The sequence below is a fragment of the Vibrio sp. 10N.261.52.C11 genome, assembly GCF_041471405.1.
GTDB classification, from domain to species: domain Bacteria; phylum Pseudomonadota; class Gammaproteobacteria; order Enterobacterales; family Vibrionaceae; genus Vibrio; species Vibrio crassostreae_C.
In genome coordinates, this window is the sequence record NZ_JBFROI010000016.1 from 1 (window position 1) to 53,983 (window position 53,983).

53 protein-coding genes and 5 tRNA genes are annotated in these 53,983 nt (G+C 44.3%); 38 read left to right on the top strand and 20 right to left on the bottom strand.

The genetic code is table 11. The features are described 5' to 3' along the window. Nucleotides 1-116: 116 nt before the first annotated feature. Both flgP and AB4323_RS06565 read right to left on the bottom strand, forming a co-directional pair. Nucleotides 117-548 (bottom strand): flagellar assembly lipoprotein FlgP, encoded by a 432-nt coding sequence (gene flgP, locus AB4323_RS06560; protein WP_017062265.1) that lies wholly within the window; start codon nucleotides 546-548, stop codon nucleotides 117-119. A 9-nt stretch (nucleotides 549-557) separates the two neighbouring features. Then, complete coding sequence (locus AB4323_RS06565; RefSeq protein WP_017064137.1) at nucleotides 558-1,193, bottom strand: FlgO family outer membrane protein; 636 nt, start codon at nucleotides 1,191-1,193, stop codon at nucleotides 558-560. Between the two features lie 192 nt (nucleotides 1,194-1,385). On the opposite strand from AB4323_RS06565, the gene AB4323_RS06570 reads away from it, so the two are divergent. Beyond that, complete coding sequence (locus AB4323_RS06570) at nucleotides 1,386-2,519, top strand: flagellar assembly protein FlgT (RefSeq protein WP_017062267.1); 1,134 nt, start codon at nucleotides 1,386-1,388, stop codon at nucleotides 2,517-2,519. Nucleotides 2,520-2,659: 140 nt separating this feature from the next. Next, nucleotides 2,660-3,166, top strand: coding sequence for a hypothetical protein (locus tag AB4323_RS06575; RefSeq protein WP_017062268.1), 507 nt, complete (start codon nucleotides 2,660-2,662; stop codon nucleotides 3,164-3,166). A gap of 128 nt (nucleotides 3,167-3,294) precedes the next feature. On the opposite strand, the gene AB4323_RS06580 is transcribed toward AB4323_RS06575, so the two are convergent. From AB4323_RS06580 to AB4323_RS06590, 3 genes are read right to left on the bottom strand one after another with little or no spacing between them, the layout of a single operon-like run. Then, entirely contained in the window at nucleotides 3,295-4,536 is a 1,242-nt protein-coding gene (locus tag AB4323_RS06580; RefSeq protein ID WP_372113041.1) for an NAD(P)/FAD-dependent oxidoreductase, read from the bottom strand. A gap of 23 nt (nucleotides 4,537-4,559) precedes the next feature. Then, on the bottom strand, nucleotides 4,560-5,633 hold the full coding sequence (locus AB4323_RS06585; protein WP_372151967.1) for a methyltransferase: 1,074 nt from the start codon (nucleotides 5,631-5,633) through the stop codon (nucleotides 4,560-4,562). Nucleotides 5,634-5,661: 28 nt separating this feature from the next. Further along, the gene (locus tag AB4323_RS06590; protein ID WP_017062271.1) at nucleotides 5,662-6,051 is read right to left on the bottom strand and encodes a hypothetical protein; all 390 of its coding nucleotides are present in this window, start codon (nucleotides 6,049-6,051) and stop codon (nucleotides 5,662-5,664) included. A 72-nt stretch (nucleotides 6,052-6,123) separates the two neighbouring features. Here AB4323_RS06590 and AB4323_RS06595 point away from each other — a divergent pair, with 72 nt between their 5' ends. From AB4323_RS06595 to AB4323_RS06675, 17 genes are all read left to right on the top strand, one after another. Next, nucleotides 6,124-6,870, top strand: coding sequence for a beta-ketoacyl synthase chain length factor (locus AB4323_RS06595; RefSeq protein ID WP_170963074.1), 747 nt, complete (start codon nucleotides 6,124-6,126; stop codon nucleotides 6,868-6,870). Continuing rightward, nucleotides 6,870-7,640 carry a 1-acyl-sn-glycerol-3-phosphate acyltransferase gene (locus tag AB4323_RS06600; protein ID WP_017062273.1) on the top strand — a complete coding sequence of 257 codons (771 nt, stop codon included), beginning with the start codon at nucleotides 6,870-6,872 and terminating at the stop codon, nucleotides 7,638-7,640. Before AB4323_RS06595 ends, AB4323_RS06600 begins: the two co-directional genes overlap by 1 nt. A gap of 105 nt (nucleotides 7,641-7,745) precedes the next feature. After that, on the top strand, nucleotides 7,746-8,006 hold the full coding sequence (locus AB4323_RS06605; protein ID WP_004736154.1) for a phosphopantetheine-binding protein: 261 nt from the start codon (nucleotides 7,746-7,748) through the stop codon (nucleotides 8,004-8,006). A 10-nt stretch (nucleotides 8,007-8,016) separates the two neighbouring features. Continuing rightward, a complete protein-coding gene (locus AB4323_RS06610) occupies nucleotides 8,017-8,274 on the top strand; it encodes an acyl carrier protein (RefSeq protein ID WP_004739745.1) in 258 nt (85 codons plus the stop codon). Then, nucleotides 8,274-8,831 (top strand): septation protein IspZ, encoded by a 558-nt coding sequence (locus AB4323_RS06615; RefSeq protein ID WP_017062274.1) that lies wholly within the window; start codon nucleotides 8,274-8,276, stop codon nucleotides 8,829-8,831. The genes AB4323_RS06610 and AB4323_RS06615 overlap by 1 nt, the downstream gene beginning before the upstream one ends. Nucleotides 8,832-8,837: 6 nt before the next feature. Then, nucleotides 8,838-10,226 carry an AMP-binding protein gene (locus AB4323_RS06620; protein WP_017062275.1) on the top strand — a complete coding sequence of 463 codons (1,389 nt, stop codon included), beginning with the start codon at nucleotides 8,838-8,840 and terminating at the stop codon, nucleotides 10,224-10,226. Between the two features lie 88 nt (nucleotides 10,227-10,314). Then, nucleotides 10,315-10,677 (top strand): 3-hydroxyacyl-ACP dehydratase, encoded by a 363-nt coding sequence (locus AB4323_RS06625; RefSeq protein WP_017062276.1) that lies wholly within the window; start codon nucleotides 10,315-10,317, stop codon nucleotides 10,675-10,677. Continuing rightward, complete coding sequence (locus tag AB4323_RS06630; protein ID WP_372151969.1) at nucleotides 10,670-12,469, top strand: glycosyltransferase; 1,800 nt, start codon at nucleotides 10,670-10,672, stop codon at nucleotides 12,467-12,469. The genes AB4323_RS06625 and AB4323_RS06630 overlap by 8 nt, the downstream gene beginning before the upstream one ends. Then, a complete protein-coding gene (gene hutH / locus AB4323_RS06635; protein WP_102483203.1) occupies nucleotides 12,447-13,994 on the top strand; it encodes a histidine ammonia-lyase in 1,548 nt (515 codons plus the stop codon). Before AB4323_RS06630 ends, hutH begins: the two co-directional genes overlap by 23 nt. 39 nt (nucleotides 13,995-14,033) lie before the next feature. Next, on the top strand, nucleotides 14,034-14,537 hold the full coding sequence (locus AB4323_RS06640) for a thioesterase family protein (RefSeq protein ID WP_017062279.1): 504 nt from the start codon (nucleotides 14,034-14,036) through the stop codon (nucleotides 14,535-14,537). Beyond that, nucleotides 14,524-15,204: an outer membrane lipoprotein carrier protein LolA gene (locus tag AB4323_RS06645; RefSeq protein WP_017064143.1), complete on the top strand. Its 681-nt coding sequence runs from the start codon at nucleotides 14,524-14,526 to the stop codon at nucleotides 15,202-15,204. The genes AB4323_RS06640 and AB4323_RS06645 overlap by 14 nt, the downstream gene beginning before the upstream one ends. Continuing rightward, nucleotides 15,176-17,548 (top strand): MMPL family transporter, encoded by a 2,373-nt coding sequence (locus tag AB4323_RS06650; protein ID WP_372151972.1) that lies wholly within the window; start codon nucleotides 15,176-15,178, stop codon nucleotides 17,546-17,548. Before AB4323_RS06645 ends, AB4323_RS06650 begins: the two co-directional genes overlap by 29 nt. Next, the gene (locus tag AB4323_RS06655) at nucleotides 17,545-18,168 is read left to right on the top strand and encodes a DUF3261 domain-containing protein (protein ID WP_372151973.1); all 624 of its coding nucleotides are present in this window, start codon (nucleotides 17,545-17,547) and stop codon (nucleotides 18,166-18,168) included. The genes AB4323_RS06650 and AB4323_RS06655 overlap by 4 nt, the downstream gene beginning before the upstream one ends. 5 nt (nucleotides 18,169-18,173) lie before the next feature. Next, nucleotides 18,174-19,373, top strand: coding sequence for a beta-ketoacyl-[acyl-carrier-protein] synthase family protein (locus tag AB4323_RS06660; RefSeq protein ID WP_372151975.1), 1,200 nt, complete (start codon nucleotides 18,174-18,176; stop codon nucleotides 19,371-19,373). Next, nucleotides 19,366-19,830 (top strand): hotdog family protein, encoded by a 465-nt coding sequence (locus tag AB4323_RS06665; RefSeq protein WP_017062284.1) that lies wholly within the window; start codon nucleotides 19,366-19,368, stop codon nucleotides 19,828-19,830. Before AB4323_RS06660 ends, AB4323_RS06665 begins: the two co-directional genes overlap by 8 nt. Next, complete coding sequence (locus AB4323_RS06670; RefSeq protein WP_017062285.1) at nucleotides 19,827-20,552, top strand: 3-ketoacyl-ACP reductase FabG2; 726 nt, start codon at nucleotides 19,827-19,829, stop codon at nucleotides 20,550-20,552. The genes AB4323_RS06665 and AB4323_RS06670 overlap by 4 nt, the downstream gene beginning before the upstream one ends. Then, nucleotides 20,549-21,772 (top strand): beta-ketoacyl-ACP synthase, encoded by a 1,224-nt coding sequence (locus tag AB4323_RS06675; RefSeq protein WP_017062286.1) that lies wholly within the window; start codon nucleotides 20,549-20,551, stop codon nucleotides 21,770-21,772. The genes AB4323_RS06670 and AB4323_RS06675 overlap by 4 nt, the downstream gene beginning before the upstream one ends. 84 nt (nucleotides 21,773-21,856) lie before the next feature. Here AB4323_RS06675 and gltX read toward each other — a convergent pair whose 3' ends face one another. Then, nucleotides 21,857-23,284, bottom strand: coding sequence for a glutamate--tRNA ligase (gltX, locus tag AB4323_RS06680; RefSeq protein ID WP_017064147.1), 1,428 nt, complete (start codon nucleotides 23,282-23,284; stop codon nucleotides 21,857-21,859). Between the two features lie 300 nt (nucleotides 23,285-23,584). On the opposite strand from gltX, the gene AB4323_RS06685 reads away from it, so the two are divergent. Both AB4323_RS06685 and AB4323_RS06690 read left to right on the top strand, forming a co-directional pair. Further along, entirely contained in the window at nucleotides 23,585-26,389 is a 2,805-nt protein-coding gene (locus AB4323_RS06685; protein ID WP_372151977.1) for a copper-translocating P-type ATPase, read from the top strand. Further along, nucleotides 26,379-26,819, top strand: coding sequence for a DUF411 domain-containing protein (locus AB4323_RS06690; protein WP_372151979.1), 441 nt, complete (start codon nucleotides 26,379-26,381; stop codon nucleotides 26,817-26,819). Before AB4323_RS06685 ends, AB4323_RS06690 begins: the two co-directional genes overlap by 11 nt. Nucleotides 26,820-27,073: 254 nt before the next feature. Here AB4323_RS06690 and AB4323_RS06695 read toward each other — a convergent pair whose 3' ends face one another. Continuing rightward, nucleotides 27,074-27,766 (bottom strand): oligogalacturonate-specific porin KdgM family protein, encoded by a 693-nt coding sequence (locus AB4323_RS06695; protein WP_017064150.1) that lies wholly within the window; start codon nucleotides 27,764-27,766, stop codon nucleotides 27,074-27,076. A gap of 535 nt (nucleotides 27,767-28,301) precedes the next feature. After that, nucleotides 28,302-30,953: a beta-N-acetylhexosaminidase gene (locus tag AB4323_RS06700; RefSeq protein WP_372151981.1), complete on the bottom strand. Its 2,652-nt coding sequence runs from the start codon at nucleotides 30,951-30,953 to the stop codon at nucleotides 28,302-28,304. Between the two features lie 404 nt (nucleotides 30,954-31,357). Here AB4323_RS06700 and AB4323_RS06705 point away from each other — a divergent pair, with 404 nt between their 5' ends. Next, a complete protein-coding gene (locus AB4323_RS06705) occupies nucleotides 31,358-32,236 on the top strand; it encodes a TraB/GumN family protein (protein WP_137002132.1) in 879 nt (292 codons plus the stop codon). Nucleotides 32,237-32,367: 131 nt separating this feature from the next. Continuing rightward, complete coding sequence (locus AB4323_RS06710) at nucleotides 32,368-32,790, top strand: hypothetical protein (protein ID WP_017060540.1); 423 nt, start codon at nucleotides 32,368-32,370, stop codon at nucleotides 32,788-32,790. A gap of 84 nt (nucleotides 32,791-32,874) precedes the next feature. On the opposite strand, the gene AB4323_RS06715 is transcribed toward AB4323_RS06710, so the two are convergent. From AB4323_RS06715 to AB4323_RS06725, 3 genes are read right to left on the bottom strand one after another with little or no spacing between them, the layout of a single operon-like run. Then, nucleotides 32,875-33,711 (bottom strand): CsgG/HfaB family protein, encoded by an 837-nt coding sequence (locus tag AB4323_RS06715; RefSeq protein ID WP_172380391.1) that lies wholly within the window; start codon nucleotides 33,709-33,711, stop codon nucleotides 32,875-32,877. A 16-nt stretch (nucleotides 33,712-33,727) separates the two neighbouring features. Then, on the bottom strand, nucleotides 33,728-34,138 hold the full coding sequence (locus AB4323_RS06720) for a curli assembly protein CsgF (protein WP_372151983.1): 411 nt from the start codon (nucleotides 34,136-34,138) through the stop codon (nucleotides 33,728-33,730). A 10-nt stretch (nucleotides 34,139-34,148) separates the two neighbouring features. Continuing rightward, nucleotides 34,149-34,625, bottom strand: coding sequence for a curli production assembly/transport protein CsgE (locus AB4323_RS06725; protein ID WP_017064155.1), 477 nt, complete (start codon nucleotides 34,623-34,625; stop codon nucleotides 34,149-34,151). 313 nt (nucleotides 34,626-34,938) lie between these two features. On the opposite strand from AB4323_RS06725, the gene AB4323_RS06730 reads away from it, so the two are divergent. The 3 genes from AB4323_RS06730 to AB4323_RS06740 all read left to right on the top strand — a co-directional run bounded on the left by AB4323_RS06730 (nucleotide 34,939) and on the right by AB4323_RS06740 (nucleotide 37,656). Continuing rightward, entirely contained in the window at nucleotides 34,939-35,550 is a 612-nt protein-coding gene (locus AB4323_RS06730) for a hypothetical protein (RefSeq protein ID WP_017064156.1), read from the top strand. An 85-nt stretch (nucleotides 35,551-35,635) separates the two neighbouring features. Further along, the gene (locus AB4323_RS06735; RefSeq protein ID WP_136982952.1) at nucleotides 35,636-36,493 is read left to right on the top strand and encodes a curlin; all 858 of its coding nucleotides are present in this window, start codon (nucleotides 35,636-35,638) and stop codon (nucleotides 36,491-36,493) included. Between the two features lie 494 nt (nucleotides 36,494-36,987). Beyond that, a complete protein-coding gene (locus AB4323_RS06740) occupies nucleotides 36,988-37,656 on the top strand; it encodes a LuxR C-terminal-related transcriptional regulator (protein ID WP_102321508.1) in 669 nt (222 codons plus the stop codon). Between the two features lie 102 nt (nucleotides 37,657-37,758). On the opposite strand, the gene AB4323_RS06745 is transcribed toward AB4323_RS06740, so the two are convergent. Next, nucleotides 37,759-37,835 (bottom strand) — tRNA-Pro (locus AB4323_RS06745). A 255-nt stretch (nucleotides 37,836-38,090) separates the two neighbouring features. On the opposite strand from AB4323_RS06745, the gene AB4323_RS06750 reads away from it, so the two are divergent. The 3 genes from AB4323_RS06750 to rluF all read left to right on the top strand — a co-directional run bounded on the left by AB4323_RS06750 (nucleotide 38,091) and on the right by rluF (nucleotide 40,293). Beyond that, nucleotides 38,091-38,231 carry a DUF3149 domain-containing protein gene (locus AB4323_RS06750; protein WP_017062321.1) on the top strand — a complete coding sequence of 47 codons (141 nt, stop codon included), beginning with the start codon at nucleotides 38,091-38,093 and terminating at the stop codon, nucleotides 38,229-38,231. Nucleotides 38,232-38,401: 170 nt separating this feature from the next. After that, on the top strand, nucleotides 38,402-38,983 hold the full coding sequence (smrA, locus tag AB4323_RS06755; RefSeq protein WP_017062320.1) for a DNA endonuclease SmrA: 582 nt from the start codon (nucleotides 38,402-38,404) through the stop codon (nucleotides 38,981-38,983). Between the two features lie 176 nt (nucleotides 38,984-39,159). Then, nucleotides 39,160-40,293: a 23S rRNA pseudouridine(2604) synthase RluF gene (rluF, locus tag AB4323_RS06760; protein ID WP_017064161.1), complete on the top strand. Its 1,134-nt coding sequence runs from the start codon at nucleotides 39,160-39,162 to the stop codon at nucleotides 40,291-40,293. A gap of 106 nt (nucleotides 40,294-40,399) precedes the next feature. On the opposite strand, the gene ybaK is transcribed toward rluF, so the two are convergent. The 8 genes from ybaK to hemA all read right to left on the bottom strand — a co-directional run bounded on the left by ybaK (nucleotide 40,400) and on the right by hemA (nucleotide 48,599). Continuing rightward, on the bottom strand, nucleotides 40,400-40,873 hold the full coding sequence (gene ybaK / locus AB4323_RS06765; protein WP_372151985.1) for a Cys-tRNA(Pro) deacylase: 474 nt from the start codon (nucleotides 40,871-40,873) through the stop codon (nucleotides 40,400-40,402). Between the two features lie 118 nt (nucleotides 40,874-40,991). After that, nucleotides 40,992-42,653, bottom strand: coding sequence for a bifunctional UDP-sugar hydrolase/5'-nucleotidase UshA (gene ushA / locus AB4323_RS06770; protein ID WP_017064163.1), 1,662 nt, complete (start codon nucleotides 42,651-42,653; stop codon nucleotides 40,992-40,994). A gap of 453 nt (nucleotides 42,654-43,106) precedes the next feature. Continuing rightward, nucleotides 43,107-43,961: a 3-deoxy-8-phosphooctulonate synthase gene (gene kdsA, locus AB4323_RS06775; RefSeq protein ID WP_017069619.1), complete on the bottom strand. Its 855-nt coding sequence runs from the start codon at nucleotides 43,959-43,961 to the stop codon at nucleotides 43,107-43,109. A 22-nt stretch (nucleotides 43,962-43,983) separates the two neighbouring features. Beyond that, entirely contained in the window at nucleotides 43,984-44,793 is an 810-nt protein-coding gene (locus tag AB4323_RS06780) for a SirB1 family protein (protein ID WP_017064164.1), read from the bottom strand. Between the two features lie 6 nt (nucleotides 44,794-44,799). Further along, nucleotides 44,800-45,183, bottom strand: a complete 384-nt coding sequence (locus AB4323_RS06785; protein WP_009848726.1) for a SirB2 family protein — start codon at nucleotides 45,181-45,183, stop codon at nucleotides 44,800-44,802. A 173-nt stretch (nucleotides 45,184-45,356) separates the two neighbouring features. Continuing rightward, nucleotides 45,357-46,217, bottom strand: coding sequence for a peptide chain release factor N(5)-glutamine methyltransferase (gene prmC / locus AB4323_RS06790; RefSeq protein ID WP_372118433.1), 861 nt, complete (start codon nucleotides 46,215-46,217; stop codon nucleotides 45,357-45,359). 5 nt (nucleotides 46,218-46,222) lie between these two features. Then, entirely contained in the window at nucleotides 46,223-47,311 is a 1,089-nt protein-coding gene (gene prfA / locus AB4323_RS06795) for a peptide chain release factor 1 (RefSeq protein ID WP_372118435.1), read from the bottom strand. A gap of 28 nt (nucleotides 47,312-47,339) precedes the next feature. Next, a complete protein-coding gene (gene hemA / locus AB4323_RS06800; RefSeq protein WP_372104585.1) occupies nucleotides 47,340-48,599 on the bottom strand; it encodes a glutamyl-tRNA reductase in 1,260 nt (419 codons plus the stop codon). A 160-nt stretch (nucleotides 48,600-48,759) separates the two neighbouring features. On the opposite strand from hemA, the gene lolB reads away from it, so the two are divergent. The 9 genes from lolB to AB4323_RS06845 all read left to right on the top strand — a co-directional run bounded on the left by lolB (nucleotide 48,760) and on the right by AB4323_RS06845 (nucleotide 53,933). Beyond that, entirely contained in the window at nucleotides 48,760-49,407 is a 648-nt protein-coding gene (lolB, locus tag AB4323_RS06805; RefSeq protein ID WP_061034148.1) for a lipoprotein insertase outer membrane protein LolB, read from the top strand. Then, nucleotides 49,404-50,279, top strand: coding sequence for a 4-(cytidine 5'-diphospho)-2-C-methyl-D-erythritol kinase (ispE, locus tag AB4323_RS06810; RefSeq protein ID WP_372151987.1), 876 nt, complete (start codon nucleotides 49,404-49,406; stop codon nucleotides 50,277-50,279). The genes lolB and ispE overlap by 4 nt, the downstream gene beginning before the upstream one ends. Nucleotides 50,280-50,306: 27 nt before the next feature. Next, on the top strand, nucleotides 50,307-51,251 hold the full coding sequence (locus tag AB4323_RS06815; RefSeq protein ID WP_004739814.1) for a ribose-phosphate pyrophosphokinase: 945 nt from the start codon (nucleotides 50,307-50,309) through the stop codon (nucleotides 51,249-51,251). A 223-nt stretch (nucleotides 51,252-51,474) separates the two neighbouring features. Next, nucleotides 51,475-52,065: an aminoacyl-tRNA hydrolase gene (gene pth, locus AB4323_RS06820; protein ID WP_004739815.1), complete on the top strand. Its 591-nt coding sequence runs from the start codon at nucleotides 51,475-51,477 to the stop codon at nucleotides 52,063-52,065. Between the two features lie 10 nt (nucleotides 52,066-52,075). Beyond that, nucleotides 52,076-53,167 carry a redox-regulated ATPase YchF gene (gene ychF / locus AB4323_RS06825; protein ID WP_010439159.1) on the top strand — a complete coding sequence of 364 codons (1,092 nt, stop codon included), beginning with the start codon at nucleotides 52,076-52,078 and terminating at the stop codon, nucleotides 53,165-53,167. 280 nt (nucleotides 53,168-53,447) lie between these two features. Then, nucleotides 53,448-53,524, top strand: a tRNA-Met gene (locus AB4323_RS06830). A 65-nt stretch (nucleotides 53,525-53,589) separates the two neighbouring features. Then, nucleotides 53,590-53,674 (top strand) — tRNA-Leu (locus AB4323_RS06835). A 30-nt stretch (nucleotides 53,675-53,704) separates the two neighbouring features. Beyond that, nucleotides 53,705-53,779 (top strand) — tRNA-Gln (locus tag AB4323_RS06840). A 77-nt stretch (nucleotides 53,780-53,856) separates the two neighbouring features. Then, nucleotides 53,857-53,933: transfer RNA gene (locus tag AB4323_RS06845), tRNA-Met, on the top strand. Nucleotides 53,934-53,983: the final 50 nt, after the last annotated feature.

A 53,983-nucleotide genomic window follows, 5' to 3' on the forward strand; every position in this document is an offset into this window, starting at 1 on the left:
GTATTTTCATACTTGCCGCTTTTACATTCATATTAGTTATTGGTTGCCGATACGCCATCTGGAAAACGAAAGCAGCCAATATAACTGGATAGTCCTATCGCTAGACGCCCCTTGGGCTAGAACAGCGTTTGTTGTCTCTTTTCAGGTACAGGTTGAACTTCACCGTAATTACGTAGCTGTTCCATCTTACGGATATCAAGCTGAAGCTCAGTAACATAGCTATCGCCCACAGGGTAGCTGCGTACCACTTCTGCACCGCGGATTACGCCATCAACCGCACCAGAAGTACGTTCCGTACCAAGGCGTTGATCTTCCAACTCTGCCCGACCACTCACTCGCATACCGTAAACTTGTTCTGCAAGTTCACGATAGGCGTCGATCTTAGAAGCTCTCATCGCACGGATACGTCTTTCTTCATCGTTACGTCCTTTCTGCTCACTGATACTCGCGTAGCCAACGGCAACTAAGTAGTCGTCTGGCCTCATGTTTTGCAGTGGCTGACAGCCAACAAGCAGTAAAGCGGCAACAACAAATATTAACTTCTTCATCTCGAACTCCTAAGGGCGAAGAATAACAGTATAAGGCTGGCTGATCGTTGGGTCAGAACGAATGATAACGCCATCTTGAGTTCGAATACTGTTTAGAGTATCTAGGTCACGACCAATACGGTCTGCAGGCAAGAAGCCTTGTGCCGTCGCCACGACAATGCGAGTTTGCATGCCAACAACACGAGCATTGACTAACACACCACCTTCTTGGCGAAGCATAGTGCCTGTCAGTACGTACTGTACGTCTTGTTCTTGAGCTAAGTCTTTCCAATCGCGGCTTAACGCAAAGTCACCTTGATGAGTCACTTGAATAGAACCTGTTGTTTTGAAATCAACAACCTTGAAGCCACGACGCTGAAACTGATGAATGAAACCTTCTGATACCGAGTTTCCTAGCCAGTTCGTTGTGTCCATGTGTTGCAGGTCAACAAACGACGTAATCGCTATCGGAGTTCTTGCTGAGATACTCGTATTCGAAATGATCAGATCTTCGGTCATACTTTCCACGAAGAAATCCATGGTATGACGAGGGCTATCCATCAACATAAACTGACTGCCTGAATATTCAGACTTGCCGTTATAGATTGGCGAATAAGCGCATGAGGTCAACAACATGACACTCATTACTACGAGCCATTTTTTCATTCTCTTATCTCCAGATAGGTTTAGTGCTCCCTGTTCCAATATGTTCTCACCATTATTCTTTTCAATGGATTACAATGTTGGAACAGTCTTTGCTTTTCATTAATGGTTCAGATTAAGAAAAACGCACTTAAGTCAGCTTCAAGCTTATAGTTATTTGTTAAGCAATATTTATACCCAACTGGTAACGAATAGATGAAAAAAATAATTTCTTACTTATTTTCAATAAGTTCACTGATAACCATAAGCTTCAGTGCTCATGCCTCTTGGTATGAAGTTACCGGTACCGCAGCCATCGTATCGTCAGAGGAAACGGCAAGGGTCCATGCTCTGGAAGACGCGGTATATAAAGCGATCCAGTTCTCAGGAGCCGACATTGGTAGCATTGCCAACCTCACGCCCTACCTCGACGCAAACAAAAAAGAGTTTCAATTTACCAATCATGAAGTGCGCTACATCTTGGTAGAAAAAGAGAAAAAACGCAGTGGCAATATAATGATCACCGCAAGGATCGATATCTATCCTTCGGCAAATGCTTGCCATGAGAGCCAATATAAGAAGACATTTTTGGTCGGCAACATCGATGTGACTTCCCCACAGCAAGCTGTAATGGGCAGAATCTATAACATCGGTGATGATTTTGGTCATGTCGTAGATCGACAGCTGGCGCAAGAGTCTCGCAGCTTTGTTTCCGTTGGCACGACCAATTACGACATCGACAAACGTCGACCTGAAGTGATCAAGATGATCGCCCAAGACACTGGCGCACAATACATCATTGGTGGCGACATTACCGATTTAACCGCGACCATCGAGTCCAAACTGTTGAAAGACGACATCATCAATCGCCAGTTTGCGTTAGAGATGCAAGTCTTCGATGGTAAAACAGGACATCAGGTTTACAACCGTAGCTATCGTGAAGTGGCAAAGTGGCCATTTGCTAAGACCAGTGAAGTCGACACCCGCAGTGCCCGTTTCTGGGCATCAACCTACGGCAGCATGATGCTGCGTGTTAGCCGTAATATTATGTTGGACTTAGAATCGGAAGTGTCATGTAAGATCACCCTTCCAGAGGTTGCAGCGGTATTTGGTAACACTGTGACCATTGATTTAGGTCGAATGCATGGCGTACAACAAGGTGACAAACTGCAACTGTGGCACACAGGTTCGTTTATCGACCAACGCGGCTTGCCACGTAATAAGGTATCTCAAAGCGATATCACACTGACCGTTTCTCGCGTTTATGAAAACGAAGCAGAACTGACGATCGACCAACCAAGCCTTGCTGGAAGCATTCAAATTGGTGATGTGATGCAGAAAATCATGTAGTTAGCGACACGCCCGCCTCACAGTTTCTAATAAAGCCTTAGCACTTTTGTTAAGGCTTTATTTTTTTTCATGGGTATTAGTTTCGGTTTTGCAGTATTTGGCGTAATCTTATTAATAACATAATCATCACTTAGCAAACTATGAGTCAGAATAATCTAATTGGTGCTACCGGTTACCGCTTTATCTCGAAAGGTAAAACCGCTTTTAAGATCCACATTCATACTCCCGAAGATACGGTGTTGCATCGGTCGGTCGGTTTTGTTCGTATGGGTGAAGACAAAGCACTGAAGAAAACCATTAAATTAAGAGATGAACTGGGCAGACAGCTATGGGGCAAATTTTGGCCCAAAGTCCTCAAAGAGCCCTACCTGATGACGCGCCTGCCTCATAGTCTAGAACCCAAAATTGTATTCAAACCAAATCCAACTCAGAGTGATCCTGAACACCGCGACGAATGCTACATCGCTAAGTGGCGCGTCTTCTCTGAGAATGGTGACTACAAGTACAAAACCAAGGTATGTTCAATCAGAAAGCACGGCCGACTTGCAGCTTATAGCCAAACCAAACGTGCGCTGCTTGATGCTCACAAAGACGTAATTGATCTACTTATATTTATGGGACGATTGAACAGCATCGACTTAAAATAGGCTTAAATCCGATTAAGCTGACCGCCCATATTTTTCAGATACAAAAACAGCCGCACATTGCGGCTGTTTTTAATTTATGACGATCCAACGTGGCAATTTAGAGTATTGCTACATACAAAATCGATTACCTAGTTTCGGCATATCTCAGCCAGTGTCGCCAATCGGCGCTTAGACTCTTTCACATAAGGGTTGGCTTGATCCCATGCGTAACCCGCCAGAATTGAGCACACCATCTGCTTAATCTTTGGATTTGGATCTTGATAGAAAATCACATCCTGCAAAGTACCTGAGTACCACCCCTCAACATACGTTCTAAAGGTGTTTACACCAACCATCAAAGGAGCGGCATAATCGCGTTCCCAATCTACCTTCTCACCGTTAAGTTGCTTTTCGACACACTCAACCGCAAACTGTGCCGACTTCATCGCAATCGTCACGCCTGACGAGAACACCGGATCCAGGAACTCGCCGGCATTGCCAAGCAACGCGTACTTATCCGTCGCCAAATGTTTTACATTGGCAGAATAGCCACCAATTTCACCCGCAGGGTTTGGATACTCGGCGCTTGCCAGTATCTCAGCCAAGCCCGGCTCTTCCGCTGCCAGCTGTTTAATTGCAGCAATCTTGTCTTCTGGATAGGACTCAAAGAACTTAGGCTCTCCTACGACACCAAACGAAGAGACACCGTTACTAAACGGGATCAACCAATACCAAACATCAGGGTTGGTTGGATGCACAGAGATAAGAATTTTATTTCGGTCATATTCAAGATCGGTATCCACCTCTGCAATATGATCGTTAATGTGCGTAAAAATAGCTTTGCGTGGAGGGAGCGATGACGGCTCTGCCAAGTTAAGCATTTTTGGTAGCACTCGACCAAAACCACTGCCATCCAGAACGTATTGCGCTTCTATCTGATAACGCTCTCCACCCAGCACTTGTACATCTAAAATGGTGCTGTCGTCGGTGAAATTAATGCCCATTAACTCATGTTGGTAATCAATGCAGACACCCTGCGCCTCAGCCGTATCTGCCAAAACCTGATCAAAGGCACCTCGCTGAACCTGAAACGTAGTTCCAGGGCCAGAAGAGAACTTGTCTTCAAAATTAAACGCCGTATAAACGCCATTTTTGCGAAAGGCAGCGCCATCTTTGTATTGGAAGTTAGCGTTGATCACTGCGTCAGTCATCCCAGCCTGTTCAATCACTTCCATACAAGCTGGTAATAGGCTTTCACCAATAGAAAAGCGAGGGAATACGCTCTTTTCAATCACTCGAACATCGATGCCTTTTTTATGAAGTAAAGACGCAGCAATAGACCCTGATGGCCCAGCTCCGATGATCACCACTTGAGTTGATAGTTTTTTCATTATTTAAGCCATGTTTGTTATTTTTATTGCGCGCCAGCTTTCAATTCTAGAAGCGTGTGACCAAGACCGATATCGTCGGTACGCGTTACCACTTCAAAGCCCGCTTCTTCAACAATCTCTAAGAAATCTTCACTGCGGTAAAAACGACTGTTGCCATTGGCCAAGCAGGTAAAGTAGAGAGACGTCGCGTTTAAGCTATAAGAAGCCGCATCGTATTTCTGTGAATCCCAAAACAGTTCAAGGATATAGACAGTCGCATCTTCTGACATATGAGAGCGAACGCGCTTTAATATGCTCAGAATCTCCATTGGCGAGAAACAATCAAGGAACTGACTCATCCACCAAACATCCGCGCCCGTTGGCAGAGTTTGCTGTTTATCGAGCATATTCGCTGGGAATGGCGTGACTCGCTCTTGATGACCATGCTTTGCCGCGTTTGCCATTGCCATTTCTAGCTGCTGTGGCAAATCAACAATCGTCACCCCAACGTCCGCATCATGGTTGCAGCATTGCATCGCCCACTTACCCGTGTTGCCGCCGATATCCACCAGCGACTTAGGTTTCTTGCTGAAGACTTTTTCAAGTAACACAGGGAACGAGCGATCCGAATAGAAGTGATCAAACTTGAACCAACTCTCTTTTGCTTTTTCTGGCAATTGAGACAAGCCTTGGTAAATGGTTTCCCAATCACCCAACTCTTTCAAGCCTGCAGGTGTGCCTTCTTCAATCGCTTCTGTTAGATGCATCATCGCGGCATAACAAACATCGGCTGTGAAATCCATGTTTGCGTTAGTCATACCATCATGCAGAAGGTAGAAACCAAGGTTAGCCATTTTGTAGTTAGGCTTTTCCCAAGTCACAATATGAGCACTTAACGCCATATCGAGCAGGACTTTCACGCCGTACTCAGAGACACCGGTCGATTCAGAGATAGACTCTGCTGGTAAACCCTCGTTGCCCGCGTCATCTAACGCTTTCAAAATGCCTAAATCACGAAGTGTACGAGCAGTATGAAAAACAATCGGAGCGAAAGACAATTTCTGCGCTTCTGTTTTTGCTTCTAATGCGTTGAATGGATCTAATTTATATTCCGACACGAAAAACCTAACTTTAAATAATAGAGAGTTACTCAGCTGCCATTTGCGCAAGCTTACGTTTAATATCAACGTTTAAGTTATTAACCCAACGGTTGTAATTACGGTGTATTTCACCATCGTCGTACTTCAAATTCTCTGATTCAACGTAAAGAATAGAGTAAAACTTATCACTATAAGGAATTTCAACCACAGCGTGGTGCGAACGAACATACAATTCAGCGCGGATCAAACCAGGCTTTATTTCTGAAACCAACCAGCCTCGATTTTCAGCAGATTCAGAAATAGCTGATTTAACCTGTTTACTTTGAAGATTCAGTGCAACTGGAGTATCCTCAACATTCATTACAGGTTGGACGCGTCCACATCCTGCAAGAACGAATATGAATAACATTGAAACTGCTATTTTTAGTAATTTCATTTAAATTCCTTATCTGTGTTTATTTATAAGCGCGCATAGTATTTAGTTAGACTCAAAGCAAATCAATACTCTATGTCAAATCAATCCCAATTAATGTCGTTTAATATTGAGAAATGGTCTGCAAATTCAGCGGGGCTCAATTCTATTGCTGAATGGCAAGCGTGGAGCACTAATTTAGATTGGCCACAAGATGGCTCAACTGAATTTAAAGCTATTCCTCCAATGATGCGCCGCCGAATGAGTGTGCAAAGCAAACTTGCTGTCCAAACCGCGTTAACCCTATTAAAAGACACCTCGATTGATTATCTGGTCTTTGCTAGCCGACATGGTGAGTTGCATCGAACCGCCACTTTGATTCAGTCGATATTAGAAGGTGACGATGCCTCACCAATGGCGTTCTCGCAGTCGGTACATAATACCGCAGCTGGTCTAACCACTATTGCCGCCAAAGCACCGATTCCACTGACTTCAATAGCCGCAGGGCAAGATACTTTCCATAACGCTCTGATCGAAGCTTATCTTTACCTTCATCAATATCCGTCGCATCGAGTGTTAGTTATCGATTTCGACCAACCTCTGCCCGAGCTCTACCAAGAGTACGAAACACAGAACTTTGCTGATTATGCGCTGGGCTTAGTGCTCACCGCTGGCAGTGAATACTCTATTACTAGGACAGTAGAGACCAACCAAGCACCTTCCGTGTTACCACAAGGGTTACAAACGCTCCAACATATCTTATTAGGTACAAATAGGTGGGCTATTGCTGGCAAGCACCAAACTTGGTCTTGGGTAAATAACACCGAGACAGGTACAGCGTAATGAGCAGAGTAGACCAGTATTGGCGAGTATTCGCGACAGGCCTCTGCTTTACCATCTTTGGTTTGGGTGGCTTAGTATTGAGCTTCTTAATCTTACCGACTATCGCGCTCACCAATCCCAATACCATTAAAAGAGAGCTTAAAGCACAGCGATTAATCCGTTTCTCATTCAATGCGTTTTGCCAGATCATGAAGTTCACCGGAGCAATCGATTACCGAATTGATGGTGCAGAACTACTGCGTAACGACCGTAACTGCATTATCGTCGCCAACCACCCAAGTTTGATTGACTATGTGCTGATCGCCTCTCAACTTCCTCAATGTGATTGCCTCGTCAAAGCGGCCATTTGGGAAAACCCTTTTATGAAAAGGATTGTCAAAGCGGCAGGTTATATACCGAACCAAGCCCCTGACGATCTTTTAGAGCGCTGTGAAGAACGCTTCTCACGTGGCAATGTCATGCTGATTTTTCCCGAAGGAACTCGCACAACGCCAGGAATTGAACCATCCTTACAGCGTGGGGCGGCACAAATCGCGACTCGAACACAAACCGATTTACGCGTGATTCATATTACGGTTTCTCCGACATTCTTAACGAAAGAGAAAAAATGGTATCAAGTTCCTGCGTCGAAGCCCTTTTTTCATGTCGCGGTGAAAGGTAAAATAGAAGTCGAACCATTTATTGAAGGCTCAAATAATTTAACTTCGGCAGCAAGGCGCCTTAATCATCATCTTGCACAAACAATTTTCCCTTCCGAAGAAAACATTTAGCGTATCAATAACATAACAGGCGATATCGGCATTTCGAAAATACCTCATATAATGTAGAATCGCCCCCTTAAAGCAGCATTCAGATAAAGCATTAAGTAGGCCAAAGTGGAAACATTACACAACGAACTGAAACAACTGATCATCGACGCATTGAACCTTGAAGACATGAGCATTGATGAGATTGAAACGGAAGCTCCACTATTTGGTGATGGACTTGGACTAGACTCTATCGATGCCCTTGAGCTTGGCCTTGCTATCAAGAAAAAGTACAACATTGTTATCGATGCAGATGATTCAAACACTCGACAGCACTTTGCGTCAGTTGAAAATCTAGCGAACTACATCTCTTCTCAAACGAATAACTAGACAGATCTTTATGACACAAGCTAACCAACAAGAAGTATACAACCAGGTTAAAGATGCGCTTATTGAGCTGTTCGAGCTTGACGCTGAAGATATCACCCCTGAAGCTCATCTCTATCTTGATCTAGACCTAGACAGCATTGATGCCGTTGATTTGGTCGTTCACCTACAGAACGTCACAGGTAAGAAGATAAAACCTGAAGAGTTCAAAGCAGTGCGCACCGTTAATGACGTTGTCGAATCTGTGGTTGAACTATTGAAGGACGCCTAATGCGTCCTCTGCTGACTTTACTGTCGGCAATTATACTTTTCACTTATCCAATAGCGGTTTACTTTGGACTCAACAAGTTTGGCTTACAAACCGTTGGTATTGCCTTAGCCGCTATCTTTGCTGTACGCATTTTCACCGGCGGTCAGGCTAAAATCAAAGAGCTAAAACACCTAGCTTGGATCAGTGGAAGTGCCGGTATTGTTCTGCTGGCTTTAGGCTTAGCCTTTAAGCAACACGGCTGGCTAACCTATTATCCCGTTATCGTTAATGTTTGTATGCTGGTTGTATTCGCTTCGAGCCTATGGCAACCACAAACGATTATCGAACGTCTTGCTCGCCTTCAAGAGCCTGAACTTCCGCAAAGTGGCGTTGATTACACACGAAAAGTCACCAAAGTGTGGTGCTTGTTCTTTGTTATCAATGGCTCTATTGCCCTTTACACCTGCTTCCAACCGCTAGAAGTATGGACCCTATACAATGGCTTACTCAGCTATCTGTTTGCAGGGTTACTCTTTGCAGGAGAGTGGGTAGTAAGACAGCGCATTCGTCAGAGTTAAATTGTTATGACCCAAACCGTATCTTACACCTCGTTGTCTGAGCTTCTTAGCCAGGACAGAGCCCCTGAATCTATTGTCTGCTTTGACGACAATAGCGAGATTACGTGGCAAACATTTAACGACGACTTATCTCAACTCGTACAATTTTTGTCTTTATCCCCTTTTCAACGAATCGCGATTTGTACCCAAGACAGCTACCTATTTGCGGTGGCCTTTTTGGCATGTACAGCAGCCAACAAACACATCATCTTACCGGGCAACTACCAGCCATGTGCGCTTGCTGAGTTAAGTAAGCAGTTTGATTGCCTGCTAGTTGATAACTCGATTGGCGAAGTTGAGGTGAATGACGTTCGTAATATCCAAACCTTATTGGATTCAAACACTGAAGCACAAAAACCTCTAACCGAGAATCTTACGACCATTGATTTGGCAACAGTCCCATTAACTCTGTTCACTTCAGGTTCAAGTGGCACGCCAAAAGCGATAGATAAAACGTTAGAGCACCTCGATATTGAGACCGCTCAGTTACACAAGAACTGGGGTGAGTTACTCAAGGGAAACCAAATCCAAAGCACAGTTTCTCATCAACATATCTATGGTTTGCTGTTTAGAATCTTATGGCCACTATGCTCCGGTGTTCCATTTGCTCGACACAACCTTGAATACCCAGAACAGATCTTATCTCACGCAAATCAAAACTGTGTACTAATCAGTAGCCCAGCGCTACTTAAACGATTAAAGCATGAGACCAACAAGGTACAACTTGCAGGAATCTTCTCTTCGGGTGGTCCATTGCCTACCGAGTCGGCTCACCAGTCACGAGATCTGCTTGGTCATTTACCGATTGAAGTCTTTGGTAGCACAGAAACCGGTGGCATCGCATTTCGTCAGCAAGAGAGCGCTCAAACGCCTTGGCAGCTTTTTGCCTGTATTGAGGCTAGTCTCAACAGTGAGAATTGCATTAAGTTATTGTCGCCGTACATCGATAAGAATAACTGGTATCAAACCTCTGATGAGTGCGAGATGGTCTCGGAGAATCAATTCATATTGAAGGGCCGAACGGACCGAGTGATCAAGATAGAAGAAAAGCGAGTATCACTGGTTGAAGTGGAAAAGCGACTGGAGCAACTGCCTTGGATAAGTGAGTGCGTGGTTATTCCATTTGAGGAGCCTGAGCGATTAATATTAGCCTCTGTTTTGGTATTATCAGATGAAGGCCAAGCCGCTCTATCGACCATGAGCAAAGGTAAATTCTGGTTGATGCTGCGTACAGAACTCAGAAAGTGGTTAGAGCCAATCGCAATCCCGAGAAAATACCGTGTTGTCGATGAGATCCCCCTCAACAGCCAAGGTAAGCGATTAACATCTCACATAGAACAGCTAATAAAATCATAGAAACCGCTGATCGTATTTTACACTGAGATTATCTTTTTATATTTTTGTCAAAGAACCAATATTTGCCCAAGGATTCTAAGCACGCCCTATGGATAAAAGAAAACCAAACATCATTGCTGTAGACACGGTAGAAAATGAATCGACCCTGACACTTCATGTTAGCGGAGATATCACCGACTTTAATGGGCACTTCAAGAGCTTCCCTATTCTACCTGGCGTCACGCAAATTGATTGGGCACTTCACTACGCAGTCCAAGAGTTAGGCGTTCCTGGTTTCTTTAAAGGAATGGAAGTCATTAAGTTCCAAGAGCCTATCCTGCCTGACGCTACAATCCAGCTATCACTCAAATGGGATGCTGACAAAGACAAGCTGAGCTTTAGTTACACATCAAACAACGGTGAACAGACCCACTCTTCAGGCAAAATGAAGCTGGGAGAAAAAAGTGAATAGCGCTCCCGTCGAGGCTACTTCTCAACACCACACAAAAGAAAGCAGCTACAAGGCTTGCTTCCTTATCCCGTGCTTTAACCATGGCGCAACCATGCCGGCTGTGGTGTCGTCACTTCATCATTTTGAGTTACCGATCATCATCGTTGACGATGGCAGTGAACTCACAACAAAACAGTTTCTGTCTCCCCTAGCAGAGAATTCAAACGTAACCTTGGTGACGCTTGAACAGAACCAAGGTAAAGGCGGCGCAGTAAAAGCCGGAATCAAAAAAGCGCAGCAACTAGGCTTTAGCCACGCTATTCAGATAGATGCTGATGGGCAACACGACCTGGAAGCCTTGCCAACATTGATTGAGGCCTCACAAGCTAAGCCACAACGTCTGATATCAGGCCAGCCTATCTACGACGACAGCGTACCCAAAGCAAGGCTCTATGGGCGCTACGCGACACATATCTGGGTATGGATAGAAACCCTTTCTTTATCAATTAAAGACAGCATGTGTGGCTTTAGAGCGTATCCTATCAACCAAACTCAAACTGTGTTGAATAAGTACGATGTTGGTTCGAGAATGGACTTCGATATCGAGATTTTGGTTCGCCTGTATTGGGAAGGTTGCGACATAGACTTCGTTGAAACGCGCGTTATCTATCCTGAGAACGGCATCTCTCATTTCGATGCGTTGTGGGATAACGTCAAAATCAGTTGGATGCATACACGTCTATTCTTCAGCATGCTGCCAAGAGCACCAAAACTGATTGCTCGCCATTTCAAATCCGATTCAGCTGATAATAACCCAAATTTATCGACTGATTCAGAGCCGCAAGCTTCTGAACAACCACACTGGTCCCGCACTCAAGAACGCGGCACAGTATTAGGCATTAAGCTGTTATTAGCCATTTATACCTTGTTAGGTCGCGGTGTGTTCAACCTCATTCTGCGTGGTGTGATGCGTTACTACCACTTGACGGGCCAGCGTGCGCGAAACGCTTCCGAACAATATCTATTCCAATTAAAAGCCTATGCGGAACAGCAAAATATTGAGCTCCCCGGAGAACTAACCAGTTACAACCATCTGCTTTCATTTGGCCATACGATGCTCGACAAGCTCGCGGCATGGAAAGGTGATTTCTCGGCAGATAACCTGACTATTCATGGCCAAGACCAGTTCGAGAGCATGGTGGCAAATAAGCAAGGTGTGCTAATCCTTGGATCTCACCTTGGCAATATTGAGCTGTGCCGAGCTTTAGGTCGCAGACACTCGAACATCAAAATCAACGCCCTGGTTTTTACAGAACACGCCGAACGTTTTAATTCCGTGATGAAAGCGGTTAACCCGCAGTCTGATTTAAATCTGATTCAGGTGACATCGATGGGGCCTGATACCGCTATAGTGTTACAACAGAAACTAGAGCAAGGCGAATGGATCGTGATTGTTGGCGATCGAACTTCCACCAGCAAAGAGAGCCGCTCAGTATGGGCTGAGTTCTTAGGTAAGGAAGCTCCATTCCCTCAAGGTCCATTTATGTTAGCCTCTGTTCTCAAAGCACCAGTATTTCTATTATTTGGGCTACGTGATGACTCACAATCTAAGCCGCATTTTAATGTCTATTTCGAGCATTTTAGCGACAAGATAGAACTACCCAGAAAAACTCGCGAACAATCTTTACAGCAAGTCGTGCAAAAATACGCAGACCGACTTGAGCACTACACACTGAAAGCACCGCTTCAGTGGTACAACTTTTTTAATTTTTGGACATTGAGCAAGCACCATGACGAAAAAGAATCCAAATAGCATCACCTTTGGTGCCGAACGCCTCACAATTGAGGATGTTGTCGCTATCTCACAAGGCGCAAAAGCCTCGATGAACTCAAGTGAAGCATTCACATCAAAAATCGACCGTGGTGTCGCTTTTTTAGAACGCCTATTGAAAGAAGAAGGCGTGATCTATGGTGTGACAACGGGCTACGGTGACTCATGTACCGTTGCGATTCCACCAAACCTTGTTGATGAATTGCCACTGCATTTAACACGTTTTCACGGCTGTGGTTTAGGTGAAATACTGTCTCACGAACAATCTCGTGCAGTATTAGCAACGCGCCTTTGTTCATTGTCACAAGGTGTATCTGGGGTGACTCACGATTTGCTCAACCAGATCGTTACTCTGATCAACCAAGATATCTCACCACGTATTCCTCAAGAAGGATCGGTGGGTGCCAGTGGCGATTTAACGCCGCTGTCTTATCTGGCAGCTGCACTGATTGGTGAGCGCGATGTCATCTACAAAGGTGAAGTTCGCCCTACTAGTGACGTTTACAAAGAGCTAGGGATTAACCCTATCAAGCTTAAGCCAAAAGAAGGCTTAGCATTGATGAATGGCACGTCAGTAATGACGGCTTTGGCTTGTATCGCCTACAAACGTGCAGAATACCTAGCTCAGCTGTCGACTAAGATCACGGCAATGGTGTCTGTGGGTATGCAAGGCAACGACTTCCACTTCGATGAAGCCTTGTTCGCAGTGAAACCTCATCCGGGTCAACAACAAGTTGCTGCATGGCTGCGTGATGACTTACAAGCGGATCGCCCACCACGCAACAGTGACCGCCTACAAGATCGTTACTCTCTACGTTGTGCTCCACATGTTATTGGTGTGGTTCAAGACTCTCTACCTTGGCTACGCCAAATGATTGAGAACGAGTTAAACAGCGCTAACGATAACCCAATTATCGATGGCGACAATGAACGCGTTTTGCACGGTGGACACTTCTACGGCGGCCATATTGCCATGGCGATGGATACGTTAAAAACAGCAGTAGCCAACCTTGCGGATCTGCTTGATCGCCAAATGGCACAGTTGATGGATTACAAGTTCAACAACGGACTGCCATTTAACCTAACAGGCGCAGAAGGCGAACGTAAGCCAATCAACCACGGCTTTAAAGCAGTACAGATTGGCGTTTCAGCTTGGACGGCAGAAGCACTAAAACACACCATGCCAGCAAGCGTGTTCTCTCGTTCTACTGAATGTCACAACCAAGATAAAGTCAGCATGGGTACCATTGCGGCTCGTGATTGCTTACGTGTTCTTGAATTGACTGAACAAGTAGCGGCAGCATCACTTCTAGCGGGTACACAAGCGCTTGAACTTCGTAAGCGTCACAGCGAGCTTGATGAGCACCACATGAGTGAGAACCTCAAGCACATTCGCGACGAAGTGCTTAAGGAGTTTGAATTTATCGTAGAAGATCGACCACTTGAAGGCGATCTACGCCACTTCATTGCTCGTATTCAAAGTCAGCACTGGTCACTTTACTCATAAAGTAGCCAACCCTTTACGCAATATTGTTGAGAGCGATTTATGTCTGAAATCCTTCACCCATTACAATCTGAGGTGACGCTTATCACCTCATTCCAAGATGCCGACCCAATGGGCGTGATCTATCACGGCAACTACTTCCGATTCTTTGAAGAAGTTAGGCGCATCATGATGGATAAGATTGAGTACAACTACCATGAGATGAAGGATTCTGGCTACATGTGGCCTATCATCGATACCCGCGTGAAATACATTAAGGCGATACCGTTTAATCACAAGATTAAGGTAACTGCGAAACTCACCGAGTGGGAAAATCGCCTGCGCGTCGATTATGAAATTCATGATGCTCTAACCGGTGCTCGAATGACACGTGCTCACACCATGCAGGTTGCCGTCACCATCGAAGAACAAGAGATGTGCTTTGCCTCACCCAAAGTGTTTACTGACAAAGTCGAACACTGGCACCAATTTGGTTGCTTACCTCTAGCAACTGAACATCAAACACAAACCTCTAACCCACAGCAGGTGAACCATGAATCTGTTTAAACGCAGTCGCAAATACATCAATATCGCGCTAATTGGACTTACTGCGATGATGGCAAGCGGCCTTGTAAGCGCCAAAGAAAACTCTGCTGCTGTCAATTCTATTTCAGAGCTGCAGACGGTGCTCAGCGAAAATAGTATTGTGCGTGGTGAGTTCACTCAAACACGCAATATGGAGATGTTCGCCCAGCCTTTAACGTCACAAGGTACATTTCTGTTAGACAAATCAAGTGGCTTACTCTGGACACAAACCACTCCGTTTCCCGTGAACTTAGTGCTCACCGATAACAAACTGAGCCAAAGGTTTGCCGATCAACCCGCAAAAATCATCACCGACAAAGAAAATCCAATGGCGTTTTATTTCAGCCATATCTTCTTGTCAGTGTTTCATGGGGACACGCAAAAACTTCAGGAACAGTTCGCACTCAATTTTGAGCCCGCAACTAACACCAGCTCTGATGAAAATGTACAAGCATGGACACTGACTCTAAAGCCCAAAAATGCACCGATGAATGCGGTGTTTGAGGCTATCACGCTGCAAGGCAACAGCGATATTGAACGTATTGAGTTGAAAGAGATTCGTGGAGATAGCACAGTGATCGAATTCAGTCAGTTAAGCCATCTACCGGAAGTATTATCAGATGCTGAAGCGAAACAATTCCAACTCTAGTCTTGCCCTTGTTTGGCTTGTTGTTGTAATGCTGTTTAGCGGGTTGTTGACCAAACAATTCGCTTTTTCTTCGTCGGTACCGATTGAAAGCAACATTCTAAAGTTACTGCCCGAAAACCAGCAAGACCCAATGGTAGAGCAAGCCTTTCAGCAGATATCCAGCTCAATGAGCGAGCAAGTGGTGTTTATCATCAGCGCCCCCGACATCGAACAAGCCATGGTTGCGACCGACGCTTTTGAAAAAGCTCTCAACCAAAGGGCCTTTTCAAGTCAGCCAACTCTGTTTCAGCAAGTTCAAGGCAAAATCAGCGCCAGCACCCAAAGCCAATGGAGCGATTTCTACTTTCGTCACCGAGCTCAACTGCTGACCCAACAACAAAAAGAGACGCTGACCCACTCTCCTGATTCGCGAGCTCAATACGTCATTCAGTCTCTGTACAATCCGTTCTCAGGCGTCACTGCAGCCGAACTGTCGATGGACCCATTTCTACTATTTCGCGACTACATCAGCGCAGTTGGCGTTCAATCAAGTAACTTTGTTCTGAAAGAGGGATACCTCACCGCTAAATCTAATGAGCAAACTCATATTTTGGTCACGGCGACTCTGGCGGGTTCACCTTATAGCTTGGCCATTCAAGAGCAACTTCCCGATCTTGATTCAATTGAGCGCGAAGTCGAAAAACAATTTAACGTCAAAGTGCAGCATACTGGTGTGGTGTTCTACGCCAATTACGGTACCGAAAGTGCGAAATCAGAAATCAGTACCATTGGCTTGGGCTCATTGGCCGGTGTTATTTTATTAGTGTGGCTGACATTTCGTAGTGCGCTACCACTTGCCTTATCTTTGCTCTCAATCAGTACTGGATTATTGGTTGCGCTGGCAAGCACCGTCGCTATCTTCGGCAAGGTTCATCTGTTTAGTTTGGTGTTCGGTGCCAGCTTGATTGGCGTATCCATCGATTACTCCTTTCACTACCTGACCGACCGCTTGGCAGCTGGAAGTAAATGGCAAAGTGACAAAGGCTTGAAGCACATTATCATTGCGATCACCTTGGGCCTGATCACCAGCTTGATTGGCTACTTAGGTTTGTTGGTCGCGCCTTTCCCGGGATTGCAGCAACTTGCTCTGTTTTCGTCGATTGGACTGATCGCGGCTTACGCCAGTGTGGTGTGTTGGTATCCGTTTTTAGCGGCAAAACCAAGCCAAGAACGCCCTCTTCCCCTGTCGAAACTTTGGCAGACTTGGTTAAGCCTCTGGAGCAACCAAAAATTTAGAATTGGCCTTCCGTTAGCTGTGACTGTCTTGAGCCTGATATCACTCAGTCAAATTCGCTACGACGACGATATTCGCCAACTTCAGGCGATGCCAGAGCAACTCAAACAGCAAGAGCAAGCCATTACTGAAATCTCAGGATTGGGCAGTGAGCAAAATATGCTGTTGGTGACTGCCAACAGCGACCAGAAGCTACTCAAAAAACTGGCAGAAATCACCACAAGCTTAGATTCTCTAGTCGATAGCCAAGCTATCTCTGGGTATCGCAGCATCAATCAACAGTTGCTAAGCGAACAAGAACAACATGATAACTATCAGTTAGTTGAACAGCTCTATGGTCAACAAAGCCATATATTACAAAACACGCTAGGTTGGTCTACTTTTCCACAACTACCAAAATTCGCACCCATCACGGTATCTGGATTTTTGGAGTCACCGGTGTCAGAACCTGTTCGACCACTTTGGTTAAAGCCGATCGACGGACAAGCGGCGTCAGTCATTTTGATCAAAGACGTCACAAATTCAGAACTGTTCTCTCAATGGCTCGATTCAAACTTTGCGCAGCAACAAGGTGTTAAATACCTCAATAAAGCCGATGAAATCTCTGCTCTCTTTGCGGAATACAGAGTCAAAATCACAGAGTTATTATTGATAGCGTTAGCCGCTATTGGAATGGTTTTAGGTTGGCGTTACGGTGTGAAGCAAAGCCTATTAATGCTGTTGCCTTCATTAATTGCAGGAGTGGCGGGATTAGCGGTCACGGGTATTTTAGGTTCCACGTTGAACCTGTTTAATCTGCTGGGCTTGATTCTGATTTTAGGGATTGGCATCGACTACACCTTGTTCTTTGCTGAGCAGAAGAAATCACTAAGCACCTTATTAGCGATTACCTTGTCTGGCCTCACGACGCTACTCTCATTTGGCTTATTATCGTTGAGTCAGACTCATGCCATTCATAGCTTTGGGGTAACGGTTCTGACCGGGATCTTTGTCGCGTGGCTACTTTCTCCGCTCGCGATCAACAGTAGTAAAAGCGTAGAACGCCCAACCTCTCGAGAGGCTTTTAGATGATCAAGACATTAAAGGTAACCTTCGCCACACTAGTGGGTATTCTACTCACTGCCTGCTCGATGGTTTCTCAGCAGCCAAGTGGTGCGAGCGTGTCTATCGATCAAGACACCGATCTAGCACTACCACTGCCAGCTGAACTGGGATACTCATTAACAGCCAGTCAGTTGATTAGCGCTACGTGGGAAAATGATACACAGCAGCTTCCGGTTCAAGTCGAAGTCACACCAGGTAAAGTGGTTTTGGCGGGGTTCTCCTCTTGGGGTACTCGCATTCTATCGCTGCAATACCAGAATCAAGTAATTGATACGCAGGTTTTGTCTGGGCTTGGCGCAACTTTGCCACAACCTGAACAGGTGCTATTTAATTTAATGCTTACCTTATGGCCGGCTGAAGCATGGGCTCAGCCTTTACAAAGCATAGGTTGGCACCTAGTCGATACCGACAAAACAAGAACCGTATTTGATGAAAACCAACAGGCAATCATTCAAATTGATTACCAAACAGATCCTGGTACACACAAAACGGCAGGCGACATTGTTTTCAAACATTTGACCCTGGGCTACAACATCACCATACAAACGTTGAACTCAACGATTGTCGACAATCCAAGTAAGAGTTGAACACTATGCCTATTTACATCCAAGACTGTGGCTTCCACTCAGCGTTAGGCTCAAGTCTTTCAGACATTCATGGTTGTCTGAAAGACGAGCGTGAATCAAATATGGTCGAAGTGAATGATATGCTGAACGATGGTAAACATACTGTCGTTGGTCAAATTGCGGGTGAGCTGCCACCAATTCCTTCAGATCTTACGCAATACGCCACTCGTAACAATCAACTGGCGCTGTCGGCTCTTCACCAAATTGAAGATTCTATCGAGCAAGCAAAGTCTCAGTTTGGCGCAGATAGAATTGCAGTGGTTATCGGCACCAGTACTTCGGGAATTGCGGACGGTGAAGCCGCTTTTAAACACAAACTCGACCAAGGTTCTTTTCCCGAGCATTATCACTACTCAAAACAAGAGCTAGGGAACACTTCCGAGTTCGTTAGCCAATACTGCTCATTAACCGGGCCAAGCCATGCGGTCTCAACGGCTTGCTCATCCAGTGGTCGTGTGTTCCTCACTGCGCAACGTTTGCTAGATTCAGGCATGGCTGATGCTGTGTTAGTCGGTGGTGTGGACACCTTATGTAAGCTGACACTCAACGGTTTTCATGGCCTAGAAGCACTATCAACGACACATTGTAAGCCGTTTAGCGCCTCTCGTGATGGTATCAATATCGGCGAAGCGGCGGCATTTATGTTGCTCAGCAAAACAAAACTAGCCAGTGTTAATGCAGCACAAGACACGTCAAACATTGCCTTATTAGGCTGTGGTGACAGCTCTGACGCCCACCATATTTCAGCGCCCCACCCTGAAGGAAATGGCGCCGAGCAAGCGATGAGAAAAGCTTTATATTCTGCACAGTTACAAGCAGAGGACATCGGTTACATCAATGCTCACGGTACTGCAACACCACTCAATGATTCGATGGAAAGTAAAGCCATTCATCGTATTTTTGCAAACAAGGTTCCCGTCAGTTCTACCAAACCGCTGACCGGGCATACTCTAGGCGCAGCAAGTGCGATTGAGGCTGCAATTGCGTGGCATATTTTGAAATATGACTTACCGCTTCCCTTACAAAAATGTCAGGATAAAGCTGAAGATATTGAGATTGATTTGGTAAACTGTTCACAGAAACTTAAAGCAAAGAACATCTTAAGCAACTCGTTTGCTTTTGGTGGCAACAACATTAGCCTGATTTTTGGTGTAGTAAATGACTGATATCCCTTCTGTAGACCAACTTCTCCCTCACGATGATCCGATGATATTAATCGATCGTGCTATCAGCGTAGAGGCGTTGTCGATCCACTGTCAGGTCGATATTGGTGACCATAATCTGTTCTTTGACGCCGAATCTCAAACGGTACCAGCATATGTTGGAATCGAGTTTATGGCGCAGTCTGTAGCGGCATGGTCTGGATATCACGCACTTAAAAACGGCACCACGCCCCCAATCGGATTCTTACTCGGCTCTCGTCGCTATAAATCACTGTGTGATGAGTTTACTCAAGGTCAGACCCTTGATATCTACGCCGAACAGATGATGGAAGACAGCGGTATGGCTGTGTTTACCGCAAGAGTCGAAGACCGAGGTGAGTTAGTGGCTCAATGCCAACTCAACGTCTACGTGCCGACCGAACAAAAATTACAAGAAATGAAAACTAGGAGCCCATCATGAGCCGTCAGGTTTTAGTCACTGGTGCCAGTAAAGGTATTGGTAAAGCGATCGCTATTCAACTCGCGAAAGACGGGTTTGAAATCGCCGTTCATTACATGGGTGACAAGCAAGGTGCTGAAGAGACGCTAAAGTCGATCACCGAACTGGGTGGCGCTGGACGTCTTATTCAATTTGATATCAGCAAACGAAGCGAGTGTCGCGAAAAGCTTGAGTCTGATATCGCTGAACATGGTGCTTACTATGGTGTAGTGAACAACGCGGGCATTACTCGTGACACTGCATTCCCCGCGATGACGGAAGAAGAGTGGGATGGTGTGATCCATACCAACCTAGATAGCTTCTACAACGTACTTCACCCTTGTGTAATGCCTATGGTTCAAAAGCGTAAAGGTGGCCGTATCGTCACTCTAGCGTCGGTATCCGGCATTATGGGTAACCGTGGTCAAACTAACTATGCTGCAGCAAAAGCGGGGGTGATTGGCGCAACTAAGTCTCTTGCTCTAGAACTCGCAAAACGCAAGATCACGGTAAACTGTGTCGCTCCTGGCTTAATTGACACAGGTATGGTTGACGAGCACGTGAAAGATCATGCACTTCCTCAAGTACCACTGCGCCGTATGGGTGAGCCGGAAGAAGTAGCCGGCCTAGTCAGCTACCTAATGTCTGATATTGCAGGCTACGTAACTCGCCAAGTGATTTCAGTAAATGGAGGCTTAGTATGACCCGCCGCGTTGTTGTAACTGGAATGTCTGGTGTTACTGCTTTTGGTAACGACTGGCAACAGATAGAGCCTAAGCTAAAGGCCTGTGAAAATGCGACTCAATATATGCCAAGCTTCGAGCAATATGATGGTCTCAACACAAAACTTGCCGCGCCTATTGATGACTTCCAACTGCCTAAACACTACAAGCGTAAGCAAGTGCGTGGCATGGGCCGTGTATCACGCCTAGCTACCGTTGCGACTGAGAATGCATTGGAGCAAGCCGGCTTAATTGGTCACGATGTATTGACCAATGGCGAAACTGGTATCGCTTACGGCTCTTCAACTGGCAGTACCGATGCGGTTGGTGCTTTCGGAGTAATGCTGAACGAGAAGTCGACACGAGCAATCACAGCAACTACTTACGTTCAAATGATGCCACACACAGCCGCGGTAAACGTAGGTCTGTTCTTTGGTCTGCGTGGCCGCGTGATTCCCACCAGCAGCGCCTGTACTTCAGGAAGCCAAGCCATTGGTTACGCCTATGAAGCGATCAAGCATGGTTACCAAACCGTAATGGTTGCCGGTGGTGGTGAAGAGTTATGCCCAACTGAGTCTGCCGTTTTCGATACCCTTTTCGCTACCAGTTTAAAAAACGACACACCCAAGAAATCCCCTAGCCCATACGACAGCGAGCGTGATGGCTTGGTTATCGGCGAAGGCGCTGGAACCCTGATCCTTGAAGAGTACGAACATGCTGTTGCTCGTGGCGCAAAGATCTACGCAGAAATCATAGGTTTTGCGAGCAACTGTGATGCGGCTCATGTGACTCAACCTCAGATGGAAACCATGCAAATCTGTATGGAGAAAGCATTGAGAGACGCACAACTTCCAGCTGAGAAGATTGGCTATGTTTCTGCGCACGGTACTGCGACTGAAAAAGGTGATATTGCAGAGAGTAACGCGACAGCGAATATCTTTGGTGAAGTACCAATCAGCTCTCTTAAGAGTTACTTTGGCCATACGCTTGGTGCGTGTGGTGCAATTGAAGCGTGGCTCAGCCTAGAGATGATGCATAGCGGTTGGTTCAGCCCAACCCTAAACCTTAAGAATGTCGATGAACAGTGCGGCAAGCTCGATTACATCACGGGCTCAGGTCGCGAATTGGATGTTGAATACTTGATGAGCAACAACTTTGCTTTTGGTGGAATCAACACCTCTATCATCTTCAAGAAAGTCTAAGCTTAGCTACATAAAACGCTAAGTAAATAAAAAGGGCCAGTAACCAAGTTACTGACCCTTTTTTGATTCTATCAATCGCTCAAATTAAGCGTTAGCTTCACGCTCAGCAATGAACTCAAGAGCCATCTTGATGCGAGCGATTACGCGCTCTTTACCAACAAGCTCCATCACTGCATCAACAGAAGGAGACTGACCGCCGCCTGTTACTGCTACGCGAAGTGGCATACCGATTTTACCCATGCCGATCTCTAGCTCTTCACATACAGCTGCAATTACACCATCTTTGATGTTTGCAGTAGTGAAATCTTCAAGTGCTTCAACCTTAGCAAGAGCAAGCTCTAGTGGGCCTTTAGCAACACCACGTAGGTGCTTCTTCGCTGCACCAGCTTCAAACTCAGAGAAATCTTCGTAGAAGTAACGAGATTGCTCAGCAAGTTCGATAAGCGTGTTACAACGCTCGCCAACTAGCTTGATCACTTCAGTGATAGCTGGGCCATTTGTTGTATCGATCTTCTGTGCGTCTAGGTGCCATTGCAGGTATTTAGCAACGTACTCAGGCTCAGAAGTCTTGATGTAGTGGTTGTTCAACCAAAGTAGCTTATCAGTGTTGAATGCAGAAGCAGACTTGCTGATAGCCTTCAGGCTGAAGAATTCAATCATCTCTTCTTGAGAGAAGATCTCTTGGTCACCGTGAGACCAGCCTAAACGAACTAGATAGTTGTTTAATGCATTTGGTAGGTAACCTTCATCGCGGTATTGCATTACAGAAACAGCACCGTGACGCTTAGAAAGTTTCGCACCGTCATCACCAAGAATCATTGCACAGTGAGCGAACGTTGGAACTGGCGCGCCTAGTGCTTCATAGATGTTGATTTGACGAGGTGTGTTGTTGATGTGGTCTTCACCACGAACAACGTGTGTGATACCCATGTCCCAGTCATCCACTACTACTACGAAGTTGTAAGTTGGTGCACCGTCTGTACGACGAATGATCAGGTCATCAAGTTGGCTGTTTGCGATTTCAATGCGACCACGGATTTGGTCATCAAATACTACGCTGCCTTCTTTAGGGTTACGGAAACGGATAACGCACGCATCGCCTTCTTTTGCTGCTTCGTTTGCTGCAACAATTTTAGGGTGGTTAGCATCGTAGCGAGCCATTTCTTTGTTTTCTTCTTGCTCTGCACGAATTTCATCAAGCAGTTCTTTAGACGCGTAGCATTTGAATGCTTTGTCTTCAGCAAGTAGCTTATCAACCATTTCGTTGTAACGGTCAAAACGCTTAGATTGGTAGTAAGGACCTTCATCCCATTCCATACCCATCCATTGCATGCCTTCTAGAATTGCATCAACCGCTTCTTGAGAGTTACGCTCAAGGTCCGTGTCTTCGATACGTAGAACGAATTCACCACCTTGGTTCTTAGCGAATAGCCAAGAGTAAAGTGCAGTACGTGCACCACCAACGTGAAGATAGCCAGTTGGGCTAGGAGCAAAACGAGTTTTAACCGTCATTTAAATACCTTGATTATGTAGGTGATTCTTTTAGTGCTCGCCATTACAAGGCCTGCAATAGTCAAACATCACTAAATTTTGGGCGCTATTTTATCACCACCGCTTAAATCTACAATCAGTAGTGAATGATTAATGCGCTGTTGTTGTACGAAAGCCGTTATTGAAAGGCCAATTACGCCCTTAAAGTCGTAAATAGATAGTCTTAGCAAGTAGATTATAGCCGCACATTCTTAATTTCCCTCTTCCATTCCAAACTGAAACCACCAGCTAGCACTCCACCAAGATCAAATTCTTGAATTTATGTTTGACCTTACCCTTACGGGAAGGTTTATGTTAGGCGTAGATGAGAATTGGAGTATCGATATGAACTACTACACAACGGCGCTCAACGGCCTAAATTGCATGGGTTGCGCGAAGAAAGTTCGCACACTGTTTAGCGATCTCGACAGCACGATGATTAATGACATATCGCCGACCTACATCGATATTTCGACTCCATTTAGTTACATTCAGCTCAACGAACAGTTAGCAACGCTTGGCTATTCTATGGGTAATCAGCTGCACCTTTCGCTATCCGGTCTGAGTTGCGGCAAGTGTGTGAGCAAACTGACTAAAGCGCTTGAACAAACTGAGCAAGCCTTAAACCTAGAAGTCAGCAAACAGGAATTATCACTGGTTACTCTGCTTTCTGAGTCTGAGGTGATTAAGCTGGTCGAAAGCCTGGGTTACCACGCAGCTCCCTACTCAGAAACGAATGACCTTTCATCGAGTTCAGATTTAGAAGACGAACAAGCAGATAAAAAGAGTGAAGATAAAACCGCAGCTAGCCAATATACCTATCACCTTGTTCTTGAGGGAATGACGTGTGCGAGTTGTGTTTCTTCGGTAGAGAAAGCACTGAAAAAGAATGAGTTCGTCGACCAAGCTCAGATCAATCTCGCAGAACAGACAGCCTTAGTTTTCACCTCTCAAACAAGAGACATCATTGAAAACGCTCTAATAGAATCGGTGAAAACCGCAGGTTATGGTGCAGAGTTCGTTGATGACGCGGCGACTCAACAACAAAAACAGCAAGAACAACAACTTCGTACCCAAAAAGCTTTCCTAAAAAATTCGGTAAGCGCGCTGCTTATCGGTGCTCCGCTGATGGCGTGGGGTCTGTTTGGTGGCAGCATGACTATTGCTACATTTAACGACCAATTGGCTTGGGGCTTAATCGGTGTCGTCTGTTTGGTACTGCTAGCCACTTCAGGTCGTAGCTTCTTCACCAATGCTTGGCAATCACTGATGCACAAGCGCGCGACCATGGATACGTTAGTTGCTTTGGGTACAGGCGCAGCATGGTTCTACTCCATGCTAGTTGTGTTGATTCCGTCATGGTTCCCTGAGGCCTCTCGCCATGTCTACTTTGAGGCGAGTGCGATGATCGTTGGTCTAATTTCTTTGGGCCACTACATTGAAGCCAAAGCCAAAGCTCGCACCACAAAATCACTACAAGCTTTGATTAACCTACAACCTCAAAAAGCGGTGGTGATTGTCGATGGCAAAGAACAAACCATCGCCGTAGAGGCCATCCAAGTTGGCATGCAAGTTCGAGTAAAGCCGGGAGAAAAAGTCCCTGTCGATGGTGTCGTGGTTTCGGGTGAATCTTATATCGATGAATCCATGCTGACTGGCGAACCACTGCCCAACGTTAAATCGATTAATGATGGCGTTTCAGCAGGAACCATTAATGGTGATGGCAGCCTGATCATTGAAGCGACGGGAATTGGCTCAAGCACTATGCTGGCTCGAATCATTCAAATGGTTCGCCAAGCGCAAAGCAGCAAGCCTGCGATTGCTAAGCTTGCCGACTCTATCTCTGCCGTTTTCGTTCCAGTTGTGGTTGCGATCGCAGTTTTTGCCGCCCTAGTTTGGTTTTTTGTTGGCCCACAACCAAGCGCCAGTTACATGTTAGTGGTATCAACCACAGTGCTGATCATCGCTTGTCCATGTGCCTTAGGCCTTGCGACACCACTTTCAATTACTGTCGGCGTTGGCAAAGCCGCTGAGTTTGGCGTTCTGATCAAAGATGCCGATGTGTTGCAATCTGCAAGCAAAATTGATGCTGTCGTGTTTGATAAAACAGGCACATTAACCCAAGGTAAGCCAACCGTTCAGCAAGCCTTTTATGGCGATTTATCAGAACAAGAATTACTGGCTTGTGCTTATTCAGTAGAAGTAGGATCTGAGCACCCACTTGCCAAAGCCGTTTGCCAATATGCAGAGAGCTTGGAAGTTTCAGTACTCCCACACAGCGAATTTGAAAACCAACGAGGGCTTGGGGTTCAAGCAACAATTAACGGCAAGAAAGTGCAAGTTGGCTCGCTTAAGTACCTCACCCAATTAGGTATCAATACAGAGGTTGGCGCGGATTTCATCGAGCTTTGCCGCTCGCAAGCGTGGACGCCTATTTTCATTGCGATTGACCAAAAACTGGAAGGCATATTGGGCATTTCAGACGTGTTAAAAATAGATAGCAAACAGGCGATAGCTCAACTAAAATCCGCCGGAATTCACACTGTGCTATTAACGGGCGACAACGACTCTGTAGCTCAAGCGATAGGTAAAAACGTCGGTATCGACGAAGTGATTTCAGAAGTGCTTCCTGAGCAGAAAGCTCAACACATTGTTCAGCTGCAACAGCAATATAAGAGTGTTGCCATGGTCGGAGACGGTATTAACGACGCGCCTGCACTTGCTCAAGCAGATATAGGCATAGCAATGGGTAGCGGCAGCGATGTGGCGATTGAAAGTGCGCAAATGACACTACTCAACTCGTCGCCATTATCTGTCAGTAACGCGATTGAGCTTTCCCAAGCGACCGTGAGAAACATGAAGCAAAACCTGTTTGGTGCCTTTATCTATAATTCACTTGGTATTCCAATTGCGGCTGGTGTGCTCTACCCATTCTTTGGATTTTTACTTAGCCCTGTCGTTGCAGGCGCTGCGATGGCGATGTCATCAATCACCGTAGTCAGCAATGCCAACAGATTAAGACTGTTCAAACCCACTCATTCTAATATCAACAAAAACCATATTCATGAGGTTAACCATGATTCGTAAAATTATGACTCTTACTGCACTCGCTGCAATCTCAGGACAAGCTTTAGCTACTGATGTTCTAAACCACAAATCTCCATACTGCGGCTGCTGCACAGAATGGACAGAACATATGCGAGATGCTGGGTTCGATGTTACTGAGAAGCTCCACGATGATATGAACCCAATCAAGCAGAAGCTAGGGGTAACACAGGAGTTAGCCTCTTGCCACACTGCAGAGATCGACGGTTACGTATTTGAAGGACACATTCCAGCAGATGACATTAAAGCCTTTCTAGAAAACCCACCACGTAATGCGATTGGTTTAGCGGTTCTGGGTATGCCAATGGGTTCGCCAGGCATGGAGTATGGCGATAAGAAGAACGAGTATTCTGTGTATGCGTTTAATGAAAAAGGTCAGGTGTTTGAATACCGTCACTACAACGGAAAATAGAACCTAAACAGACCAACACACAGCAATAAAAAGAAGTCATAAAAATAGAGCCTAGCATTCAGTAAACCCAAGACTGTGGTTTACTTGCTAGGCTCTTTGCTTTTGGACAGTAAAGCAAATCTTGTCGCGGCACCAACCGGGCTGTTAGTACCGCTATTTTCCCTTCGCTAATTAGCTAAGAAGTTATTCAACAACAAAGCTATTTAACAAAGAAGTTCACTCGGCTAATAATCTAAGCAACCAAGCGAATCAGCTTAGAAGCCGTAAGAAGCACCGAATACGAATGCGTTGTTCTGCTTAGAATCGCCGTTTGCGAAATCTACACCGTTAGCTTGGCTACGGAATTCAAAGTAAGGTTGAACACCTTGACGAGTCCATGTTGCACGTAACTCGTGGTCCATCGCTTCAGCATCAATCATGTATACGTTGTTGTAGCTAAGCGCTAGGTCAGCATTCACTGTGTAAGCAATGCGGTTATCCATACGGTAATCTGTGTCAGCATTAGCTGAAGTATCATCGATGTGTGCACGAGTACGGTTACTAATAGAGATGCCGTTGTCGAAGTTGTAACCGATCTTAACTAGTGGACGGAACTGAATGCTTTCGCCTGCAGAGAATAGGTGTTGGTAACCCGCAGCAACCCATAGGTTGTCAGTGATGTTGAAAGATTGCTCACCACCTACAGTGATGCCTGGAGTAGTATTACCTGCACCGCCATTTTCAGATTCAAGTTTGCCCAGTTGGATACCATCAAACTCAGAATAAACCGTGAAGCCGCCTAGAGAGTTGTCAAACGTGTGACCAGCTTCTAGCGTAGAAGTCATGTCAGAACCGTGGATACGGCCATCGTCATGAATTTGGATGTTACCCGTTACGTAAGAAGAACCAGCAAAAGCACTAGAAGCGAAAGCAAGAGAAAGAGCACTTAGAGCGATAATTTTTTTCATAGTAAACTGCCTTAGTTTAATTTTTTCAGCGGCACATCTTCGGTACATCATTCACCTTCACCGCTTGAGTAGTTGGTAGCCTCCCTGGCATGAAATCTATGTTGCTCGAATTAATTCGCGTTTAAAAATAAAAGGGACAGCAGAGTGATCCCTCTCACTATCAAAAAAAAACAAGTTATTTAAAACTTTAAAATCAACAACTTAAAAACATAAAAATTGATAAAAAACTTAAGATGGAAAAATATACAGATCGGGATCACGTTATTTCACGAAGAAAAATTAGATCTAGATAGTTGAATCACATCTGATTTAGAGTTTTTTACAGGGGGCTTATTTTTTGAAGAGAATAATGAGAAGCGCGTCACTTTTGGGATTAAAGTCACCTTATGTGCATTGTTGACCATATAAACAAAGACGGTTTCTATAGTTTCTGTTTAAGAGAAAGACTTAACTCGCCTTAAACAAAAAGAGCTCCCACTTTTTACCTTGAGTAAGATAATAACGAGGGAGCTCTTCTATTAATGTTGCTTATCAATTATTTAACTGAGGTCACTCGACTTACTTTCTCGCCACTTTCAGAGATAGAGCGGATGTAAGTTTCACCTGAAACCGAAGGACGTTGTTGCTCATCGTACGTTAACCAGTTTTCACCATCAGCAGAGTATTGCAGCTCTACGCCTGGGAATTGAACGTTCATCGCTAGCTTGCCATCAACAACCTGAGCGCCCGGTACTGGTAGGCGATAATCAATGCCCGCTTTCTCAAGCTTAGCCAGTTCACGTTGACCAACAATATTCGCGAAGCGATTAAAGTCGCTGTTCAACGCTTGCTTATTCACTAAGTTAGTTTCTTGAGAGTATTCAACACCAACCTTGTAGTCGTTTTCCCAATCTGCTCGGTGCCATGCGCGCTCTGCTGCTGCCAATACGCGAGGGAACACCATGTATTCATATTGCTCGTCAGTACGTACTGTTTCTGACCAAAGTTGAGCTGACAGACCGTAGAAAGGTTTCGCTTCAACCTCACCTTTACCAGTAAAACCATTGCCATCACGGTCTAATGATGTTTCTGCGTTTTGTGGCATGTTTTCTGGTGCGAAGCCAAACATCTTACGAGTATCGGTTGCACGTGTTGCCCAGTAGTAACCACGCTCAGCTGCATCAACTTCGTATGGCATATCCATGTATACGTAGTCTGGGTTAGAGACAATCACGTCATACCCTTTTGCTGACCAATCGTATACTGATGAAGTTCCGCCCCAGTAAAGAACGTCCCAGAAGTTCACGCGTGTACTTTCGGTCGCAAATGCTTCCTCGCCTTCGCTGTATTTCAGACCATCTTGCCATGCTTGGAAGTGGGGAATACCCTTCTCAGCAACAATCTTAGAAACCTGTTCTGCGAAGTGGCTTGGTAGATGACCGAAATCGCTTACAGTACCATCAGCGATCAATGACTGACATTGTGGTGATTGTTGGAACGGCTTATCTTGCTTAGACAAATCGATGTTGCCTTTCCAAGCCACTTTATCTTCTGCATTAATATCTTGTAAGCCTGCGCCTAACTTGATGTTTTTCGCTTCATCGCCGCCGAAGTGCCAAGTCGTTAGCGGTACGCCCGCTTCTTGGTGCATTGCCGCCACTTCAGAGATTACTTTATCGACGAAGTGAGTTGATGACTCCATACATGGGTTAATGAAGCTTTGCTTATCGTAGAACTGAACCGTGGTTACATTCGATGTATCTTGCGGATCCATCAAGCGGTATTCGTTCGCTTCTGCTTCTTTGCCTTCCGCCATGAGACGAGTGTAACGCGCTTCCATTGATACCACAGCTGAACGAGCGTGTGCTGGCATATCAATTTCAGGGATAACTTCGATGCTGCGCGCTTTAGCGTAGCTTAGGATCTCGACGTAATCCGCTTTACTAAAGAAACCAGAGCCAAAGTTGTCTGTTGTTGGACCAGAACCTAGCTGAGGCAGTAAGCAGCTTTGTTCATCCAAATCAAAACAACGATTAGACCCTACATCCGTTAGCTCTGGTAAACCTGGAATTTCTAAACGCCAACCTTCATCATCCGTTAGGTGAAGGTGCAGTTTATTCATCTTGTATGCCGCCATTTGATCTAGCGTTGCTAGGATGGCATCTTTTGAGTGGAAGTTTCGAGCAACGTCCACCATCACACCACGATAATCAAAGCGCGGCGCATCTTTAATTGACAGTTGTGGTAATGATTCAGCGTTCTGACTATCTATTAGGCCAAAAATAGACTGAACTGCGTAGAAAGCACCCGTTTTATCAAACGCTTTAATTGCAATCCCCTCTTCCGAGATGCTTAGTTCATAAGCGCCAGATTTCGCTAAATCACCCGTAAACTGAGTAGGAACAACAGCGACACTCACAGGTAGGTCGCCACTCACATCTACGTTTACCACATCTGCACGTTCTTCAATTGCTGCGAATTGCTCAGCGTCGAATGCGTCTTTAGGTAGGGCAATACCACCAGCAATGCTAACTGAACCTTCACCGGCTTCTACCGACATTGGCGTTGGTAGTAAAGTAGTTGATACGTCTTGCGTTGCTAGATCAGCATTCTTTTCAAAACGCGTCACCGCTGTCGCCATTACGTTATTATCATCAGGCGTACGCTTAAGGTTATTACCCTCTAGACCAGTTACGAACGATGCAACATCTTCTGTATTCAATGATGCAATCATCTTAGGTTCTGCGTTTGGCGCCGTCACGAATGCACCTGGCATAAAGTCAGTTTCAAACAGTTGCCAGTATTCACTCGTTAACGGAAGAACCACTTCTTCACCAGCCGCAAAGCCGTCAAATTTTTCAGTAGGTTCTAGCTTGTGAAGGTCACCAGTAACGCGAGTGATCTTAAATTGCTCATTATCAACATCTAAAATAAGACGAATACTGTGGAAGTAGATGCTCCAATCTTTAGAGTCAATCGCTTCACCGTCATTGGTTAGCGTCATGTTCACTTTATTACATGACGCCCATTCAGCACCTAGGTCCTGACAAGCCAAGCCTTCATTCGCACCATGATTAGTTAGAATTTCGTACTGAACATCAAGATTATCAGCCAGTGCATTCACTACTTTTTGTTCTGGTGCTTGCGTTACTGCACAACCTGTTAGGCCAGCCAATACCGCTACAGATAGTAAGTTTCTCTTCAACATCGTATTCACCCATAAATTAAAAATTGAGTAAGAAGCAAAATGGAGCGCTTCGAAAGTTAGATAAACTATATGGGCTTATTTTTTACCGTGAATTAAATCGAGCTAATAAAGTGATCGGCTTCAAATCTCAAAAATATTGATAAATTTAATTTAAATAAAATCATCAAGTTACAAGCAACGGCACTTCCGTCATTTTAATTTTGACGTAAAATTTGAGAAATGAATCACAATCTTTTTTACCGATTTCATAAAATCGTGTCATTGGTAGTCAGAAAGGATTTAGAGTTTCAGCGTATTGTTATACTTTTCGTACAAACAACGTGACATTGTTCTCAAAAAAAACCGTTAAAAAACACCGTCAAAATCGATTTTAACGAGTTTAATACTTCCTTAAGGAGCTCCCTTTGCGTCCACTCTGGTACATGGTTTTATTCGTTCTCGCTTTTTCAGCTAGGCAAGCGGTCGCCGAGCCCCTTTATTGGCAAGCACAAAAGGATGATCTGACACTCACTATCTTAGGTTCAGTGCACGTTGGAGACGAGAGTATGTACCCCCTTCCTTCGGCGATCACCGACGCGCTAAAAAACAGTGATGGCTTAATTATCGAAACGGATATCAGAAAGTCTGATGGCGTTGTATATCCCCACAACAAACTCACAACTGCCGATGTACTCAATGAACAACAGCTGCAATTATTAACCGACATCTCAAAATCATTGGGCATGCCGACGCAACAGCTGCTTAGTTCACCGCCTTGGGCAACTTCTCTCTCCATACAAATGCAGCAGTTAAAAAACCTTGGTTATGGCTCCGCCAGCGGCGTTGATGCGACGCTAGCGAACAAAGCGACTACCCAAGATGTTCCGGTTATCAGTTTGGAGCCTCTGCAATTCCAAATAGACCTAATGACAAAACAAAAGGACGACGGTAAAGAGTGGTTAGTCAGTAGCCTTGAAGAATTTGACCAAACTGATCGCGTGGTTCATTGCCTGATTGAAAGCTGGAAAGCGGGTGATTTAGCGAAGCTGGAAGCCTTCTCAGAACTGTCAGAGATGTCGCCTGAACTTGAGAAAGCATTCTTAACCGATCGCAACATAGACTGGGCAAACAAACTATCCTCCAATGATTGGAAGCTTAAGACTAAAGGGAACTACATGATAGTAGTTGGTACCTTGCACCTAATTGGAGAAGGTAACCTTATACAGTTATTAGAAAAGAAAGGCTTCAGTGTCATTCAGCAATCACAAAGCCAATCAGCCCAATGTCAATTTGAGACTAGCTAAAAAAGCTAACGATGCTCAACCTCATTTTGTTTTCGTTATAAAAGCATTTCCTTAATAACAGAATCTTTACATTTAATAGCACCATTGCAGTGCTATTATCTTTCGCTCTTTTTACCTATGGCGTTGTTCTAATGAAACCAGTACTTTTTGCTTTCCCTTTAGCCCTCACGATGCTGATGCCCTCAATAGCCTCAGCCAAAGAAACTTGTACGGTAGAACAATTTCAAGCTATCGACATTCAGCCAGATACAAAGGGGGGCGTGATAGATAAAGAAAGTGGGCAATTTCTCATTACAGAGAAACCACCGATGCGCTGCGCCAATATTACGTTCACAACATCTACAACACGAAACCGTATCGCAAGCCAAATGAACAACAATTTTGAAGCAAACTTTTACGACAACCAAACGGGAAGTTCTCACTCGGTGACGTTTGATGAAGATGAAGTAAAGGCAGGTTACATTCGAATAGGCCCGAATAAGCCAGCGGAAGCGTATGTTTGTTTTGTTACCTCGGAAACACCGATAAAAGATATTACGTGCGATGTGAATTGATCATTGAGTTGCTTGAAGAAAAAAACAGGGCTAAGGGAAAGGTCCGTTTTCCGCATAGCCCTATTTTGCTGCTTACTCGGTTATTTAAAGTATGTCAGTGCTCGCTTCAGAGTATCGAGCAATAATTGGATTTTGTAGTGCATTAGGATCGCCCGGCGACCACATTCCACGCTTCATGCCTTTTACAATAAGATGTATTACCGCAGCATCAATCGCTGACATCACAGCGATATTAACGGGTTCATTTTGGCTGTAGCCCATTTCAACTTCTAATAGTTCTTTGTAATCAACAAATCGAAATGCGCCGAACCCAATCTCGTGTGAAGAGATAGTTTTAGTGGTGGTGACACTCAATAGAACTTGCCCGGTTCTAACGTCAACCGCTCTTAAATTCACAGTGACTTGATCCGTTCTATATTGTCCAGAACCACCGATCCCAAGATACTTAGCACCCGCACCGCCTGTCACGATATTCGAGTCATAAGCCACAATCCCGCCTTCGATGACGATGTTAGCGGAACTCAAAGACGACAAGTCTGCCCCATGATTATTTACGACCTTATCTTTTTTCTGAGCCGCTCGAATGATCTTACGTTCAGTCAATAAGTTTTGGAGCCCTTCACGCTCCAGAGGTACAAACCACTGAGAGTCGATAAGTGCTGTCGTCAATAAAGACGTCCCACCCTGTGGCACTGCTGTGGAAAAGTTACTGTTTGGCTGAGGCTTGTATTGGCCTGTTTGATCTCTAAAGTCATAAACTGAGACCAATATTTTGCCGCGAGGCTGAGGTAATGAGATGAGATCGGTATAAGTCGATCCTCTCGGCATCAGTTTTGGCGTTTCAGAAGTCTCTGGAATTTGCATAGAGTAAGTGCACCCTCCCAACACAAAGGTCAAGAAGACGATAATGATCGATTTCATAACACAATCCTTGTGATTAGAGGTCTGGGTTTAGTCCCGAAACACTGATTTCTGTTGATTCCCCTGTCGCTTTATCGACGATTTGAACGAGTAAGGTCCCGGAGTCGTCAACAATATTGAGGAAAAAGTCATCTGTTTCTAGCTGCCCTGTATTTCCATTACCCACGTCAGCAAGCAATTGGCTAATTAAACGGGACTCTAAACTCGAAGCTAGGCGATCTAACGCAGACTCTTGTTCATCAAAAATATCCCTAGCATTAGGGTCTTCAAAATCATTGATGGCACTAGCGTGATTAAAAAGGTGAGAGCTGTTTAAAGCATTTCCGCCAAAACTTGGGTTTACGGGCGTGTAAACTAACTCGCTTGAGTAAACCGAAGGCGAAACTATCAGCGCAATGAGCGCGGCCTTTCTGAAAAATATCGACATCCTTGGCTCCTTAAAATTCATCATGGTCTAGATCGTAAGTGTCCTGAAAGATCCGTTCCGCTTGCCATCGGATGATGTAATTCCCAACCACTCGTGTTGCATCGGCAGCGCGTTCTTTCGCTTGTCTACGACCAGGGGACAACGCCGTACGGAAGATCGGTTTTCTAGAGTGTTGAACCTCTATGATGCTTCCTGATAACGCCGTTGGCCTTTCTTTTACCGTCAAATTTTCCTTAAGGTCGGGATAACTATCATTGAGCGATTGCGAGAAGAAAAAATAGAAATCCTCTCCCAACCGCGTAATGGTTCTGTCCACAATGATTCCATCGACTTCACTGAAGTCATTGAATTTTTCCTTAAGATTATTTGTCGAGTCCTCAAGTTTTTGTCCATTTTCTAAAGGAGCAGCATTTTCAAGACCATGACTCTTTTCTTCTGCATGAAGAGCAAAGGAAAGCAGAGTTATTGTAAGCAGCTTGATTTTCATATGTGCTCCCATTCAAAGTCTATTTACAAAATGAGAATGTGATTCGTTGAAACTGAATAAAGCGTAATTCATGCTTACAGTGGCATATATAAACTTTCGAATTAATTACTGAAGGGAATTGATTAACTAAGGTTGGTAGGATTCGGTCAAATACTAATTAAATTTCATATGAACAACTAAATATTTTCAACTTTAAGTTTATAGCTGTTCGTAAATTCAAGGCCTAGGATTTCGATAAGACAAAGGTTCACTCATTCCCTACGCAGTTTATTTTCGTAGGGATCATAATCACGAACACTTTAAGGTAAAGATGATGGTAATTGGGAAAGCATCACTTATCAGCTTAACTTGTTTATATTTTTTATCAGGAGGTTTTAATAATGCTATCGCGTCAGATATAGAAGGGGATTTTTTACATAATGTTAATCAAGATATAGTCAATGATTATAATTATTTAGAAAGCTTCTCTTCTGGAGATTTAGATAATTATTCAGAATTAAATATATCTAATGCTACTGATTCAATAGCAATAATAAAGCAACGCAGTCCTGGTATTACCGCGAACAACAGAGCGAAGATAACGCAAAGCGGAAGTTCTAACTCCGCATACATTGGTCAAACAGGGCGCAATAATACCGCCTTAATAGACCAGAATGGTTCAAATAACGATGCCGCAATTGGGCAACTCGGAGTAAATTCTGAAGCGCTTATTTCCCAAGACGGGAATAACAATTTAGCAGTTATCGGACAAGCTAACTTCTCAAGACAGAGTAGTCAGCTGAGCATTGACCAAAAAGGCAATGGCAATACTGCTTATTTGGTTGGTTCTGGAAGAAGTAATTTAGGAATTTCTCAAGACGGCAACGACTTTGCTTTAGTGAAAGCGTCTAGCTCAATGAGAATTCACATCAATCAAGCCAATTAGCGCGCAGTATGGAAAGCTTGATTCACCGTTGCTTCTCGATGAAGTAACAACATAGTCGACATGGAAATGTATAAGGATACAACTTATGAAAGTTACACAAATTGGAATTATAGTCGGTGCTATTCTGGGCTTTAATGCAGCATACGCAGATAATTTACCTGCTCCTTTTCCAGCCTCTGAGCCAGCGTTGGGGACAATAGAGGGAACAACCGATCTTGGCATATCATCGACAGTAGCCGGTATTCAACCTTTAGCGATGGATAATACTGCCGTTTGGCAAATGGGTAGTGGCGCTAATGCCAATGTCACCATTAACCAGAACACGTCTGGTGTTACTGATGGGCATGTTGCACTAGTTGACACACATGCTAGCTATAACTCTGACGTAGTGGTTCAACAAGATGGCAATCTCAATGAAGCTCACGTTAAGTTACGCTATGTAAACAACAACGCCTGGGTTGATCAAGATGGTGTTAGTAACCAAGCCCAAATTACAGTTCAACCTTATGGTCGAAGCAATGATTTACGAGTTACACAAGTGGGTAACGAGAACATCTCTGTCGTCAATGCTCTAGGTGGTGCTGACTACAATGAAGCTGATGTGAATGTCTCTGGTAACTCCAATACAACCTATACCGAGTTTAGTAACGCGAGTGTTGATAATAATGATGTAGACATCGATATCAGCGGCGATAATAACTATGTTCAAACGATAGTCAACACCGATGTTGGTGGTGGCGACGATAACTATGTCGATATCGATCTCGTGAGCAGTAGCGATAACCGAGTATTCACGTTACAAACAGGATCTCATTCAGATGCCATTGTTAGCTTAACAAACAGCAGTTCAAACCAATTTATGATTGAACAAACCTCTTATGATACTGCTCTCGTTTCAGGTAATGGCGCAAGTGGTAATGTCGGTATAATTTATCAGAATTAATATGATAAATAGTGCATATATTAAAACGGCGTTGATCGCCGTTTTATTTATTTCTTTCCATTTTAATGGATTTTCTTCTGATTTAAATTCAGTACAGTGCCTGATAAAAAATAAAAGTCTTATTCTGACCATAAATAACAGTGTGGCATCTTCATTAACGTTGAGTACGAACACCAACTCTAATTTCAACCAGAATACGAATAGTGGTATTACAACGTTGATTATTAATATAAATCAGTTTCCTGCCACTATAAAACTTCACCCAAACAAGGGGATCTGGAAAATTCATAAAGACTGTACAATCAATAAAATAAAACCATAAATCTCGGTAATTCCCTCTTTCTACTTAAGTATTATTTTACCTTCGACAATACTATTAAATTAATTTCATAAATTTGATGAATAATTAGCTTTAAAAATTAGCAAAATAACAATACGTGCTTTAAACTAAAACACCTAAAGTTCAAGTAATGAGTTAAGAAAAGGAGTTCCACATGGCTAAACTGGAGGCTCATAACACCATTTTACTTGCGGAGAACAATTTACAATCGATACTACTAAAAGAGTCTATAGAACAGAAAGTTAACCTGAACATAAAACTCATATCACCGGAAAGGCTCAGTGCTAAATCCCTAAAAAACGATGACTTAGTTCTGATTATTATTGATTTCCCGACAATGAGTAAGCAATACATTGAGAAATACCAGGAGCTCAGAGATGACGTAGCAAGTGATGTCCATGAAGTGCTACTCAATACACCAGGCGATTTCCCGCACTCTGAAATGCTTAAATGGCAGTATCTTGTCGGCATTTTTTATACGTCGGACACGCTTGAAAAGCTCGTGGCCGGCTTTAACTGCATTTTGCAAGGCGAGATGTGGATGAGTAGAAAGCTCATTTACCAGTACATTAGCTTCTACAGAGAGAGGCAGTGCGCGAAAACCAGTCCTTATTACCTCAAACTGACCAAACGCGAGCAGCAGATCATTAAGTTACTCGGTGATGGAGCATCTAACACTCAGATAGCAGATACCCTCTATGTCAGTGAGAATACGGTCAAAGCACACCTTCACAACACGTTTAAAAAAATCAAGGTGAAGAATCGCTTACAAGCTTTGATCTGGGTTAAGAACAACGTTGCGACAAATGAGTTTGTCCAATAGACCTAACTCTCTGCCCTCAACCATAAACAGTCAATGCAGTTAGAATGTAGAAATCCCAAATACAAAAAAGCCGTAGCATTTCTGCTACGGCTTTTTCTAATGTGGTCGGTGAAGAGGGATTCGAACCCCCGACCCTCTGGTCCCAAACCAGATGCGCTACCAAGCTGCGCTATTCACCGAGATATCTAACTGGCTCATTGCCTGTCGATGGAGCGTATAATACGGGTTCTGAATTTATCCGCAAGGGCTTTTTCTCATATTTATTGCGATTTTGAATCGTTCGAACAAAAGACATACAACAACGAGCATGATGTGACGAAAAACACACAGTTACCAACAAGTATTTAACTTATGAAACAGGATTGATCCAGATCAGTGAATTGATAATGCTTGTTAATACACTAAGCCATGTCATATAACTTTGAGGTATACACATGGACTTTTGGCTAGATCTCCTATTTGGTAATGCGGTGGGACTATCTTCAATGATAGTAATCTTCGGGGCTCTGGGTCTCATGATGTTTTATGGAGGCTTCTTCATATACAAAGTTATGACTGAAAAATCTCCTCACTAGAATCGCTCTGCCTAAATCATTTACTTTTAAGTATTCTTTTACTTTATAAGTAAATGTCAAAACGCTTTGCACCGGAGCAGACTTATTGTCTTCTCCGGTTTTTTCATTTTTAAACCTAACCTCAACTTAGGTATACTTACCCTATCCTTCTCCAACTTGAGATACACACTATGTCTCATGATGATGACTTAGATCTATTCCAAGAAATGATGGGCGATGTTAAACGTATCGACCATGACACCGCTGAACACCAGAAAGTACACCGAGTCACCGAATCTCACCTTGCTAAGCGTGAAGCCGCTATGTGGCTGTCTGACGACGAGAAAGACTACTTATCATTAGACTATTCGCCAATGATCAAGCCAGACGATGTTGTTGCTTATAAAAAAGACGGTGTACAAGAAGGCGTATACAAAAAGCTGCGCCTAGGAAAATACCCTATTCAAGCCAAGCTCGACCTTCATAGGAAAACACTGAAAGACGCACGTAACGAAGTGCTTTCATTTTTGCGTCAGTGTTTAAGAATGGATGTTCGTACCGTCATCATTGTTCATGGTAAGGGTGAGCGTTCGAATCCACCTGCAATGATGAAAAGCTACGTGGCAAATTGGCTAACACAAATCAACGACGTTCAATGTGTTCATTCTGCTCAGCAATTTCATGGTGGTACGGGCGCAGTCTACGTAATGCTCAGAAAGAGTAATGAGAAAAAGCTAGAGAACAGAGAGCGCCATCAAAAACGCACCAGTTAATAGGTTGAGATAGATAAATGGACTAGTAACGATTTTGCATCAAGATCGATATTTCGTGCCTAGACTCACACCAAGTGCTAAAATTACCTCAGTTAACGAATTTCAACTCAAAGCAACTATCCAAAGGTTGCTTTTTGTTTATCTACATTTCCGTTGTGAAACGCTAAGAGAATATCATGTCACAAGAATCCCAAGCTAAACGCCTTAATAAATACATCAGTGAAACTGGTTTTTGCTCACGCCGCGAAGCCGATAAACTGATTGATGCAGGCCGAGTTACTATTAACGGTAAGATCCCTGAAATGGGTACTAAAGTCTTGCCAGGTGATGATGTTGAGATCGACAATAAGCCTGTTCGCTCAAAAGAGAAGCCGATTTACATTGCTCTCAATAAACCAACAGGTATCACCTGTACGACTGAGCGTGATATTCCTGGCAACATCGTCGACTTTATTGGCCACCACAAGCGCATTTTCCCGATTGGTCGTCTAGATAAGCCTTCTGATGGCCTTATCTTCCTAACCAATGACGGCGACATCGTAAACAAGATCCTACGTGCAGGTAACAACCACGAGAAAGAATACGTGGTGCGTGTAGATAAGCCGATTACGACGGAATTCTTGAAGCAAATGGGCGCTGGCGTTCACATTCTCGATACAGTCACTTTGCCATGTAAAGTAGAGAAAGAGACTAAGTTCTCATTCCGAATTACGCTAACACAAGGCCTTAACCGCCAAATTCGCCGTATGTGTGAAGCGCTCGGTTATGAAGTATTTAAACTGCGTCGTGTTCGTATTATGAATATCTCACTAGACGGTATTCCTAACGGCAAATGGCGCTACCTGAGCGACGAAGAGATCACTGAAATTTTAGCGATGTGTGAAGGCTCAGTAAGTACGGAAGATGCGTCAAAAATGAACGCGAAAGGTCAACGCATTCGCAAAGCGACTGACGCGAAACTTTTTGATAGCCGTGAAGAGAACCAAGCTTCAACAGCGCGCCGTAATCAAAACGAGAACCGTACACGCACCTACCGCGGTAACAATGCGGATGAATTCCGTCATGCACCTAATTCAAAGCGTGGCCGCAATTCATCGAATGGTGAAAGCGGTGGTAATACCGAGAACTGGAAATCGAACTCTCGTTCAGAGCGTTCTAATTCAGATAGAAATCGTTCGGATCGCAATCGCACAGATCGCGATAATACCGATCGTAGAAGCGGGAAGCCGGCAAACCGCAGCCAAGATTCAAACAGACCGAACAAACCTGCACCAAAGCGTGTTGGTGGTACTTTAGGTCTGAAGAAGTAGTCTGAATCAGTAAGACGAGACTCTCGATATAAAAACGCCCGCTAGATTAGTCTAGCGGGCGTTTTTGTTGGTCATTCGATAGTTTTATCATCATGACGACGACAATCTATAAACATAAATCAGCAAACTGGCCGCGAGTCAGAAATGTTAAGTCTTTTGGGTCTAATTCAATCTCTAGCCCACGCTTACCTGCACTCACACATATCGTTTCAAAATCTGTCGCACTGGAATGAACGAAGGTAGGCAGTGCTTTCTTCTGACCAAGCGGACTAATGCCACCAACAACATAACCCGTGGTTTTCTGAGCAATATCTGGATCAGCCATCTCTGCTTTTTTGCCTTTCGCCGCTTTTGCTGCCAGCTTTAGGTTTAGCTTCTGTTCGACAGGAATAACGGCGACTGCCAAATCTTTCGCCACACCATTCAAGCAGAACAACAGCGTTTTGAATACACGTTTGGGATCTTGACCAAGCGCTTCAACGGCTTCTAAACCATAGTTCGTATTATTGGCATCATGATGGTACTGATGCACGCTATGAGCGATTTTCTTTTTCTTGGCGAGATTGATTGCTGGGGTCATAACAAATCCAAACGATAGATAAACAAAAAGCGACGCCGAGGCGTCGCTTTAGTTAAATTTATCATGGTGCTAGAGTCAATCTAATTTAGCACCTATTGATACAATTGCTTAGATTCAATTACTTGTAAACCATTTGGCCTGAAGGCGCGTACTTGTTCACGTCAACCGGGCTGTTTGCTTCTAGGTACTCTTTCAGTACTTCAGCATCAACAAAACCAGTATTTACGTAACCTGGGTGATCAGACAGTTTAGGGTAACCGTCACCACCAGCAGCGTTAAAGCTTGGTACTGTGAAACGGTAAGTTTCGTCTAGACGAAGCTGTTTGCCACCGATGAATACATTCGATACTTCACCGTTCGCTACTGTCATAGAGATACCAGCAAACTGAGCGTAAGCACCAGAATCGATTGGTTTAGTCGCTACTACATTTAGGTAATCCAGAACTTCTTTACCCGTCATGTCTGTGTAAGTCAGGATGTTTGCAAAAGGCTGTACCTTCAGTACATCTTTGTAAGTAACATTACCGGCTTCAATTGAGTCACGAACGCCACCAGAGTTCATCACAGCGAAGTCTGCTTTTGCACGCTCCATGTGAGAAGTCGCAATCAAACGACCTAGGTTGGTCTGTTGGAAACGAACGACGTTACGATCGCCTTCAAGCTTGCCATTTGTCTCAGCGATTTGAACTTCTAGCTGTGCCTGACCTTGCTCTTGGAAAGGACGTAGGAATTCAAGTAGCTCTGGGTCTTGTGCGATTTCATCTTGAATAAGAACACGTTGCTTCTTACCGTCGATCTTAACTTTCTTCTTAAGGTTAACTGGAATCAGGTCGTAGCTCACCATCTCTAGCTCGCCATTACGGAATTCGTAATCAGCACGACCTACGTACTTGCCCCACTCGTGAGCTTGAACGATGTAAGTACCGTTCTGTACGTCAGGCTTACACTCATCACCCGGCTTGAAGTTTTTCTTCGCAACGTTAGGGCCTTCCATACATACAGGCTCTTGAGAGTGACCACCAACGATCATGTCTAGATCGCCTTCGTTTAGGTAACGAGCAAGTGCGACATCACCCGGAGCATTAACACCACGTTGGCCATTTTCGTAGTGACCCATATGAGTCACAGCAAAGATTAGATCCGGTTTTTCTGTTTCTTTAAGTTCAGCGATTAGCTTCTTCGCTTCTTCTTTAGGATCACGGAAGTCGATGCCTGCGATAAATTCAGGGTTACCAATCTTTTGGGTATCTTCAGTTGTTAAACCAATAACCGCAATCTTGATGCCTTGCTTTTCGAACATCTCGTAAGCTTGGAACTTACGTTCACCTGTCGCTTTATCGTAGATGTTTGCAGATAGCATTGGGAAGTTAGCCCAGTCGATCTGCTTTTGTAATACGTCTAAAGAGTTATCAAACTCGTGGTTACCCAATGCCATGGCATCGTAACCAATTTTGTTCATACCTTTAAAATCAGGTTCTGCGTCCTGAAGGTCTGACTCTGGAACACCCGTGTTGATGTCACCGCCAGATAGAAGCAACACGCTACCGCCTTCTGCTTCAACTTCTGAACGAAGTTGGTCAACTAGCGTTTTACGTGCAGACATGCCGTATTCGCCATATTTATTCTGCCAGAAACGACCATGGTTATCGTTTGTGTGAAGAATCGTTAGCTTGTAAGTTTCGTCTTGGTTCCAATCATGAGCTGATTGAGACGCACACCCAGCTAGAGTAGCTAGAATTGCAGCACTTAGTGCTGTCTTTAGAATAAGGCGTTGCTTCATTGTCATACCTTTGAACTTTTTAGGGAATCCACTGCTTTTTATAATCTATTGCGACCCCTTTCCTGGAGTTCGAACAATAAGACTTCAACATGACTAATCTTAAATTAACATTCTAGATGTAACACGACGATTTCATATTTATGTCGAATTGGTCACACATAGGTCAACAGTTAAGTGTAACAAAATTATGAGATTACACTCAAACTTCCCCTGCATCACAAGCAATCGTTTACTTACAAAGTGTGATGAATGTCAGTAATTTACTGCAAACAGGACTGACCTCACACTCATATAAGAGTTTCTTAGGTAATAACCCGCCACGTTAACAACTCTTTAAATGAACGGTTTATGTTCGGCTGATTTTACGAGATAAAAAAAACCCAATTCAGAGAACTGGGCTTTCTTAGATCAACTTTGTTAAATAACGTTTCCGTTACTTCACATCCATCTCAATTATTTAATATCAATATGCTCAAAGCCTTTGATAAGGTCATCAAGTGCTTTCATCTGCTTCAAGAACGGCTCTAGTTTGTCTAGAGGTAGCGCAGATGGGCCATCACAACGAGCTTGGTCTGGGTTTGGGTGAGCTTCAATGAACAGACCCGCAATACCCGTAGCAAGACCCGCTTTAGCAAGTTCAACCGTTTGCTCACGACGACCGCCAGATGCAGCACCTGATGGGTCACGCATTTGTAGAGAGTGCGTCACGTCGAAGATGATTGGGCTACCGTTTGAAGACTTCTTCATTACGCCAAAGCCAAGCATATCCACAACAAGGTTATCGTAACCCATGCAAGCGCCACGCTCACAAAGGATGATGTTGTCATTACCGCACTCAGCGAACTTATCAACGATGTTGCCAACTTGATTCGGGCTCATGAACTGAGGCTTCTTCACGTTGATTACCGCGCCAGTCTTAGCCATTGCTTCAACAAGATCAGTTTGACGAGCTAGGAATGCAGGTAGTTGGATTACATCAACCACATCCGCAACAGGCTGAGCTTGAGCTTCTGTGTGGATATCAGTAATGATCTTCACGCCGAAAGTATCTTTCAGCTCTTGGAAGATTTTAAGACCTTCTTCCATTCCTGGACCACGGTATGAATGAACTGAGCTGCGGTTCGCTTTATCAAAAGACGCCTTAAATACGTAAGGGATGCCTAGCTTTTCGGTTACTTTTACATAGTGCTCACAGATCTGCATAGCAAGATCGCGAGATTCAAGAACGTTCATGCCTGCAAATAGCGTAAATGGCTTGTCGTTTGCAATTGGCATATCGCCAATGTGAACTGTTTTTTGTTCCATCATATTCTCTTTAAGTAATTATTAATTAGTGAACTACCACTGTCTTTTCGTTCATGACGTTCACTTGAGATTTCAGTAACTCAGATGCAGGGTCATCTGGGCATTGGTCGATAAAATATTGATAATCGGTTGCGGCTACTTGGTGACAGTCTAGCTGCTGATAGATAAAACCGCGGTCACGGATTTCATATGGGTCATCAGGTACAAACGTCAAAGCAAGGTCAGTACACTTCAATGCAAGCGTATAACGCTCTTCTCGCAGCAGTGCACTCTTGAGCAGGGCTAACCACTTACCAATAATTGTTGGGTGGTCGGCGACTTCTAGGTGCTCAGGTTTCACCTTAGCTAATGGGCCGTCATGTCCAATTAACCATGCTCGCAGCGTTTGTTCGCCAACATACTCACCGTTATAAGGGTTAATATAGGCTGCAGCTTGCCCGTACCAACTTACTTTAAGTAAGAATTGAGTCGGGAAAGAGACGCCCTCTACAGGAAAGCCTAGCTTGCGACCTAGAAAAAGAAAGATCGCCCCCAGACTCACTGGAATGCCTTTCTTTCTCTCAAGCACTTTATCGATGAACGCGTTTTCCGAAGAGAAATACGCATCTTTATCGCCAGCAAAACCCCATTCATAAAAGAATAGTCGAATAAAAGATTCAAACTTCTGCTGTTCATCGGTTTCATTAACCAAAGCAAACTCGGCGTCTTTTAACAATCTCGCCAGCTCTTGCTCTGCCCAACTGTCTTGAGTTTCTGGGTTAATCGCTTTATTTAAGATCAATGCACCTTCAGCTAACTCTAGCTGGTCAAAGTCTTCATCAAAAAATTCGTACATAGATAGTTAACCGAAAAATGTTGGTGTCTTGGTCATTGCGATTTTGCCTGCCATCGCTAACCAGCCAAGCGCACCAAAGAAAGAGAATACTCTCAGTAGCTTGTTTTTACCTAGCTTAAGCGCAAAGAAACCTAATGCGATGTAAGCCATAACACAAGTTAGTTTTTCGGTTAACCATGGTGCTGCTGGTGTAAATGGAATAAAGCCAGTGATGAAAATCAAACCAATACCCGATAGCAATAGCAACGAGTCATTGATATGAGGGAAACGCTGCAAGAAAGGATGCTTAAGCTTAGGTGAGTTAGCCATCATAAGAGCGAAACGAATCGAGAGAAGTAGCGCACTTATAGCAATCGTTAATAGGTGAAAATGTTTTAGACCTTCGTACATGGTATTCCTTTATATTTTTATATGTGCTTTCGTTAACACGAGCCTCACAATACCCGTTAATGCTCTGTATTTCTGCGTTAAATGCATTATCGGGTTAAATGTATTGTCGAGTTAAAGGTATCAATTTAGCAAGTTCATCATCCATTGCTCACAAGACGATTAACAATCACTAACTATGAACAGTAACGACCCAATGTCACTCGGTCATTACCACCGTAATCTTTCTCTGTGACAACATCGAGATAACCGAGCGCCTGCATAATCTCACGAACTGCCAAACCTTGGTCATAGCCGTGTTCAAATGCTAACCAACCTTCATTTTCCAAAAAGTCGCGTGCGTTTTCAGAAATGTATCGAATATCTGCAAGCCCTTTCTCTTCAGCAACCAGTGCTGTGATCGGCTCAAAACGCACATCGCCTTGAGATAAATGAGGATCATTCTTCTCAATGTATGGCGGGTTAGAAACAATCAGAGAGAACTTCACAGTTTCTTCAGAGCTCAAAGGCTCAAACCAACTGCCGTGCAAAAAAGTCGCATTGGTGATATTGAGACGTTGTGCATTCTCTGTAGCAAGCTGCTGTGCTTCAGGGCGAAGATCAATACCCGTTACCTGTCGATTCGGCATCTCAGACGCCAATGCTAACGCGATAGCACCTGTACCAGTCCCTAAATCGAGAATCGCGCCTTGCTTGCCGTACGTTTTATCCAAAGCTACCTCAACCAAACGCTCGGTATCTGGGCGTGGGATTAATGTAGAAGGGGAAACTTTTAACGGCAGTGACCAAAACTCACGCTCACCAATTATGTAAGCCACAGGCTCACCGGTTAAGCGACGTTTTAGAAGGGCATTGAATTCAGACTCTTGCTCTGAGGTGAGATGCTTCTCAGGCCAAGTCAGTAGGTAAGATCTTGGTTTATCTAAGGCGTGACAAAGCAGTACCGCGGCATCAATAGAGGGTGATGTGTTATCACCCTCTTGAAGCTTTACGATTGCTGCTTTTAAAGCACTTTCAACCGTATATGCTGACTGCATACTGGTTAGTTGTTCTCTGCAAGTGCAGCAAGCTGATCGGCTTGGTGCTCTTGAAGTACAGGATCAAGCAAGCTTTGCATGTCACCTTCAAGTACTTCGTTAAGACGGTAGATAGTAAGGTTGATACGGTGATCCGAAACACGACCTTGTGGGTAGTTGTACGTACGAATACGGTCACTACGGTCACCCGAACCTAGTAGGTTACGACGTGTATCAGAAACCGCTGCCGCGCGGCGCTCTTCTTCTGCTTGAACAATACGAGCAGCAAGAACAGCCATCGCTTTCGCTTTGTTTTTATGCTGAGAACGCTCGTCCTGACACTCTACTACTGTACCCGTTGGTAAGTGAGTAATACGGATTGCTGAATCCGTGGTGTTAACGTGCTGACCACCCGCGCCTGATGCACGGAAAGTATCAATTTTAAGGTCGCCCGCTTTGATTTCTGGAAGATCCGCTTCTGGGATCTCAGGCATAACCGCAACCGTACATGCTGACGTGTGAACACGGCCTTGAGATTCGGTTTCAGGTACACGTTGTACACGGTGACCGCCTGACTCAAACTTCATGGTGCCGTAAACAGCGTCGCCACTAACCTTAGCGATCATCTCTTTGTAGCCGCCTTGCTCAGAAGTATTGCTGCTCATGATTTCAACACGCCAACCTTTCTTCTCAGCAAACTTAGAGTACATACGGAACAGGTTGCCCGCGAAGATACCTGCTTCATCACCACCCGCACCTGCGCGGATTTCTAGGAAACAGTTACGCTCATCGTTTGGATCTTTTGGAATAAGAAGAATCTGTAGCTCATCAGTCAGACGCTCAATTGCTGCTTTCGCATCTTTGATTTCATCTTGAGCCATTTCACGCATTTCTGCGTCGTCTTCGTTTGCCATCTCTTCAGCAGCTTCTAGATCTTCTTTCGCTTGCTGGTATGACTGGAAGCAAGCTGTCACTTCTTCAAGTTGAGAGTATTCTTTCGAAAGTGCACGGAATTTGTCTTGATTCCCGATTACATCTGGATCACCAAGTAGATGTTGAACTTCTTCATAGCGTTCAACAAGTGTTTCAAGCTTTACTAGAATCGAGGCTTTCATAATGTCTTATCTTGTTGGAGGTCTAATATTATTGAGGGTTTTCTAAGCCCAAACTCTGTCTAATGACCATTAATTTTGCAGGTTCTCCTTGCTCAGCTGCACTTTGAAGTGCGCGCGTTGGAGCATGGATCAATTTGTTTGTGAGCTTATTGCTGAGCTCGAGTAAAACTTTTTCAGGGTCACCGCCAGCGGCAAGCGATTGTAAACTTTTACTTAATAATTCTTCGCGGATTTCGTTAGCCGATTTACGGTAATCTCGAATACTGTCTACCGCTTGTAAAGAGCGCATCCAACTCATGAACGCGGCACTTTCTTCACTGACGATCGCTTCAGCTTGAATCGCTTCAACTTTACGTTGTTCGATATTGCCATCAACAATCGACTGCAAATCATCAACCGAATAAAGGTAGGCATCATTTAGATCACCAACCTGTGATTCCACATCACGAGGCACTGCAATATCAACCAATAACATAGGTTGATGCTTTCTTGTTTTTAGAGCAGTCTCAACCATACCTTTACCAATAATTGGCAGCGGGCTTGCGGTTGAACTGATCACGATATCTGCTCTGTGCAGGTGATCCGGAATTTCATTTAAGCTGATCACTTCAGCACCAAACTCTTCGGCTAACCCTAAAGCACGCTCACGAGTTCGGTTAGCCACAATCATTTTAGTACAGCCATTTGCTGAAAGGTGCTTAGCCACAAGTTCAATCGTTTCACCAGCACCAACCAACAACACGGTTGAATCAGCAATCGACTCAAAAATATGCTTGGCTAAAGTACAAGCTGCGTAAGCCACAGACACCGCACTTCCGCCGATTTCTGTTTCCGTTCGAACGCGCTTCGCCACAGAAAATGATTTCTGGAACAGCTTTTCCATTGAAGCATCGACAGACTTACTACCACGAGAGTCTGTATAAGCTTGCTTAACCTGACCTAAGATTTGCGGCTCACCCAAAACCAAAGAGTCCAAACCACAAGCAACGCGCATTAAATGTTTAATGGCAGCCTGCTCTTCATGGATATAAAGACTTGGCTTTAGCTCTTCAGGGCTAACTTGGTGGAAAACCGACAACCAATCGATAAGCTTGTTTTTTGCTCCGCTTTTAACGTCACAATACACTTCAGTTCGGTTACAGGTAGAAAGTATGACACTTCCATTTACGTGTGCATTTGCGTTAAGTTGCTTGAGTGCCTCAGACAGTTTATCTGGACCAAAAGCGACTTTTTCTCGCAATTCAACCGACGCTGTATTGTGATTGATACCTACGGCAAGCAAAGACATGTATCAGAAGTTCTCGATCAGGGAATGGAAACAAGGGGCGAATTTTACTTGATGCATGGCTCTATTTAAAGAGCAAGCGGGATTTGTTTTCCTGACTTCGTGAATTCAATGCTATAGTTGAAGCGTTTTTTAGATGAATTTGAACAAGTTGTGAGCAAATATGGGCAAGCTTCGTAAAATCGCGTCTCTTATTTTTATTACCATAATCATGGTGGGTTGCTCGTCTATCCCGGAACAACCGACGAGTGTTGAATGGCAAACACACCAAAGCCGCCTATTACAGATAGAAAACTATCAAGCTTCAGGTAAGCTTGCCTACATCTCTCCCGAGCAGCGCCAAAGCCTCAATTTCGTTTGGAAGCACTCTCCAAATCAAAGCCAATTAAGACTCACTACTTTCCTTGGTCAAACCGCATTAAACCTGACCATTGATCCATCTGGCGCCAAAGTCGTCACTTATGATGACCAAGTATTTACCCACGCGAGCGCCTCTATTTTGGTTGAGCAGCTTACAGGCTTGAAGATCCCTGTTGATCATCTGCCACAATGGTTCCTTGGCATTCCAGACCAAGCGGATAGCTATCAGCTAAATACAACGAACACCCTTGAGTCACTAACCAAGCAAGTCAGCAACCAACTATGGACTCTGAGTTTTGCTAACTATCGCAATACAGAGATGCCGAGTACTCTGCAATCTGGTGAAGACAAAGTAAATGTGGAGACGATTCCGCTCCCTACTCGACTCTCTTTCAAGCAAGACCAAAACAAAATCAACATCGTAGTTTCGAAGTGGACACTGAAAAAATGATTACAACACCAACACACTGGCCTTCTCCAGCAAAGCTGAATCTATTTCTTTATATCACTGGCCGACGTGATAATGGTTACCACGAGCTTCAAACACTCTTTCAGTTCGTTGACTTTGGTGATGAACTGACGGTTACCGCAAACTCAGAAACGAGCTCGATAACCATCACGCCAGAAATACCTGGTGTAGCGCTTGAAGACAACCTAATTTGGAAAGCCGCTACTGCACTTCAACAGTACACCTCAACCTCTTTCGGTGCCGATATTGAGCTAAAGAAAGTGCTACCAATGGGTGGTGGTATTGGCGGAGGCTCTTCAAATGCTGCAACTGTGTTAGTGGCGCTTAATTACTTGTGGCAACTGAATCTTTCTGATGATCAACTTGCAGAGATCGGTTTGAAGCTTGGTGCTGACGTTCCTGTCTTCGTTCGAGGCCACGCCGCCTTTGCTGAAGGGGTTGGAGAACAATTGTCACCAGCTAATCCGGATGAAAAATGGTATCTAGTCGCCAAACCTCAAGTGAGCATAGCAACTGCAGACATATTCAAACATTCAGAATTAACTCGAAATACGCCAAAGCGAGCGCTAGCAACGCTTCTAGAGCAAGAATACGTAAACGATTGCGAAAAAATTGTGCGAATGCTGTACCCAGAGGTTGATAAGCAACTTTCATGGCTGCTACAATACGCGCCGTCGAGATTGACTGGCACTGGTTCGTGCGTTTTTGCTGAATTTAGCAGCAAAAAAGAAGCCGAATTGGTGTTGGAACAACTGCCTGACACAGTTTCCGCTTTTGTAGCGAAAGGACGAAACATTTCTCCTTTAAAAGAAACTTTGGCTGAATACCACTCAGCCCACCCACAATCTATTTAAAACTGGACGCAACCCGAGGTTTCCACCGTGCCTGATATGAAGCTATTTGCTGGTAACGCAACACCTGAACTAGCCCAACGTATTGCTGATCGTCTATACATCTCTCTTGGCGATGCTACTGTAGACCGTTTTTCTGATGGCGAAGTCGCTGTTCAAATCAATGAAAACGTTCGTGGTAGCGATGTATTCCTGATTCAATCAACTTGTGCACCAACCAATGACAACCTTATGGAATTGGTGGTAATGATTGACGCAATGCGCCGTGCTTCTGCTGGCCGTATTACTGCTGTAATCCCTTACTTCGGTTATGCCCGTCAAGATCGTCGTGTACGTTCTGCTCGTGTGCCAATTACTGCAAAAGTTGTTGCAGACTTCCTTTCTAACGTTGGCGTTGACCGCGTTCTTACTATCGACCTACACGCAGAGCAAATCCAAGGCTTCTTCGATGTACCTGTTGATAACATCTTCGGCACTCCAGTTCTTCTAGAAGACATGGCTAACCGTGGCCTAGAAAACCCAGTAGTGGTTTCTCCAGACCTTGGTGGTGTTGTACGTGCTCGTGCAACGGCTAAAGCGCTAGGTGATGTTGACATCGCTATCGTTGATAAGCGTCGTCCACGTGCTAACGTTTCTGAAGTAATGAACCTAATCGGTGATGTTGAAGGTCGTGACTGTGTTATCGTTGATGACATGATCGATACGGGTGGCACACTATGTAAAGCAGCTGAAGCGCTTAAAGAGCGCGGTGCTAAGCGTGTATTCGCTTACGCAACTCACGCTGTTTTCTCTGGTACTGCTGCGAACAACATCAAGAACTCTGTTCTAGACCAAGTTATCGTAACGGATTCTATCTCTCTATCTCCAGAGATGGCTGCGACGGGTAAAGTGACAACACTTAGCCTTTCTCGCATGCTTGCTGAAGCGATTCGTCGTATCAGCAACGAAGAATCAATCTCAGCGATGTTCAACTAATCAAAGCCCAATAGCTTTTTTTACAAAAGCTTGGTTTTAGAAACACGCGAGAGAAAGATATTAAGCACTTCAGTCAATGAAGTGCTTTTTTTATGTCTGAGTAATATTGCACTGCTAGTTATCACAAACAGGAATAATCGCGCAGCTATCAGCTAGCTCGCACCTTTTTCATAAACTGTGATATCATACGGCGCTTTTTGAAATCCCAAGAGAGATCCATACCTTGAGCCAACAAATAAAACTTCTCGTTGGACTGGCTAATCCAGGTCCAGAATACGCCAAAACTCGCCACAACGCGGGCGCTTGGGTAGTTGAAGAATTAGCGCGTGTACATAACGTGACACTAAAGAACGAACCAAAGTTCTTTGGCCTAACGGGTCGTATCATGGTTCACGGTGAAGATCTTCGTTTGCTGATCCCAACGACTTTTATGAACTTGTCAGGCAAAGCAGTTGCAGCCTTAGCAAAGTTCTACCAAATTAAACCAGAAGAGATCATGGTCGCTCACGATGAGTTAGATCTGCCTCCTGGTATTGGAAAGTTTAAAAAAGGTGGTGGTCATGGCGGACATAATGGTCTGAAAGACATCATCAGCAAGCAGGGTAACAATAAAGAATTCTATCGTCTTAGATTAGGCATCGGCCATCCAGGACACAAAGATAAAGTTGCAGGTTATGTATTAGGCAAAGCTCCTCAAAAAGAGCAAGAGTGTATCGAGGCCGTCGTTGACGAATCGGTTCGCAGCCTAGACATCTTATTAAAAGATGGCCTACCAAAAGCACAAAATCGCTTACATACGTTCAAAGCAGAATAAGGTTTATATCATGGGTTTTAAATGTGGCATCGTTGGTCTACCAAACGTTGGTAAGTCAACTCTGTTTAACGCACTGACTAAAGCAGGCATCGAAGCAGCAAACTTTCCATTTTGTACGATCGAACCAAACACAGGTATCGTTCCGGTTCCAGATCTACGCTTAGATGCATTAGCAAAAATTGTTAATCCACAGAAGATCCTTCCAACGACAATGGAATTCGTAGATATCGCGGGCCTAGTTGCTGGCGCATCTAAAGGTGAAGGTCTTGGTAACAAATTCCTAGCTAACATCCGTGAAACTGACGCTATCGGTCACGTTGTACGCTGCTTTGAAAATGAAAACATTGTTCACGTTGCTGGCAAAGTATCTCCAATTGAAGATATCGAAGTGATCAACCTAGAACTTGCACTGGCTGACTTAGACAGCTGTGAGCGTGCAATTCAACGTAACGCGAAGAAAGCGAAAGGCGGCGACAAAGACGCTAAATTCGAAATCACTGTACTAGAAAAGCTACTTCCAGTTCTAACTGAAGGTGGTATGGCACGTACTGTTGAACTTGGCAAAGAAGAAGCGGCAGCAATCGGCTACCTAAACTTCCTAACGCTTAAGCCAACAATGTACATCGCAAACGTTGCAGAAGATGGTTTTGAAAATAACCCATACCTAGACGCTGTTCGTGAATACGCAGAAAACGAAAACAACGTTGTTGTTGCTGTTTGTGCAGCAATCGAATCAGAGCTTTCTGAGCTTGATGACGAAGATCGCGAAGAGTTCCTTGCGGATATGGGTATCGAAGAACCAGGTCTTAACCGAGTGATCCGCTCTGGTTACGAACTACTGACTCTTCAGACTTACTTCACAGCTGGTGTTAAAGAAGTTCGTGCTTGGACAATCCCTGTAGGTGCAACTGCGCCACAAGCAGCGGGTAAGATCCACACAGACTTCGAGAAAGGTTTCATCCGTGCTGAAGTTGTTGGATTCGATCACTTCATCGAATTTAACGGTGAGAGCGGTGCGAAAGACGCAGGTAAATGGCGCCTTGAAGGTAAAGAATACATCGTTAAAGATGGTGACGTTGTTCACTTCCGCTTCAATGTATAATTCTGATTAAACATCTAGAAAAAAGGCCAGTGAATTCACTGGCCTTTTTGTTTTTCCCCTTTCTAAATTGTCCCTCACCAAAAACTTAACTTCCTATATATATCGCCTTTTAGACCTGTTTTTTGTCGACAAATACGCCTCTTTGCCTAAAAAGAAACCGAACAGATGTTTATTCGCGATTTATTCAAAAAAAAAGTTGACGGGTTTCACTCAACTCCGCATAATGCGCCCCGTTCACAGCGAAGCGGCAACGTTTCGAAATGAGCAACAATATGGAAATGGCTACTTAGCTCAGTTGGTTAGAGCACATCACTCATAATGATGGGGTCGCAGGTTCAAATCCCGCAGTAGCCACCATTTCCTAAGCACTCTATTTGATATTAAAGTTTGTCTTTAGTAACAAAGAGTTTTTAGGAAATAACGCGGTCGTGGCGGAATTGGTAGACGCACCAGATTTAGGTTCTGGCGCCGAGAGGTGTGAGAGTTCAAGTCTCTCCGACCGCACCATTATTTAGAATGTGTTTAAGATATCATTGTTGGGCTATCGCCAAGCGGTAAGGCACCGGCTTTTGATGCCGGCATTCCCTGGTTCGAATCCAGGTAGCCCAGCCACTATTTAAAGTGTAATTATCTTTAAAAAGATAATGGCATTGAAAGCAAGATTATATTATATTGTCTCGCTCTCAGATGGCTACTTAGCTCAGTTGGTTAGAGCACATCACTCATAATGATGGGGTCGCAGGTTCAAATCCCGCAGTAGCCACCATTCTTTCTTCGAGAAAGAAAAGACAACGTTGTATTGAATCACCAATATTC

What these genes read in the sequence shown, in the direction of transcription:
- flgP (WP_017062265.1), bottom strand. Translation starts at nt 548, where the DNA reads ATGAAGAAGTTAATATTTGTTGTTGCCGCTTTACTGCTTGTTGGCTGT.
- AB4323_RS06565 (WP_017064137.1), bottom strand. Translation starts at nt 1,193, where the DNA reads ATGAAAAAATGGCTCGTAGTAATGAGTGTCATGTTGTTGACCTCATGC.
- AB4323_RS06570 (WP_017062267.1), top strand. Translation starts at nt 1,386, where the DNA reads ATGAAAAAAATAATTTCTTACTTATTTTCAATAAGTTCACTGATAACC.
- AB4323_RS06575 (WP_017062268.1), top strand. Translation starts at nt 2,660, where the DNA reads ATGAGTCAGAATAATCTAATTGGTGCTACCGGTTACCGCTTTATCTCG.
- AB4323_RS06580 (WP_372113041.1), bottom strand. Translation starts at nt 4,536, where the DNA reads ATGAAAAAACTATCAACTCAAGTGGTGATCATCGGAGCTGGGCCATCA.
- AB4323_RS06590 (WP_017062271.1), bottom strand. Translation starts at nt 6,051, where the DNA reads ATGAAATTACTAAAAATAGCAGTTTCAATGTTATTCATATTCGTTCTT.
- AB4323_RS06595 (WP_170963074.1), top strand. Translation starts at nt 6,124, where the DNA reads ATGTCAAATCAATCCCAATTAATGTCGTTTAATATTGAGAAATGGTCT.
- AB4323_RS06600 (WP_017062273.1), top strand. Translation starts at nt 6,870, where the DNA reads ATGAGCAGAGTAGACCAGTATTGGCGAGTATTCGCGACAGGCCTCTGC.
- AB4323_RS06610 (WP_004739745.1), top strand. Translation starts at nt 8,017, where the DNA reads ATGACACAAGCTAACCAACAAGAAGTATACAACCAGGTTAAAGATGCG.
- AB4323_RS06615 (WP_017062274.1), top strand. Translation starts at nt 8,274, where the DNA reads ATGCGTCCTCTGCTGACTTTACTGTCGGCAATTATACTTTTCACTTAT.
- AB4323_RS06620 (WP_017062275.1), top strand. Translation starts at nt 8,838, where the DNA reads ATGACCCAAACCGTATCTTACACCTCGTTGTCTGAGCTTCTTAGCCAG.
- AB4323_RS06625 (WP_017062276.1), top strand. Translation starts at nt 10,315, where the DNA reads ATGGATAAAAGAAAACCAAACATCATTGCTGTAGACACGGTAGAAAAT.
- hutH (WP_102483203.1), top strand. Translation starts at nt 12,447, where the DNA reads ATGACGAAAAAGAATCCAAATAGCATCACCTTTGGTGCCGAACGCCTC.
- AB4323_RS06640 (WP_017062279.1), top strand. Translation starts at nt 14,034, where the DNA reads ATGTCTGAAATCCTTCACCCATTACAATCTGAGGTGACGCTTATCACC.
- AB4323_RS06645 (WP_017064143.1), top strand. Translation starts at nt 14,524, where the DNA reads ATGAATCTGTTTAAACGCAGTCGCAAATACATCAATATCGCGCTAATT.
- AB4323_RS06650 (WP_372151972.1), top strand. Translation starts at nt 15,176, where the DNA reads ATGCTGAAGCGAAACAATTCCAACTCTAGTCTTGCCCTTGTTTGGCTT.
- AB4323_RS06655 (WP_372151973.1), top strand. Translation starts at nt 17,545, where the DNA reads ATGATCAAGACATTAAAGGTAACCTTCGCCACACTAGTGGGTATTCTA.
- AB4323_RS06660 (WP_372151975.1), top strand. Translation starts at nt 18,174, where the DNA reads ATGCCTATTTACATCCAAGACTGTGGCTTCCACTCAGCGTTAGGCTCA.
- AB4323_RS06665 (WP_017062284.1), top strand. Translation starts at nt 19,366, where the DNA reads ATGACTGATATCCCTTCTGTAGACCAACTTCTCCCTCACGATGATCCG.
- AB4323_RS06670 (WP_017062285.1), top strand. Translation starts at nt 19,827, where the DNA reads ATGAGCCGTCAGGTTTTAGTCACTGGTGCCAGTAAAGGTATTGGTAAA.
- AB4323_RS06675 (WP_017062286.1), top strand. Translation starts at nt 20,549, where the DNA reads ATGACCCGCCGCGTTGTTGTAACTGGAATGTCTGGTGTTACTGCTTTT.
- gltX (WP_017064147.1), bottom strand. Translation starts at nt 23,284, where the DNA reads ATGACGGTTAAAACTCGTTTTGCTCCTAGCCCAACTGGCTATCTTCAC.
- AB4323_RS06685 (WP_372151977.1), top strand. Translation starts at nt 23,585, where the DNA reads ATGTTTGACCTTACCCTTACGGGAAGGTTTATGTTAGGCGTAGATGAG.
- AB4323_RS06690 (WP_372151979.1), top strand. Translation starts at nt 26,379, where the DNA reads ATGATTCGTAAAATTATGACTCTTACTGCACTCGCTGCAATCTCAGGA.
- AB4323_RS06695 (WP_017064150.1), bottom strand. Translation starts at nt 27,766, where the DNA reads ATGAAAAAAATTATCGCTCTAAGTGCTCTTTCTCTTGCTTTCGCTTCT.
- AB4323_RS06700 (WP_372151981.1), bottom strand. Translation starts at nt 30,953, where the DNA reads ATGTTGAAGAGAAACTTACTATCTGTAGCGGTATTGGCTGGCCTAACA.
- AB4323_RS06710 (WP_017060540.1), top strand. Translation starts at nt 32,368, where the DNA reads ATGAAACCAGTACTTTTTGCTTTCCCTTTAGCCCTCACGATGCTGATG.
- AB4323_RS06715 (WP_172380391.1), bottom strand. Translation starts at nt 33,711, where the DNA reads ATGAAATCGATCATTATCGTCTTCTTGACCTTTGTGTTGGGAGGGTGC.
- AB4323_RS06720 (WP_372151983.1), bottom strand. Translation starts at nt 34,138, where the DNA reads ATGTCGATATTTTTCAGAAAGGCCGCGCTCATTGCGCTGATAGTTTCG.
- AB4323_RS06725 (WP_017064155.1), bottom strand. Translation starts at nt 34,625, where the DNA reads ATGAAAATCAAGCTGCTTACAATAACTCTGCTTTCCTTTGCTCTTCAT.
- AB4323_RS06730 (WP_017064156.1), top strand. Translation starts at nt 34,939, where the DNA reads ATGGTAATTGGGAAAGCATCACTTATCAGCTTAACTTGTTTATATTTT.
- AB4323_RS06735 (WP_136982952.1), top strand. Translation starts at nt 35,636, where the DNA reads ATGAAAGTTACACAAATTGGAATTATAGTCGGTGCTATTCTGGGCTTT.
- AB4323_RS06740 (WP_102321508.1), top strand. Translation starts at nt 36,988, where the DNA reads ATGGCTAAACTGGAGGCTCATAACACCATTTTACTTGCGGAGAACAAT.
- AB4323_RS06750 (WP_017062321.1), top strand. Translation starts at nt 38,091, where the DNA reads ATGGACTTTTGGCTAGATCTCCTATTTGGTAATGCGGTGGGACTATCT.
- smrA (WP_017062320.1), top strand. Translation starts at nt 38,402, where the DNA reads ATGTCTCATGATGATGACTTAGATCTATTCCAAGAAATGATGGGCGAT.
- rluF (WP_017064161.1), top strand. Translation starts at nt 39,160, where the DNA reads ATGTCACAAGAATCCCAAGCTAAACGCCTTAATAAATACATCAGTGAA.
- ybaK (WP_372151985.1), bottom strand. Translation starts at nt 40,873, where the DNA reads ATGACCCCAGCAATCAATCTCGCCAAGAAAAAGAAAATCGCTCATAGC.
- ushA (WP_017064163.1), bottom strand. Translation starts at nt 42,653, where the DNA reads ATGAAGCAACGCCTTATTCTAAAGACAGCACTAAGTGCTGCAATTCTA.
- kdsA (WP_017069619.1), bottom strand. Translation starts at nt 43,961, where the DNA reads ATGATGGAACAAAAAACAGTTCACATTGGCGATATGCCAATTGCAAAC.
- AB4323_RS06780 (WP_017064164.1), bottom strand. Translation starts at nt 44,793, where the DNA reads ATGTACGAATTTTTTGATGAAGACTTTGACCAGCTAGAGTTAGCTGAA.
- AB4323_RS06785 (WP_009848726.1), bottom strand. Translation starts at nt 45,183, where the DNA reads ATGTACGAAGGTCTAAAACATTTTCACCTATTAACGATTGCTATAAGT.
- prmC (WP_372118433.1), bottom strand. Translation starts at nt 46,217, where the DNA reads ATGCAGTCAGCATATACGGTTGAAAGTGCTTTAAAAGCAGCAATCGTA.
- prfA (WP_372118435.1), bottom strand. Translation starts at nt 47,311, where the DNA reads ATGAAAGCCTCGATTCTAGTAAAGCTTGAAACACTTGTTGAACGCTAT.
- hemA (WP_372104585.1), bottom strand. Translation starts at nt 48,599, where the DNA reads ATGTCTTTGCTTGCCGTAGGTATCAATCACAATACAGCGTCGGTTGAA.
- lolB (WP_061034148.1), top strand. Translation starts at nt 48,760, where the DNA reads ATGGGCAAGCTTCGTAAAATCGCGTCTCTTATTTTTATTACCATAATC.
- ispE (WP_372151987.1), top strand. Translation starts at nt 49,404, where the DNA reads ATGATTACAACACCAACACACTGGCCTTCTCCAGCAAAGCTGAATCTA.
- ychF (WP_010439159.1), top strand. Translation starts at nt 52,076, where the DNA reads ATGGGTTTTAAATGTGGCATCGTTGGTCTACCAAACGTTGGTAAGTCA.